Raw genomic sequence first — 57,671 nt, forward strand, 5'->3', positions numbered from 1 at the left:
CAGTCGGTAGCCTTCAGCGGAGCCTTATCAAGAGCGGCAGGCGAGAACGTAGGTACCTCTTACGCTATCAGCCAGGGCACACTTGCCAATAGCAACTATACAATCAGTTATACCGGAGCCAACTTTGCCATCATGCCGCTTGCCGTAACAGTAACCGCGAATGCAGGTCAGGCGAAGGTGTACGGCTCAGCCGATCCGGCAGCTTATAGCTATGTTTCGGCACCAGCAGCAGGCAGTACATTGGCCAACGGCCAGTCGGTAGCCTTCAGNACGGTAACAGCCGATCCACAATCGAAGATATATGGAGATAGTGATCCAGCGCTAACCTACTCGGTTAGTCCTTCCTTGATAACAGGTGACAGCTTCAGTGGAAGCTTGAGCCGCGTAGCCGGTGAAAACGTAGGTACTCATATAATCAACCAAAACACCTTAGCCTTAAGCGCAAACTATAGCGTAAGCTACACTCCGGCGAACCTTGCCATTACTGCTAAAGCGGTAACGGTAACGGCCAATGCACAAACGAAAGTGTATGGCGATGCGGATCCGGTATTGACATATACGGTTAGTCCGTCCCTGGTAAGTGGCGACAGCTTCAGCGGAGCCTTAAGCAGAGGGGCAGGTGAGAACGTGGGTTCGTATGCCATCAATCAGAATACCTTAGCGCTAAGCGCAAACTATAACTTAAGCTACACTCCGGCGAACCTTGCTATTACTGCTAAAGCGGTAACGGTAACGGCCAATACACAATCGAAAGTGTATGGCGATACAGATCCGGCGCTGACCTATACGGTTAGTCCGGCCCTGGTAACAGGCGACAGTTTCAGTGGTGCATTAGGTCGTGCAACAGGTGAAAATGTTGGAACGTATGCAATCAATAAAAACACTTTAGCCTTAAGCTCGAACTATAGCTTAACCTATACCGCTGCGAACCTTTCCATATCCCAGAAAGCGATAACTGTATCTGCAAATGCTCAATCGAAAGTCTATGGCGATGCGGATCCGGCATTGACTTACCAGGTAGTAGGTTTGATTAACGGTGATGTATTAACCGGAAGTCTAAATCGTGCATCTGGAATTAATGTTGGAACTTATGCTATTAACAAAGGTTCACTAAGTGCGGGTAATAATTACTCAATGAGTTATCAATCTTCTAATTTGACTATTACCAAAGCTGTTTTAACAGTAACGGCAGAAAACAATCGGGTGTGTCAAGGAAATAGCTTGCCTGTATTTAGTGTGATTTATAATGGATTTAAAAATGGTGATGGAGCCAATAGTTTGCAAACAAAACCTAAAGTTAATACTACGGCAAACGCATGGTCGCCTGCAGGCAATTATACTTTATCTCTACAAGGTGGGGTTTCAACTAACTACAGCTTCAATTACATAAATGGAACATTAACGATTGATGCTCTCCCTGAGTTGAGCATTAGCAGTAATCAGCCTCAAAAAGTATCAAAAGGAGACATTGTTGAACTGAAAGCATTAGGAAATGCTGTAAGCTTTGAATGGCAGGAAGCAAGTGGTATTCAAGGGGGACGAAATGCTGTTGTACTAACAGTTCGCCCAATGGAAACCACTACTTATACAGTTAGAGGTTACAATGATCAGGGCTGTTATTTAGAGCAATCTTATACTGTTGAGATTGTAGAAGATTTCAAGATGAATGCTTCCAATGTAATAACTCCAAATGCTGATGGTCACAATGATAAATGGGTAGTTAAAAATATCGAGAGCTATCCGAATAACCTTGTAAAGGTATTTGATAGGGCAGGAAGAATCGTTTACACCAAAGCTGCTTATTTGAATGAGTGGGATGGAACTTTGAATGGTCAGCCATTGCAAGAAGGAACATACTACTACATCATTGATTTTGGAAACGGTGCAAAATTGTTTAAAGGCTATATTACTATCGTTCGCGACTAGTTTTGGGGAACAATATTTTAATTAAGAAGATGAAGAACACTATAATCATAAGGTTTTTAAAGTTAGGAATCATCACGTTGATTTTGGGCTGTGTTACTACAGCCCAAGCTCAGCGGGCATCGATTCCAGCACAGGTATTTTTAAATCAATACCTTTCTAACGCTGCTTTAGCTGGGGCAGACTCAAGTCTGAATATTAACTTGTCATATAATAGACAGTATGATGACTTTATTGGTGCGCCTGTTGTGTCCCTGATAAGTGCAGATTATTTAGTAGGGAAAAGAGTGGGGCTTGGTTTAAATGTAATGAATCAGAAAGCAGGGTTGCTTAATCAAACAAGGGTTGCTTTGTCATATGCTTATCATTTACCAGTTGGTGCCGATGGACAAACCTTGCACTTTGGTATTTCAGCAGCAGTTGAAAATAATAGTTTGCCAATCGAAGACGTTGACGGTGACCAGAATGATCCTTCATTGACCAATTATAATTCACGCGGAGCATACATGGATGGCGATTTTGGATTGGCCTATACCGGGAAGGGTTTAAGTATTCAGGCTGCTGTTCCCACAATGAGGAGCTATCTCATCAAAGACGAATATGGTTCAGTGAACAGGGCGACTTTTTATACATCAGCCTCCTATAAAATTGGCTTGGGTGAAGAAGTAAATAGTATTGAGCCTAAAGTTTGTTATACAACTGTAAAAGGCAATGAAGATTTGTGGGATTTTGGACTTGATTTCAAATGCGCGAATAACCTGGCAAATATTCAGGCTATCTATCATTCCACTCAAAGCTTTACTGTAGGTTTGGGAGTTGACGTTTTGTCAAGAGTGAAGGTATTAGCCTTCTATACTTCAGAAACCAAGGCTCTAAAATCTTACACAGATGGAAATCTTTCGTTAAATCTAAAAATAGCGTTGTTTAAGCATTAGGAATCGATTTGACAGAGAAACCAATATGGTGTTTTAAAAATAGATTGAAATCCGGTAGCTTTGTCCCCAAAGTATTAAGAAGTTTTGAGAGCAATCCTTAGGTTCATAGGCATATTTGTTGGGCTTATAATGAGTGTGTATGCGTTAAAAGCGCAAGATTCACTTAAAGTCGTTACTCCACATCATTATTATCATCGAAACGATTCGATTGCTTTCAAAGATAGTGTGGCTTTGGTGAACATTCGCAGAGTGCCAGTTCTGATTGATAAAAGCAAGCAGAATACATCACTCGATTCATTTGTGGTAGCGTTTAATACACCGTTTATGAATGCACTTGCGCTTAAGGTAAAAATGCCAAAGTATTCAAATGTAGTATATGCTGATCCGGTAGAACGCAAGTTTAAGGATCCGCAGAATATTTATATCCTATTTGCTCTTTTCTTGTTATTCGTAGTTATTAGTTATTTCTTCAATCGCGATATCAGTATGATGGCGCAGGGATTTATTAATAATCGAATATTAAATCAGTTGGTAAGGGATAACAACCTGCTAAACTCCGAGTCTTTTATTTTTATTTCTTTACTTATAGGTTTTACTTTTGGGTATTTACTTAAAGTAGTATTTCATATAGATGAATTATTAGGAGTGGTAGGAATAGGGGTCTATTTCATTGTTTCATTAATGGTGATTGTTTTCTTTTTGCTGAAAACTATTTTACTGCGATTGGCTGGTGCACTCTTTTCCATTAAGCATATGGTGAATAATTACATATCAATTATTTACATATCATTTGGAGCCTGCACGTTAGTTCTTATTCCGTTATTGATACTTTACGCTTTGGGTCCAGCTCAATTTGGAAATCACCTGTTTATGGTGTTCAGTGCCATATTGATACTAAGTCTTGCATATCAATATATAAGAGGTGCAATCTTCATTTCGTCAAATTTTCAATTTTCGAAATTTTATTTTATTGTCTATCTTTGCGCCTTTGAAATTTGTCCGTTAGTTATATTATATAAAGTACTTTTGAAATAGAATTCAGCTGAAGTAAGGGGTTTAACATCATGACAGAGAGGAAAATTAAGGTTAAAAGTATTTTAATCACGCAGCCTAAGCCAGAGAGCGACAAGAATCCGTACACGGAACTAGCTAAAAAATATAATTTAAAGCTAGATTTCAGGCCGTTTATTCATGTGGAAGGGATTTCGGCAAAAGAATTTAGGAAAGGTAAAATAAACCTTCCCGATTATACGGCAATCATCTTTACCAGTCGTCATGGTATTGATCAGTATTTTCGTTTGTGTGAAGAAATGCGTTATGAAGTTCCCGCAGAAATGAAGTATTTCTGTAATACAGAGTCTACAGCACTGTATTTACAAAAGTACATTCAGTACCGTAAGCGTAAGATCTTTTTCGGTAAACAAACAACTGCTGATTTGATGGAGCAGTTTAAGAAACATAATGCCGAAAAGTATCTTTTCCCTTGTTCGGATGTAAGCAAGGAAGAAATCCCATCGAAAATGCGCGAAGCGGGATACAATATTACAGAGGCGGTAATGTATCGTACAGTATGCAGTGATCTATCTGATCTGGCAGAGGTAAAATACGATATGATTGCATTTTTTAGCCCATCTGGGATCAAATCTTTGTATCAGAATTTTCCCGATTTTGAGCAGAATAATACTCGAATTGCGGCTTTTGGATCAACTACACATAAAGCTGTATTGGAAGCAGGGTTATTCCTTGACGTTCAGGCGCCAACCCCGCAATCTCCCTCAATGACAATGGCAATCGAAGAATATATTAAATCCGCGAACAAGTAAAAAAAATTAAATAAGAGTTAAATTTCTACTATTTTTGAGGAATCGTTGAAACTGTAAGAAAGTTTTCTTTCTAATGTTTTAACGATTTTTTTTGTCAATAATTTTTGTATGTTGCGTAACAATTAAATTTATATATCGTTTAAATTGATTAAGGAATAATTTTTTCATAGGAAAAATCATTATAACTAAATTTACTATTACTTATTTGCCAAACCTTTACACAACTTAAATTTTATGAAATATTTCTGGCTGCTTTGTACTTCGGTTCTTCTCTTCTCCCTTAGTGGGTGTGGATCTTCTGGGGCTAAAGGTGAGTTGGTAGGTGTTCAAGGCCGTAAACCCTACAAACAAGATGTTCCTTACGGAATGGTTTATATCCCTGCAGGTACCTTTATTATGGGGCAGGCTGATCAAGACGTTACAGCATCCCGTACGGCTCAAAACCGTCAGGTTACGATTGCTCCATTTTACATGGATGAAACTGAAATTACTAATAACGAATACCGCCAATTTGTTCTTTGGGTGAGAGATTCAATTGCCGCAAAAACAATGGGTGGTAATTTTGTTGTCAAAGGTGAAGATGGCTCGGAGTACATTAACCCTAAACAAAAGATCAATTATTCAGCTAAGAAAAATCCGAATGCTGAGCAATTGAAAGGAATGTACTATCAGGGAGATGATAAAATTATAGGTAGAAATGACTTTGATGTATCAAAATTCATCTATCAGTATACCTGGTTCGATTTAAGAGCAGCAGCTTTAGCTCAAAACCGTAAAAAAGCCCGTTCTTCATTTATTAAACGCGAAAAAGTTGCTATCTATCCAGATACCTTAGTATGGTTAGCTGATTTTAGCTATGCTCAAAATGAACCAATGGTTGAGCAATATTTCTCACATCCTGCATTTGATGAGTATCCTGTTGTAGGTGTAAACTGGAAACAAGCCAATGCTTTCAGTGCATGGAGAACTGAATTTAATAATTCATACAGAGATAAAAATAAGAAACCTCGTCGTGGTGCTATGGGACTTCCTACCGAAGCTCAGTTTGAATATGCTGCTCGTGGTGGCCGGATAGGTTCTGATTACCCTTGGGGCGGTCCTTACATTCGTAACAGTAGAGGATGTTTGTTAGCCAACTTTAAACCAGGACGCGGTAACTATACCGATGATGGTGGTTTCTATACTGTAAGTGTTAAATCATATTTCCCTAACGATTATGGTTTATATAACATGGCCGGTAACGTTTCTGAGTGGACTAGCTCAACTTACGATGAGTCGTCATACACCTTTGTGCATGATATGAACCCTACATATACTACTCAGGAAACTGATGCGTCTTCATTATCGCAACGCCGTAAAGTAGTAAGAGGCGGGTCTTGGAAAGATATTGGATTTTTCCTTCAAAACGGTACACGCACCTATGAATATCTGGATAGTGCAAAATCATACATCGGTTTCCGTTGTGTAGCGCAGCACATGGGTAAACAATTAGGAACTAAAAACTAACCAAGAAATAAATAAACAATTACAACTAAACTGATCACATTATTATGAAAGGTAAATTCAAGTTTAATCTTAACTTTTTCGCATCGTTATTCGCGGCACCAGTAATCTTGGGTGCATTATTCAAAATCCTTCACTTACCAGGTGCTAGAGAAATGCTGATGGTGGGTATGGGTTGTGAGGCCATCATTTTCGTTGCCATGGCGTTCCAAAAACAATATGACGACCCAGATTGGTCAAGAGTTTACCCTGAATTATTACCTGAGAACGAGCCGGTTCCTGCTAACTCCTACACTCGTAACGCTGTTGCAGGTGGTAGCACTAACGCTTTAGACAAAATGCTTGCTGAAGCTAACATTACTCCTGAAATGGTTAACAACTTAGGCACAGGCTTAAAAACATTTGGCGATAAAGTATCTGCAATTTCTAACATCGCTAATGTTTCAATTGATACTTCAGCTTTATCTGATAGCTTGAAACGTGGAACTGAATCAGTTAACCAATTGGTAGTTTCTTACCAAAAAGCATCTCAATCATTGGTTGAAATGGCAGGTTCAAACGTTGATACAAAAGCTTACAATGAGCAAATCAATTTAATGGTTAAAAATCTTGCAGCCTTAAACGCAGTATACGAAATGGAATTACAGGAGTCTAACAACCACCTTAAATCTATGGGTAAATACTACGCTAATATCAATGAAACTATGCAAGGTTTCAACGAAACACTTAACTACTCTAAGGTATACAGAGAAGAAGTTGCTAAATTGGCTAAAAACCTTACTTCGCTTAACTCGGTGTATGGTAATATGCTATCAGCAATGAACGTTCAAAGAGCATAAGCTTCTTGTACTTTATTTGATTAACTGTTTTATTAATTAGATCAAAACCTTAAGATTAGACTATGGCCGGAAGTGGTAAACAGTCGGCACGCCAGCAGATGATCAACCTGATGTATCTGGTGCTCACTGCAATGTTGGCGTTGAACGTAAGTGCGGAAGTATTAAACGCATTCAAGACAGTAAGAGATGGTTTAGATGAATCAACAACTAACCTGGATCTTACAGTAAATAAAACAATGGAAGCTTTCCAGAAAAGTATGGAAACGGACCCTGGTAAAACACAAAAATGGTTCGATAAAGCTAAGGAAGCTGTAAAGATCAGTAATGAATTGAACGCCTACATCAAAGGGGTTAAAGATCAAATGATTGCTGATGCTGAAGGCTATAATCCTGAAACCGGAGATATCCAACGTAATGATGATTTGGATATTCCAAGCCATTTAATGTTAAATGAGCAAAACCCTTCACAAGCAAAAGGACCTGAATTAAAAGCTAAAATTACTGAAGCTCGTGAAAAATTATTGGCCTTGGTTGATCCTGCAGATAAAGAAAGAGTTACTATTAACTTGAAAGCTGAAGATCCTAAAGGTAAAAAATGGGAAGAAGCTCAATTCAGCATGGTTCCTGTTACAGCTGCAGTAACTATTTTGTCGAAACTAGAAGGTGATGTTAAGAACTCTGAAGTAGAGATCTTAAAATATCTTCAAAGCTCAATTTATGCTACTGATGTTAAGTTTGATAAGCTTAAAGCTGTAGCTGTTGCTCCTTCAAGTTACGTATTAGTAGGTCAACCCTATACTGCAGAGGTATTCTTAACAGCAACTAGTTCAACTTTGAAACCTGATGTTTATGCAGGAGGAAGCAAGTTAAATGTTGATGCTGATGGTATTGCTAAATTTAGTACTACCGCTTCTGGAGTTGGTGAGCATACTTGGGGTGGTAAAATTGTAGTAACTCAACCTGACGGAACTACTAAAGATTACCCTTATACTGCTAAGTATGAAGCAGCTGCTCCTTCAGCAAACGTTAGTGCTGATAAAATGAACGTTCTTTACATTGGTGTTGAAAACCCTGTTTCCATTTCAGCTGCAGGTGTTCCAAACAGCAAAGTACGTGCTAGCTTAAACGGTGCAGGTTCATTGAGAGGCTCAAACGGTAAATATATTGCCGAAGTAACCACCCAAGGTGAAGTAACTATCAATGTAAGTGCTGATATCAACGGTAAAATAACCAGTATGGGTGCTCAAAAATATCGTGTTAAACAAGTACCTCCTCCAACGCCTAAGTTTGCCGGTTTGTCATCAGGTCGTGTAAGCTCTGCAGCCGTTAAAGCTCAACCAGGTGTTTTTGCGATGCTTGAAAACTTCGATTTTGATATGAAGTTTACCGTAAGTAGTTACACCATGTACGTTATGAAAAAACGTACGGACCCAATTTACGAACCAGTAACAGGAGCAGCATTAACCCCACGTTTACGTACGGCTTTAGCTACTGTCTCTACTGGAGATAAAATTATGATTGAAGATATTACTGTTAAAGATCCTAAAGGTAACTCACGTAGATTATCTACTGGTGTATCGCTAACTGTTCAATAATTAAAAGATGAAGAGATTTTATTTAGTCGCCTTAGCAATGCTTGTTTGCTGCTCTGTGGCTTTAGGTCAGGTAAAGAAAAAAACTACCGCTGCTAAACCTAAAGCTAAAACAACAGCAACTGCCGGCAAGAAAACTGTAGCAGCTACAAAGGGCAAAAGGAATACTGTTGCGAATGCAAAGGGTAATAAGCCAGCAACTTCTTTAGCTGCTGCTACTCCACCTGCTGCAGCTCCTAAACCGGTTGACACCACCAAAAGGCGTCCATCAGCAACGGGGTCTCTGTTTGGCGACGTAATAGATGGTGTTTACAAGAAAGAGAATAACGTGAACGTTAAAGCAATTCCTTATCCTTATATCCGTCAGGCAGATGTAATGTTTGCAAAGCGTGTTTGGAGAGAGATTGATGTTCGCGAGAAAATGAATCGTCCGTTGAACCATCCTAATTCACGTTTAATTACTGTATTAATGAAATCAATTAATGCAGGTGAATTAACAGCTTACCGTAATCCTGATGATGGTAGTGATAGTACATTTCGTGATGTAATGTCGCTAGAACAAGTAACTACTTTGGCTGGAGGTCGTGTTGATACTATTCTGGTACCAGACATTAATGATCCTAACATTATGAATCCTGTTTATGTAAAGGAAAATTTTAATCCGGATCAGATTGTGAAGTACCGTGTTAAAGAGGACTGGGTTTTCGATAAACAACGTTCAATTTTCGAACCTCGTATTATAGCAATTGCTCCTTGTAAACTGAACATCAGTAAAACTTCAGGTGATACCATTGGTGTTACGCCAATTTTCTGGGTTTACTATCCTGAAGCACGCCCTGTTTTGGCAAATTCTGAATTGTTCAACCGCTTTAACGATGCTTCTAATTTAAGCTTTGATGATTTCTTCATTAAACGCTTATTTACAAGCTATATCATTAAAGAATCTAACTCTGATGATTTACGTATCGCAGATTATGCCAGCGGTGTTGACCGTTTGTATGAATCTGATCGTATCAAGAAAAAACTCATGGATTACGAACAGGATCTGTGGGAATATTAAAAATCTTAACAAAAAAGGGTGCTGAATAAGCACCCTTTTTTTATGAGGTATAAATTTTATTGGATAGTTGTCTCTGCACCAAAGTAATTGAGTAAGGCTAGTGCTTGCTTCAGATTCAGCACCTCCAATAACTCTTCTTTACTTGCAGCTTTTATTTTTTTAACCGATCTAAAGTGTTTTAAAAGGTTTTCGGCTGTTTTCTCACCAATGCCTTCTATTAGTTCCAGTTCAGTATTCAGCGTGCCTTTATCTCTACGTTTTCGATGATGTGTAATACCAAATCTGTGCGCTTCGTCGCGTAGGTGTTGTATGATTTTTAAACTTTCCGATTTTTTATCGATATATAGAGGAACAGGGTCATTCGGATAATAAATCTCTTCCAATCGCTTGGCAATACCGATAATCGGTACTTTGTTGTATATGTTAAGTTCTTTAAGTACTTCAACCGCCGACGATAGTTGACCTTTTCCGCCATCCACAATAATTAAATCAGGCAGTGGTTGCTCTTCACTAATTACCCTGCTGTACCTCCGACCTATAACTTCTTTCATAGTGGCAAAATCGTTAGGGCCTTCAACTGTTCGAACATTAAAGTGGCGATAATCTTTTTTTGACGGTTTACCATCTTTAAACACCACCATTGCCGACACTGGATATTTTCCCTGAAAGTTAGAGTTATCAAAACACTCGATATGGCGCGGTAAATCCGATAGGTGAAGATCACTCTTCATCTGTGTCAGAACCCTTTCTGTTCTCAATTCAGGGTTTAATTTTTCGTATTGCTCAAGTTTTGATTTTTTAAAGAAGAGAACATTCTTCTCAGAAAGCTCCAATAGTTTCTTTTTGTCGCCTGCTTTAGGAACTGTGAATTTTATAGTCGAATCTGCGATATTTAAATTAAAAGGAACAACGATTTCTTTTGAGGTACTTTCAAATCGATTTCTGAATTCAGCAATAGCCAGTTCCAGCAGTTCCTCTTCTGTCTCATCGAGTTTCTTTTTTAATTCGATGGTTTGTGTTTGTACGATGCTTCCATTTGATATTTTCAGATAATTTACAAAGGCATATTTATTATCCGAGGCAATGGAAACTACATCAATGTCGTGCAGCATAGTACTTACGACAGTTGATTTGCTTTGGTAGTTCTCTAGCGTTTCAAGTTTATCCTTTAAAAGCTGTGCTAGTTCAAAATTTAAGTTTGCTGCTGCATCAGCAATTTTTTCATTCAAATGCTTTACAACCGAAGAAGTATTTCCTTTTAAAATATCCTTTATTTCGTCAATGTTCGAGCTATAATCATTTAAGCTTTGTAAGCCCTCACATGGGCCCTTGCAATTTCCAATTTGATATTCGAGGCAGACCCTGAATTTACCCGCCTTAATATTAGAATCCGTTAGGGCTAAATTACAATTACGAAGCGGGTACAAGCTTTTGATCATTTCGAGCATTGTACGCATCATTCCAACTGAACCGTAAGGCCCATAATATTTAGAACCATCCCTAATGATTTGACGTGTACCGTATACACGGGGAAAAGGTTCATTTTTTATTACGATAGAAGGATAGGTTTTGTCGTCTTTCAACAAAACGTTGTAGCGAGGTTTATGCTCTTTGATCAGGTTGTTTTCGAGCAGTAAGGCTTCAATCTCCGTGTCAACGATGGTGAATTTGATGTCACGGATCTTCCCAACTAAAACCCTTGTTTTAGCATTCACCATTCTATCGTTCACGAAATACGAAGAAACCCGGTTACGCAGATCTTTGGCTTTTCCTACATAGATAAGCTTTTCTTCACTGTCGAAATACTGATAAACGCCAGGTTTGTGAGGTATTTTTGCAAGGTGCTTTTTATAGTCAAACTCATCCCGAATCATAAAGCGAAATTAAAGCTTTTTGGCCAGACAATGGGTAATGTGTTCGATAACCACTTGCCCCATGGTATTACAATGCAGGAAAATATCATTGTTATGATGTGCTGCCAATTCTTTCCCAAGCATTTTCGTCTTAGCCTTAGTGGATATTTCATCGGTTTCCAATACAGAAAACAATTCATTGACCCTCCGGGGTGAAGATTTAATACGGTTTGACATTAATGTACGTTCTTCCTCCTGGTATTGAGACATGGTTTTATGGTTCATATGTTTCATACCCATGAATACCAGTTTATTATTCTCTTTAAAATAATGTGGCAAATAGAAACTCTTACGTCCTTCGTAGGATTGCTGATCGAAGTCAATAGCGCGTATACGATACTGTAATCCTTCTATGTCGGGGGATATGTCCATTACAAAATTATAGGAGCGCATATCGCCTAAAAGACGCACAAAACATCGTTCATTAAACTTTACAAATTCCTTACATATACGTATTTGATTAAATGGTACATCATCGAGGTGATGATCAATGAATACGTCTCCTGGAAGACCAATAATATGCTCCTCAATTAAGGTATCCTTGTCTGTTACATAAGTAATCCGATTTGGCGAAAGAATATGTTCCAGCTCCAGTCCATAAACACGCGAGGCATCGGCTTTTTTTACATAAAAGTGATCGTAGTTGTCGTTTAGACGGTTAATGATTCTCACCCTGAATGGTTGTGAATTTCCAAAGGCACAAAAATCAATACGGGCAACCGAAAGATTATTCATTAAGGCCTTGTCGCCATCGGTAGTTAGCAATGCATAAATATAAGTTAAGGCCGGAAAAAGTTCCCGCATATTGCTTTCATCATAATAAACGGTTTTCCAAAGTGTATCCTTTCCGCTTTTATCAATAAGCGGAACATCCAGGTTAAACCGAAGCATATCTGAGTAATGAATAGGCAGTTTTATCTCACGGCCATGCTTTATCAGATATTCACGCAATCCGGTTTGGATAGGGTAGAATAGCTTCTTTTTAGAAGGTACATTATGCCTGGGCTCATTATTTAAACTCATAGCACTAATTTAGCTTTTTAGTATACTTTAATCGAGTTTTTATAAACAGAAAAAAGGACTTAAGTTGAGATTAAATCTACAACTTAAGTCCTTTCAAATGGCAAAGTTAAAATTATTTGATAGAGAAGATCAGTCTGACATCGGATTTCAATTTAATCGATTTAAAATCAATCTCAGGCATTGCTTCTGCGGCTCCCATTGCGTCTGCCGATTTGTACATAGCCATCATCGGACGCGGGTAATATACAGGTTGTGATTCGTTATCATAGATCTCCAAAACACCACCCAATTGTTCGCCAATGGCTGTTACCAGGTAAGCAGCCTTTTCTTTAGCGTCTTTCATAGCCTTAATTTTTAACTCTTTTTTAAAGTCGTCAATTTTACTATGCGTGTATTCAGCCACGTTAACGCTTTCAATTCCTTTGGGGTCAACTGCCGAGAGGATGTCATTCACCTTATCCAATTTGGTAAGTTTCAGACGATATTGTTTACGAGCCAAAAAGTTAGGATCGCGTTTTTTATCGCGTATGTTCCAATCGTAATTGTAGCCATAAACATTATCCAGCATAAAGTTTTCTTTCGGAACGCCGGCATCAATTACGGCTTGCTGTAATTGTTTTTCTACAGCTTCAATAGCAACTTTATTCTTATTGTTGTTGTCCTTGTAATATTCTTTTAAAGCTATATTTAAATAGATTATATCAGGCACTATTTCCATTTCAGCAGTACCTGTAACTTCAATTTTTTTAACTGGATTTACAACGGCAGTTTGAGCCATGGTACTAAAACCGGCTGCAATGAGGGCGATACTTGCAATTAATCTCTTCATAATTATCATTTTTAATTTAGATGCTACTGGATCGTTAAATCCATAAATGAATTTAAAAAATTATTCACTCTCGTAAAGGGCCAAAGCATGTTTAGCCACTACACCAAAGTTAAAGCCCTGCGCCTGATCATATCCGGCAAAGTTCACTGCAATTAGCCTTCCGCAATCATCAAACACCGGGGAGCCGCTGGCGCCATGTGTTGAAGTGATGTTATATTGAATAGCCAATCCGTCCGACTCCTTATTGATCTCTCCCTGGTACACCTGTACTTTAATACCTTTAACTGTTCCGGCAAGTTGGAGCCCCATCGGGTAACCGATCATTACGGCTTTGGTTCCAGGCTTAATTTCCGAATCATCGTTTACGGCAGAGGATAAATCAATAATGTGTTTCACTTTTGATGGCAGGTTATGGCTAATGGTTTGTAAAATAGCCACATCAACATCAGGATCATCAGATTGGGTGATGAACTCACAAGGAATAAAATCTTCAATTTTTTTAACCTTGTTGTTATGCATAGCAATTCCCAGTCGAACAATTTTGCCCTTTATGCTTATCTGATTAGTGTCGAGAGGGTTATGGTTTTTTTGTTCAGGAATATTTATGGTTAAATCAGAAGCCGTTGAATCTGCTTTGGCAACTGATGAATCAGCACTGCTCTCAACGACTTCCCAATCATCCTCATTTCCTTCGCCTATAGCATCTCCCCAATGAGTTTTTATATATCCGGCTATTTTAGCGGGCTCAATATCGTCAGATAACATATAGCTGATTGTTGATTTGATAGCTGTATAGTCGTTGGCTGCGTTAACGGTCCAGGGGGAAGCAACGTGCCTGTTGGTAATAAGCCGGCCGTCTTTGCTTACAAAAAATCCGGTTCCTGTAATGGTAATTGGGGAATTAGTGTATTCGTCATACGGCTCTAAACCTCCATCGCTATTTACCGTAAATAAAATAGGTTCAGCACCTTTAATGCTTACTTCATAAACATAACTGTTGGCTACTAAAACAACGCTGTTTTTGTATTTCTCATAAATTGTGGTTTGGCTTAAACCGCATTTAAGGCTATCGGTTGTTGGTCTGGCCCAGAATCTTTTTAAATCACCTGCTTTAAAGAATAAAAGGATTAAAATAAGTCCGGCAATGCCTATTACAGGCAATAGCCATTTCTTTTTAGAAGTTTCATTTGGTGCCGAATTGCTAAACTGTTCATTGTTCAAAGGCTCGTTATTCATTTTAAATGGTGATTATTCGGAATAATAAATAGATATACGTATTAGTTAATGTGGTTCGAATTTGAAGAAAATAATATAAAGCAGGAAAAATGTTTTTAAAAAGGCAGAAGCATTTAATGAAAAAACGGGAATAAAATCAATTATTCCCGTTTTTGTATGATTGCTGTTAAAATTTAAGCTTCAACTACTTCCGATTGTGTGTCATCTTCTTCAATAGGAGGCTTTTCCATCACCCTGAAATATCTTTTCTGGAAGACAAGAATCATGGCGACACCTGTTGAAATAGCTGCATCGGCAACGTTAAATACCGGACGGAAAAACACAAATTCTTGTCCGCCCCAAATAGGAAAAGCTTCAGGTAAATGTCCCTGAAAAATTGGGAAATAGAACATATCAACAACACGACCGTGAAATAATGGTGCGTAGCTGTAAATAACACCATAAAGTACACTGTCGATTATATTCCCCAACGCTCCGGCAAATATCAAACTAGCTGCTATCACTAAACCAATCGGATAACGTTGTTTAATAACGTAATGAATTCCGTATCCAATACCTGCCACAGCTGCTATTCTGAACAGGGTTAAAAACAGTTTACCGTACTCACCGGCAAATTCCATCCCGAAGGCCATGCCGTTATTTTCGGTAAAATGAATAATAAACCAGTTGCCGATAATATTGAACTCCTGACCAATGTACATATTGTTCTTGATCCAGGTTTTTAATACTTGATCAGCCAATACCACCAAAACGATGATAAGGATTGCTTTAATTGATTTTTTCAAAGTATATTATTTATTCAATAAATCACCTTAAGGGTTATGATTGCTTTAATTTCGCTTCCATGCTTAAAGTAGTATGCGGAACAGCGCGTAAGCGTTCTTTTGGAATAAGCTTACCCGTTTCGCGGCAAATACCATAAGTTTTGTTTTCAATGCGTACCAAGGCAGCTTCAAGATTTTCAATGAATTTTTTCTGACGAGCAGCCAGTTGATTCACGTGTTCTTTTTCTAATGTTGCCGATCCGTCTTCTAACGCTTTGAATGTACCTGCAGTATCGTCCGTTCCATTTTCGTTAGGATTACTTAAGCTTGTAACCAAAATATGCAGTTCTGCTTTGGCTTTATTAAGTTTATCCAGAATAAGGTCTTTAAACTCCTGAAGTTCAATGTCTGAATATCTGGTTTTTTCAGTCACCTGGGTCCCGTTATTATCCATGATGTTTTCGTTTCCTGTTGTTTAAGTTAAAATGCGCTCTATCTCTATTTTAAGATTTGTTTCTTCAATTTCTATTGTATCTGCAGTGGTATTAAAACCTGCCTCTGTCAAATCAAAATTAGTGCCTAAAATCTCAGCGCTAATGTAGGGAAGGAAGTTCTTGACCGCTGAATCAACAAGGTCATGTGATTCTAATTTAACACTGATCTTATCAGTAACTTCAAATCCTTTATCTTTTCTCAGATTTTGAATTCTGTTAATTAACTCACGCGCAATACCTTCCTGTTTCAAATCATCTGTAATAGTAACATCCAGAGCAACGGTAAGTTTGCCCATATTCGTTACCAGCCAACCAGGAATATCCTCAGATAAAATTTCCACATCCGACACTTCAAGCTTAAGTGCTTCGCCATTTAAGTGTAGGGTAAAGAAGCCTTCCTGCTCCATTGCTGTAATATCTTCTTGTGAGAAATTACTTACAGCCTGGCTCACTTCTTTCATCATCTTACCAACTTTTGGCCCTAAGGTTTTAAAGTTAGGCTTGATCTTTTTTACCAGGATCCCTGCTGTATCATGTATATACTGTATTTCCTTAATATTTGTTTCAGACAGAATTAAGTCTTTTACTTTCTCCACTTTAGCCTGAAACTCGCTATCAAGCACCGGCAGTAAAATCTTGTTAAGCGGTTGGCGAACTTTAATGTCAACTTTCTTCCGAAGTGAAAGCACCATTGAAGAAATATCCTGGGCCATTGCCATACGTTCTTCGAGTTCTTTATCTACTTCCGATTCGTTTACAACAGGAAAATCCGACAAATGCACTGATTCAACTTTATGACGACCGCTTACCGCGTTAAGATCAGTAAACAAGCGCTCGCTATAAAACGGCGCAATTGGAGACATTAACTGTGCAATGGTCTCTAAACATCTGTACAGGGTTTGATAGGCTGAAACTTTATCCTGTGTGTAATCACCTTTCCAGAAGCGACGACGGCATAAACGAACATACCAGTTACTCAAGTGCTCATCAACAAACGATTGAATAGCACGGGCAGCTTTGGTAGGTTCATAATCCGCATAACATTCATCCACCTCTTTTATTAATGAATTAAGTAAGGAGATGATCCAACGATCAATTTCAGGACGCTCAGCTAAAGGTACTTCTGCCTCATTGTACTTAAACCCATCAATATTTGCGTAAAGCGTAAAGAATGAATAGGTGTTGTAAAGTGTTCCGAAGAATTTACGGCGCACCTCATCTAAGCCTTCAATATTGAATTTTAAGTTATCCCAAGGAGAAGCGTTAGAGATCATGTACCAACGTGTAGCATCGGCACTGTATTTACTAATGGTTTCAAATGGATCAACAGCATTGCCTAAACGTTTAGACATTTTGTTGCCATTTTTATCTAACACTAAGCCGTTTGACACAACATTTTTGAACGCTACCGAGTCAAACAACATAACAGCGATTGCATGCAAGGTAAAGAACCATCCACGGGTTTGGTCAACACCTTCGGCAATAAAATCAGCTGGGTAACTTAAATCAAATATTTCTTTGTTTTCAAACGGATAATGCCATTGAGCATAAGGCATCGCCCCTGAGTCAAACCAAACGTCGATTAAATCAGACTCGCGATAAAGCTTTTTGCTGTTTTGAACGAAAACAATGTCATCAACATACGGACGGTGCAAGTCGTGACCATTCGTTTTGATTTTCTCGAGATAAGTTATGTTAGCTTGAGTTTCTTCAGCAGATAATAAACCGGAAGCAACTGCTTCTTCCAGGTGTTTTTGAAGATCAGCCACAGCGCCAACACATACTTCTTCTTCTGCATCAGCACTTCTCCAGATAGGAAGTGGAGTTCCCCAATAACGAGAGCGTGAAAGGTTCCAGTCAACTAAATTTTCCAGCCAGTTACCAAAACGACCCGTTCCGGTCGATTCCGGTTTCCAGTTAATGGTTTTGTTCAATTCAACCATACGGTCTTTCAACGCGGTGGTTTTTATGAACCATGAGTCTAAAGGATAATATAAAACCGGTTTATCAGTACGCCAGCAATGAGGATAACTGTGCTCGTATTTTTCAACTTTAAATGCACGGTTTTCTTCTTTTAATTTGATGGCAATAAGAACATCGGTAGGCTTGAAATCTTCCGTCGCGCGTTCAGCATCAGAATAGTATTCTTCTTTAACGTACCGGCCAGCAAATTCACCAGCTGTCTCTATAAATCGACCTTGGCGATCAACTAAGGTTAATGAACCAATTCCGTTTTGCTTGGCAACACGAAAGTCATCAGCACCAAATGAAGGCGCAATGTGAACAATACCTGTACCATCTTCAGTAGTAACAAAGTCGCCAACAATTACCCTGAAAGCATCGCCGTTATCAGGCTGAACAAAAGGCAAAAGCTGCTCGTAACGGATTCCATCTAGATCACTGCCTTTAACAGAACCAATAATCTGATAAGGAATTGCTTTGTCACCTGCGTTATAACTCTCCATTGGCAAATTCTCATTCTTTTCTGAGAAATACTTTCTGAAAAGGTCTTTGGCTAATACAACCGTTACAGGTTCAAATGTGTATTGGTTAAAAGTATTTACAATTACATACTCAATGTTTTTACCAACTGCCAAAGCGGTATTTGAAGGTAAGGTCCAAGGAGTGGTTGTCCATGCCAGGAAGAAACAGTTTTGGGTATTTAAGGTTGAACTGCTGCTATAGCTTTCCAGTTTTTTAACACCTTCGTTGGTTACTTTAAATTGGGCAACAATGGTAGTGTCTTTTACCATTTTGTAAGTTCCCGGCTGGTTAAGCTCATGCGAACTTAATCCGGTTCCTGCAGCAGGAGAGAAAGGCTGGATCGTATAACCTTTGTATAACAATCCTTTTTTATATAATTCGCTTAGTAGGTACCAAAGCGTTTCAATATAGTCGTTTTCGTAAGTGATATATGGATTTTCAATATCAACCCAATAACCCATTTTTACGGTCAGGTCATTCCATATATCAGTATATTTCATCACCTCCTTACGGCAGGCATGATTGTAATCATCAACAGAGATCTTTTTACCAATATCTTCTTTGGTAATGCCTAAAGCTTTTTCAACAGCAAGCTCAATTGGTAAACCATGGGTGTCCCAACCGGCCTTGCGTTTAACCTGAAACCCTTTAAGTGTTTTATATCTACAGAAAATATCTTTAATTGCCCGGGCCATTACGTGGTGAATACCAGGCATTCCGTTAGCAGAAGGCGGGCCTTCATAAAAGTTATAGGGTTTTGAAGCAGGACGGGAGCTTACACTCTTTTCAAAGATCTTTTGGTCTTCCCAAAATGATAATACTTCGTTGCCAATTGCTGATAAGTCTAACTGTTTATATTCTCTGTATTTCAAAGCCTTAAAAACTAATCTGATGTGTGTTTAAAATTGGACGCAAAGTTAAAGTTTTTACACCAAATTTTTGATTTTCTTTTAAGGCAACGTTTTAAATGAAAACTAATCTTTATTCATATACATACTCCTGAATAGTTGACACGTTTTCTTAGGTAAAGTACTGATAGACATTAAACTTACGAAGTTTGATAAACCTTTAGTTATAACTATTTGTTAACTTAGTATACAATTAACTTTTATTTTATTGGCATTATTTTTTTAGCTGGAAATTAATTAACTTAATATTAGGTTTTTACGAACGCGCAGATATACCCATTTAATATCAATAACTATAACAGTATCAACCAATAATTTTGTTTCTTAAGTATTATCTAAAAACTAACTTGTTAACGCTCTAATTCTGCCTAAATGAACTCAATAGGTAAAAATATTAAATCGCTCCGACAGTCGAGGAACTGGTCACAGGAACAGGTTGCAACTAAGCTGGGAATTACCGCGCCGGCTTTTTCAAAAATTGAGAGTGGATTTACCGACATCAACTTTTCAAGATTGGATCAGATAGCACAGTTATTCGGCCTTTCTGCTGTTGAACTAATTACTTATCATAATCAGGAGGAACAGAAAAAATACAATAGCGAGTTGCAGCAACTAAAAGACAAACTGGCCCTTAGAGAAGCTGAAATTATTGAACTACAGAAAAAAGTTATTTCACTGCTTGAGAAAAGTTAGACTATTAATCGTTCGCGTTTTCTGTTAGATCCAGGTTCATTTGAATTAATGGACGGTTAACTTTTTTGCGGTTAATGCGCTGCTCTAAGCTTAAAAGCAGCGCAGGAACCAAAATCAGGTTCGATAATAAAGCAACCAATAAGGTAATTGATACCAAAATGCCCAACCACATGGTTCCCTGAAAATTTGAGGCTGCAAAAATTCCAAATCCAAAGAATAAAATCCCTGCTGCATAGATCATACTTACCCCTGTTTCACTCAAGGCTAAAGCGATTGCTTTTGAAATACTATTGTCTGGATTTTCTAGCTCCTGGCGATATTTGGTTAAAAAGTATATCGTTTGGTCATTGGCCAAGCCAAAGGCCACACTAAAAATTAAAATAGTTGAAGGTTTTAAATTAATTCCTGCATAGCCCATAATTCCAGCTGTAAAGATCAGGGAAATAATGTTGGGAATTAAGGCAATGCCGTTCATTCGCAAGGAGCGGAACAGGACAAAAATGATGATTGAAATTAATCCTATAGCTAGTAACAAACTTTCCTTTAAGTTTTGAACCAGGTAATCTGTTCCTTTTACAAATATCCGGCTAGATCCCGTAAACACCACATCGAACTTGTCTTTAGGAAAGATAGAATCGGTTTTGACCTCAAGTTCTTTTAAAAGTAAATTCATTTTTTCAGAGCCGATATCGGCCATTTGGAAACTTATACGGGTCTCACTTTTGTCTTTATTCAAGAAGGCTTTTAACATCGATCCTGATCCTTTTCCACTTGATTTACCCGCGTAGGAAAGAATGAATGCTTGTTCCATTGAATTTGGTAAGCGATATTGAGCGGGATTTCCATTGTAAAAACCCTGGGTGGCCATTTTCAACACCTCGTCTAATGACAGGGCCCTTGAAATTTCCGGATAGGATGACACCATATTCTGGAACTTATCAATCCGATGAATGAACGAAGCATTCATCACCCCGTTTTTCTTTTTGGTATCAATGCTAACCTCCAACGGAAGAATTCCATCGAAGTTCTTTTCAAAAAACTTCAAATCCTTATAGATAGGGTCATTTTTTGGTAAATCATCGACCACAAAACCATTTGCGCGCATTTTAGTTACGCCAAATAAGGCAATTGCAACAATAACTGCCGAAGTGATATAAATTGCTTTACGGTGATGAAAAACTAAATAATCGATTTTCGTTAGAAAAGCGGTAATGCGCTTTGCTTCCAAATGACGGGTATGCTTGATTGATGGAGCCGGAAGAAAACTGAAAATGATAGGAACCAATATCATTGAACAAATATAAGTTGCAATGATATTGATAGCAGCCACATGGCCAAACTCGGTTAAAATAGCACTATTGGTAAATGAAAATACTCCAAATCCGATGGCTGCAGAAACGTTCGCAAGCAAAGCCGTAGGGCCAATTTTTTGAACAGCAATTTTCAGGGAGTGCATTTTGTCGCCGGTCTTTTTAAACTCGTTATGATATTTATTTAAAAGGAGTACACTATTGGGAATACCAATAATAACGATCAGCGCAGGAACAATTCCCAACAATAAGGAAATTTGATAATTGAATAATGCAATTACCCCCAAGGCCCAAACCACTCCATTGATAACCACAAGTAATGGGAAAAACACCGCATGAAATTGGCGGAAAAACATGGCTAAAACTACACCTGTGGCAATAAGCGCCAAGAAGAGGAATAAAACAAACTCTTTGGCAATTTTATCCGAAAGTTTACTTCTTACCCAGGGCAAACCCGAATAATGAAGTTCGATCTTATGCTTTTGCGAAAATGTTTCGGCCAGTTGATTGATTTGATTAACAATTTTTCCGCGATATTTTGAATTTAAGATTTGCTTATCAAAAGTGATGGCCATTAAGGTGGCACCATTACTGGTGTTGAATAAAAGCCCATCATAAAATTTTAAGCCTTCAATTCGTTGTTTTAAGGAGTCAACTTCGGCTTGAGATGTTGCCTGATTTTTAACAACAGCTTCCAGTACAAATTTCTTTTCTGCAGTATCCTTTTTTAATTCGAAAACGCGGCCAATAGAAAGTACTTCCTGAATCCCTTTTATAGCTTTTATTTCATTACTTAACTTCGACCAGTCGTTAAAAGTGTCTTTCTGCCAAATGTTTTTGTCGTTCGCCCCTATAACCAATACGGCCCCGTCTTCGCCAAACTTCTCCTTAAATTTATTGTACTCCACATAAGAAGGATCATCCAACGGAAGAACTTTACTGCCAGCGTAAGCCAGTTGCAAATTCTTACTATGATAAGCCATAAACGCGGTTACGCATAAAATTGAAATGATCAGGATATATCGATTCTTAAGTACAAAGTTCGAAATAAAGGTCCACATGGTTAAAAAAATAAGTGTCGCGAAAGTACGTATTTACTTTGATTTGCAATTTTTGATTTATGTTTGATAACTGTTGAAATCCATAAAAATTGTCGTCATTACAAAAAACTAAAGGGATCGTTTTAAAAACCACCAACTATGCCGAAAGCAGTGTGGTTGTATTGGTGTTTACCGAACAGTTTGGTTTGCAATCATTCATTGTAAACGGTGTTAGAAAACCTAAAGCAAAGTTTCCTCCAAGTTTGTTTCAGCACCTCAATTTGCTTGAAATGGTTATTTACCATAAAACAAGCGGAGGGCTGCAACGCATTCAGGAAGTGAGAAATATTCCCGCTTATATTTCTTCCCCATTTGATGTGATTAAAAGCAGCGTATTAATGTTTTTAAACGAAGTGGTTTATAAATGCCTGAAGCAGGAGACCCAGGAGCCGCATTTATTCTCCTTTGTTTATAATGCAATTCAGTTCCTCGACCTTCATCGTGGAAATGTGGCTAATTTCCATTTGGTTTTCCTTGTTCATTTTGCGCGTTTTTTGGGTTTTTATCCCGTGGTAAATAATGCTACGGATAATGAATATTTCGATTTGAAAGAAGCCGTATTTACTAACGTGAGACCAACCCATTCACAGGTAGTGGTGCAGCCTTATAGTGGTTATATAGCCCGGTTATTGCAGTTAAACTTTGAACATATGGAAGAACTGCGAATAAACTCCTCCGATCGTAAGGTCTTATTACATGCTCTAATTGATTTTTATGAATTGCATGTAGATAACTTTGGAAAACTAAAATCATTTGAGGTGCTGGAAGAGGTGCTGGGTTCCTAATTACAGTGAATCATAAAAACTGCCTTGGTGCAGAAAAAATATTCTTGCTGATTATCAACGGGTTTTTATAGTTAGAAAGATTTTTTCAAAAAACATTTTGCGTTTTATAAAAAAGACCTCATATTTGCAGTCCCAAAACGATGGGAGATTAGCTCAGCTGGTTCAGAGCACCTGCCTTACAAGCAGGGGGTCACTGGTTCGAACCCAGTATCTCCCACTAGAATTAAATAACCATCGTTTAGGGAGATTAGCTCAGCTGGTTCAGAGCACCTGCCTTACAAGCAGGGGGTCACTGGTTCGAACCCAGTATCTCCCACAAATCTAAAGCCTCAGAAATTCTGGGGCTTTTTTTTTGAAAAGTTATATAGGTTTTAAACAGCCAATAAGAACCTGTAATAAGTACTTTTCATTTTGTGTATGAGAAATTTTTCATGCATTTTTACAAAACAGCCAGTGAGAAATAATTAGTAACTAATACTTGCTAGTTATACTCAAGTTGAATCGCAACGCGTTAAGTGTTGAAGATGTGAATACATTTATAGGTTACAGCTATACTCAGTACTTGAGTATTAACCATTTCTATTAAGTATATTTTAAAACGAAACAGCCAAATTCTTAAAATATATACTCACAACCAGTTACATGCGTATTCCGGAAGGGAATATTTAATCACTATTTAATATGAAAAAAAACGCGTTAAGCCTTATGCTGCTTTTGATGTTATCATTGGCAACAATGGCTCAGGAACTTGTTTCGCCAAATGGTAATCTTAAATTATCATTCCAGTTATCTGATGGAACCCCAACTTATAAACTGATTTATAAGGGTAAAGAGGTTGTTAAAACCAGTAAACTAGGGTTAGAGCTAAAAGAAGGTGCTTCATTACTTAACGGATTTACCGTTAAGGAAACTAAGTTTAATGAAGTGAATGAAAACTGGTCGCCGGTTTGGGGAGAGGTTAAAACCATTAACAACCATTATAAAGAGTTATTGGTGGTTTTGGATCAGAAAGCTGAAAATAGATTCATTCAAATTCGATTTAGGTTATATGACGATGGATTGGGATTCAGGTATGAATTTCCTCAGCAGGATAACTTGAACTATTTCATTATTAAAGAAGAAAGAACGCAGTTTGCCATGAATGGTGACCATAAAGCATTTTGGTTACCAGGTGATTATGATACCCAAGAATACAGTACCGTAACTTCAAATCTTTCAGAAATTAGAGCAAAAATGAAAGAGGCGGTTACGCCAAATGCTTCTCAGCAACCATTTTCGCCTACAGGTGTACAAACATCATTAATGATGAAAAGCAAAGATGGATTGTACATTAATATCCACGAAGCAGCCCTGGTTGATTATGCCTGTATGCACCTGAACCTTGATGACAAGAATATGATTTTCGAGTCATGGTTAACACCAGATGCAAAAGGTGACAAAGGCTACTTGCAAACACCTTGTAAATCACCATGGAGAACCGTAATGGTAAGCGATGATGCCCGCGAAATACTTGCTTCAAAATTAATACTTAACCTTAACGACCCTTGTAAATACACCGATGTTTCATGGATAAAACCCGTTAAATACGTTGGTGTTTGGTGGGAAATGATCACCGGCAAAAGCACTTGGGCGTATAACAATCTTAATTCGGTAAAATTAGGTGAGCTTGATTATTCAAAGACTACTCCAAATGGTAAGCATGCAGCCAATACAGCTCATGTTAAAGAATATATTGACTTTGCTGCACAGCATGGCTTGGATGCCGTTTTAGTGGAAGGCTGGAACGTTGGATGGGAAGATTGGTTCGGAAAATCTAAAGATTATGTATTCGATTTTGTAACTCCTTATCCAGACTTTAACGTAAAGGAATTACATGATTATGCAGCCAGTAAAGGTGTACGCTTAATTATGCATCACGAAACTTCGGGTGCGGTTCGTAATTATGAACGTCATATAGACACGGCCTATAAGTTTATGGTTGCCAACGGATACAACGCTGTAAAAAGTGGTTATGTTGGCAATATTTTGCCAGCTGGAGAAAACCATTACAACCAATACATGGTGAACCATTACTTGTATGCGATAACAAAAGCTGCCGAATACAAGATCATGGTTAATGCACATGAAGCTGTACGTCCTACCGGTTTATGCCGTACTTATCCGAATTTAATCGGCAATGAAGCCGCGCGAGGAACTGAGTATGAGGCGTTTGGAGGAAGTAATCCTGACCACACCACTATTTTGCCATTTACCCGATTAATGGGTGGCCCAATGGATTATACGCCGGGTATTTTCGAGACCAGGATCAGTAATGTTAATCCTGAGAATAAATCATTTGTTCGTAGTACATTAACCCGTCAGTTGGCTTTATATGTGACCATGTATAGTCCATTGCAAATGGCTGCCGATTTAATTGAAAATTACAATAAGCATTTAGATGCATTTCAGTTTATTAAGGATGTTGCTGTAGATTGGGATGATAGTAAATACTTAGAAGCGGAACCAGGCGATTATATTACCGTTGCTCGAAAAGCTAAAGGAACCAATAACTGGTTTGTAGGGTGTACCAGTGATGAGAACGGACATACCTCAAACTTAACATTCAATTTCCTGGATCCGAATAAAAAATATATTGCTACTGTGTATGCTGATGGAAAAGATGCACATTACGAAAAAAATCCGCAGTCGTACACCCTTACTAAGGGTGTAGTAACCAGCAAAACCAAGCTTACATTAAAGGCAGCTCCTGGTGGTGGATATGCAATCAGTATTATTGAAGCTAAAGATACAGCTTCATTGAAAGGCTTGAAACCAGTTAAATAATTTTGGTTAAAATAAAAGCGTACGATCCGTGGTATAGAGCTATGGATCGTACGCTTTTTTATTTAAGCTTAAGAGTCACTTATTTTAATCGGGCTTTTAAGAATGCCAAACTTATTTCATATGCATCAGCTGTTGATTCTTTATCGTATAGCGGGTTGCTTGGATTTGCAAAAGCATGATCGGCGTTGTATGATTTTACGGTTAGCTTTTTACCAGCTTTTTGCATATTTTCTTCAAACTCTTTCACTACCTGTGGTGTTATCCATTTATCTTTTTCAGCAAAAATACCAAGCACATCGGCTTTTAAGGTTTTAAGTTTTGCTTCATCTTTTTCGGGCATCCCATAGTACATAATACAACCCGCAGCTTGTGGTCCGGCTAATAATGAGGTTTGCATGGACCAGCCTCCGCCAAAGCACCAGCCAATGGTGACAATTTTAGCCTTTGTCCCGGCATATTTAATTGCCGCATTAATAATGCTATGGGCCCTTTCTTCCGTTACACTTTGCATATATTTCGACGCTTCATCCCTGTTGGTAGCTACCTGCTTATCGTATAGATCAAGTGCGATTACGTTAACATTGCCAAGGGCATGGTATAGTTTTTCTGATTCTTGCTTAATGTAGTTATTGAGTCCATACCACTCGTGAATAACAAAAATATAATTGTTAGTAGGCTTGGCGGCTTTGAACTCATAAATATGAGCTTCTTTACCATCTGCTGCCGGGATCATTACATCCCTTCCAATTTCACTTTTATATTCAAATGGAATAGGATCAAGGTGTGATTGTACAAATTCCCTATCTGTGGAAAATTGCGCGAATTCTTCCGTACTGCTTGCAGATGAAACCTGGCAACAGCTCATTTTAGATTGTGTAAATCCTAAAGCAGGCAATAGCGTAAGGGTCAATAAAAAAAGTTTTTTCATAATAGTCAGATCTTTAAAGAACTCTAAATTAAAGGGATGTTATCAGTTTGATGATATAAAAATAGCCATTTTTCATCTACTGCGGTCCATTGTTTAACTAAAGTCGGTTGTTACTTCTACCTTTGCGCGGCTTCGTGCATCTTCAATAAAAAATATTAAATTCAGCTATCAACTCAAATAAAATATGTCAGTTAATATTCCTTGTTTAGACCTAAATGACTATGTAAATGGTACTCCAGAACAGCGTAAGCAGTTTTCGGAGGCTATTGGCAAAGCATTTAATGATACCGGTTTTGTAACCATCAAAAACCATGGGTTGAGTGATGAGCTTATCAATTCGCTATATGTGCAGGTAAAGCAATTATTTAGCTTACCCGATGAGCAGAAGAAAAGCTATGAGAAAATTGAACTAGCCGGACAGCGGGGTTATACCAGCAAGGGAAGGGAGCAGGCAAAAGGAGCAAAAACTCCGGATTTAAAAGAATTTTGGCAAATTGGGCAGTATGTTGAAGGTGAACAATTAAGCAAAGAAGCCTATCCTGATAATTTAGAAGTAGGGGAGTTGCCTGATTTTAACAGGATTACTAAAGAAGTTTATAAAAAGCTTGAAGCAGCGGGTAGGGACCTTTTAAAAGCCATTGCTGTGTATCTTGGTCTCGAAGAATTCTATTTCGAGAAAAGGGTATTTAATGGAAATAGTATTTTACGTTGTATCCATTATTTTCCCATCGAAGATCCTGATGCCATTTCTCCTGATGCTGTAAGAGCCGGCGCCCATGAAGATATCAACCTAATTACTTTATTGATCGGGGCTAGTGCCGACGGATTAGAGGTACTAACCCGAGAAGGAGAGTGGTTCCCAATTAAAGCCGGACAACAAGATATTGTAGTAAATGTTGGTGATATGTTGCAAAGGTTAACTAATGGCAAACTGGTTTCTACTACACATCGTGTGGTTAACCCACCCAGAGAATTGATGAAAACTTCGCGTTTTTCAGTTCCGTTCTTCCTGCATCCCAAATCAGAGGTTGATCTAACTTGTTTATCATCTTGCATTGATGAGCACCATCCCAAGCAATTTACAGATATGACAGCCGGAGAGTATCTTGATGAACGTTTACGCGAAATTGGATTGAAGAAGTAAGGAAGGTTAGAAGTACGAATTTAACAATCGGAAGTCCGAGATCAGAAATATGAATAAAAAAAGCGCAACCGAATATCGATTGCGCTTTTTCTTTTTTTCTTGTCTCCTGTTTCTTTATTCTTGAATCCTATTCTACCTAAAAACCTAATCTATCTTTATCTTCTTCACTTTCTTCAGCAGGAGGAGTTTCTGTTGCATATTTAGTACAATCGAGCTCAATGCTTAAGGTATCAGGAGGAGTAAAGTCTCCTTTTGAGATCTTTAGCGTTGGATCGGCATAAACCTTTTTCATGTACAAAGCCCAGGCAGGCAATGCGGTATTAGCTCCTTCACCTAAATTAAGCGAATGGAAACGCATGCTACGGTCCTCGCAACCCGTCCAAACTCCGGTAACCAGGTTAGGGGTTACACCCATAAACCAACCATCGCTTTGATTTTGTGTGGTTCCGGTTTTAGCGCCAATAGGCATATCCATTTTATATTTACCGCGTAAACGTAAACCGGTACCGCCGGGTAATATGGTGGTTCCTTTTAGCATGAAACACATTACATAAGCTGTTTGTGCGCTTATGGCTTGCTTTATTTCTGGTTTGTTTTCATAAATAATGTTGCCGTTTTTGTCTTCAATCCGAAGCAGGTAAATAGGTTTTGTCCAGATACCCTTATTGGCGAAAGTACTATAAGCGCCCACCATGTCATAAAGGGTAATTTCGGCAACTCCCAAGCCAATAGATGGATAGGGAGGTATCTCCGAAGTGATGCCCATATCATGGGCGTACTTGGCCACAATTTTTGGTCCTAATTGTTTCATCAGGTACATGGTGATAAGGTTTTTCGATTGCGCCAAACCTTCTCTCAACGAGTACATGCCACCTGTTTTACCATCAGCGTTTTTAGGGGAATAATTGTCAAAGTCTTCGAATACGATCGGCTCGTTAGGAACTTTCATACATGGAGAAAATCCATTATCAATGGCTGCGGTATAAACAAAAGGTTTAAACGTTGAGCCTACCTGGCGGGCTCCGGTGGCTACCTGGTCGTACTTGAAGAACTTAAAGTCATTTCCGCCAACCCAAGCTTTTACATAACCTGTTTGCGGGTCCATTGACATCATGGCCGAACGCAAAAAGCGCTTGTAATATTTAATTGAATCCAGCGGACTCATCGTAGTATCAATTGTTCCTTGCCAACTAAATACCGACATCTTAACCGGTGTTTTAAAATCTGATAAGATCTCTAAATCAGATTTACCCAACTCCTTCATTTCACGGTATCGGTCGGTTCGATGCATTGCCTGTTCTAAAGCTCCCGGCGACAAATCAGTGATAGGATCTTTGCCCATGTTTTTCCAGTGCTTTAAAAACTGTTGCTGCAAATCCTTTAAATGGGCCTCTTCCGCTTCCTCGGCGTATTGCTGCATGCGCGAATCAATTGTAGAATAGATCTTTAGGCCATCGCGATATAGATCATAAGGAGTGCCATCAGATTTAGCCTTTATGGTGCCATCTTCTAAAAGTTTAGAAATTTCCAGGCGAAGATATTCCCTGAAATAAGCCGCCAACCCTTCATTATGGCTTTCCGGGTTATAATCCAGTTTTATAGCACGGGCCTTAGCAAGTGAAGCATTTTCGGCTGAAAGAACCTCATTCTTCACCATCTGGTCCATCACCGTGTTGCGGCGGGCTAATGCACGTTCCGGATAGCGGATAGGGGAATAGTAACTGGGGCCTTTTAAAATACCGATCAATAAAGCTGCTTGCTCAACGGATAGTTTATCAGGTGTGGTGTTGAAAAATGTACGGGCGGCCGTCTTAATTCCGTAGGCATTACTACCAAAGTCAACGGTGTTAAGGTACATCGCCAAAATTTCCTGCTTGGTATAGTTTCGCTCCAATTTAACGGCTGTAACCCACTCCTTTATTTTTGTGACATAGATATTCTTCTTCTTTTCGCGTCCAAATAGCTTTTTTGCTAGCTGTTGTGTAATGGTACTTGCGCCTTGGCGTTTTCCAATCAGATTGTAAAAAACGATCGTAAAAGTTCGGCTAAAGTCGATGCCCGAATGATCATAGAAACGAGAATCTTCGGTAGCGATCAGGGCATTTACAATGTTTGGCGATAACTCAGTGTATTTTACAAATGAGCGGTTCTCTAAATAATAAGTTCCAATGGTTTTTCCATCACCCGAGATTAGCTCCGAAGCGATATTGCTTTTAGGGTTTTCAAGGTCTCTGAAAGAGGGAAGTTTGCCAAAAAGGCCTAAGGCTATTGATAAAATGAAAAGGGCAAAAATACCGATGCCGCCTAAAACGAGCAGCCAGAAATTTTTAATATACCTACGTAAATCTTCTTTGCTTAATTGCGACTTGGTCATTATTGATCTTAAAAGTTAATTCTAAAGTAATCTCTATATTCTTCAACGGTTTGCTGGCTTACCAGACGTGCAAAGTTATCAGATGAAATAATGAAAAAGTCATATTTGTCATCCGATAGTCCTACAATTTCTTCACGGTTATCTCTGAACCTCCGGTAGTATTCTTTGGCGGTTTCCAAATCCCCAAATTGATTTACCGAGATCAACTGTGTTTCATTATTGATCACTTTGCTGCTGTGCGTGTAGTTTTTATCGCTATATACATTACGGTTAAACTGACCGAGTCCTTGTCGGATCCGATTTAAGTTGGCAGTAGGGTTATTTATCGCAATAACAAAAGTATACACCGCGTTTTCAGCTGGCTTTTTGAAATAGCTTTTTGCTTCAGCTGTCGCAATTTCCTGTTTTCGTTGCTGTTCTTCCGCCTGTTTTTCAGCCTCAAAACGCTTGCTTATTGATTTTGCATCAGTGGCTGTGGCAATTGAGGTTTCTTCCAGTGCAAATTCTCTGGCTTCAAAATCACTGCGATTGCTTTCAATGGAGGCAATAAACTGACCAGCCTGTTTGCTGGCTTCCTCGTTTGGATAAATCTGTTGAATTTTATGCAATTCCGATTCAAACGGCGCCAGTTTTTGTGTTTTGCCGATGGCCAAGGCTGCCAATAAGGCAAATTTCGATTTTAAATAAGCATTTGCCGCAGAAGCCTGAAAGGCTTTATTCGCTTCAATTACTTTATCGTAATCTCGGTTTTGATAATCTTTATAGGCCGTTTCGTATAGATTTTCACTTTCCTTTTGGGCACTGGTAGAGGTTTGAGTTAAACCTGGATTACGCATTGCAATTGTATAAGGCGAAGTAGGATACTGATTATATAAACGATTTTTATATTCTTCAGCTTTGGCCGGATCACCTGCTAATCCGTATAAACGGTTAATATTAAAAACAATTTCGTCAGCATTTTCCATTGGTGGTGGATTGTTCAATGCCAATTCGTAATATTTAATGGCGCTTTTGTATTCTTCCAGGTCGTCGTAATAAATAGTACCCAGTCGTAAAGCCGCATGTTGTTTTCTTAAATTGGAAGAATCAAGTTTGGTTGGGGTTAATGGTAAATTATTAACTAAAATGGCCCTGATTTTTTCCGGCTGCGAAGCATCTAATTTTTTTAGATCAAAAGATGGATCGGTGTCGAATATTTTGCTGGCTGTTCCCTGGGTGCTGCTAATACGCCAGTTATCCTCTAGCTGACGATTTCCCCAACGGCGCACAAACTCATTATATCCGGCAGCAATTGCATTGTTATTATAAAAGTACCACGTAGCTCCTCCGCCTTCTGCATTATTAAACCGATTGATCGCTTGTGTATTGTAGTTGGAACTAAACTGGCTCTGTTCCATCTTACTTTCGTTAATATCACGTTGTATTTTAGCTACCTTTTGGTCAATGATTTTATTTCGTTCGGCCTCTGGCATAGCAGCAATTCGTTGCAGGCTATCTTCGCGGTCAATGGTTTTTATATTAACAATTAATTCGTTTAGCTTGTTGCTGCGTTCAATGATCTTATCATAGTCGGGCAAGTCGCGTTGAACAAATGCCCTGGTGCTATCATAATACGAATGCGCTTTGTCGTAATCCTTTCTATCGAAATAAATATTAGCAATTCTTGAATAGGATAGTGCTTTCTGATTTAGGTTTTTGCCCGTATTGGCCACTGAAAGCTTATAAAAGGTTATTGCTGAATCGGTCTGATTTTTACGCTGTGCAATGGCTCCTAATACAAAATAGATCTGATCCTTATAATTTGTATTTTTTTCATCATCTAAAAGCTGGTTTAGTTTTCTGATCAAATCATCGGTATTACCACCTTCCGAAATATTGGTCAATCTAAAGGCATTGATCTTTGAGGCCAATTCGAGCTCATAAGGCACTTGCATGCCTCTCACCTGCTTAAAAGCATTAACCGCATTTATATAGTCTTCCTTTTTTTCATAAACCTGTCCTAATACATAATAATAATTGGCTTTAAGCAGGTTATTCTTTTTTGTTGATTTTATGGCTCTTTCAAGTGAACTGGCAGCTTTATCGTAGTTTTTTTGATTGATGTTGAACTGGGCAATGGCCGTATAAACAAAACGTTTTGATTTTTTTGCATCAGCAATATTAGCCTCAGCCATTTCAAATACTGTTGTAGCATCTTCAACAAGCTGATCTTGCATTTTCGACAACCCAACCCAGGCAAGTGCCTCCTCCTTTAAATCTTTATTAGGGAAGGTGTTAAAAACATATTGAAAAGCCTGAGCAGCATTATAATTATCGCCTTTATAGAAATAAGCTTTCCCTACCAGCATATAAGCGTCGTCGGTCCATTTACTTACTTTATGATTGGCAATTACTTTTGAACACTTTTCAACGATCAGATCCATATCACCGGCCATTCCTGCTGCGGCACCTTCATCCGGCAATTTTAAAAGTGGTAAAATGTTTGAATAAGAGACCGTATAACCGCCTTCGAAATTGTCAACGTTTTTCCGGTAGATTTCTTTGGCGTTAAAATAAGCGTTAAAACGGGCGGTGGTATTATGATAGGTTCCTTTAACAACTCCCACCCGGTTACCCATCGGATCATACATTTTGCAGGCGCCAACAGCAAAAAGCGTTGCGCCTAATATCATTGGTAATAACTTGTTTTTTAGCGGTATTTGCAATGGAATGTACCTTTTGTTGTTAGCAAATATAAATGATTGAAGTTAAACTTAACTTATAATAAAACGCTGCAATTATAGAAATGATCTTGCCAAAAGGTAAACAATTTCTAACCTTTTGCAGTAAAACACTTTATTACCGGCAATTGCTTTAAAACTTTTTAAAGTTTATTTTGCCCAAACCAAATCAAACCAATGCCAAGCCGTAAAGAAAAAATTGTTAAACAGCTTAAAACTAAATATAAGCTGGTGGTGCTTAATCACGACACATTTGAAGAGCAGATCTCTTTTACCCTCAATTTGTTAAATGTATTTGTTGCCGTTGGAGTTGGTGCCATGGTGCTCATGTTCCTGTCGGCTTGTATGATCATTTTTACTCCGCTGAAGGAATATATTCCGGGCTATGCCGACGTATCCTTAAAGAAAAATGTAGCTGAAGCGGCTATTAAAGCCGATTCGTTGGAACAGATGTTTAAAGCTCAACAAAAGTATTTAGATAATATTAAAAATGTGGTGGATGGAAAAGTGAATAGCGCCGGTGCCGACTCTATTCCACAATTGGCCAAAACTTCTGTCGACTTGGATAAAAAATACCCCAACGATGTAGAAGAGCTTAGAAGTTTTATAGAAACCGAAGAAAAAAATAGTGCAGAAGGAGCTCCAAAAGCTGTTAAAAAACAGTCAATAGTTGATTTTCAATTTGTTAAGCCTGTTGAAGGGACGGTGAAGGTTGCCTGCGATTTGAAATCCAATAAAACGTATGAAGTTATAACCACAGCTCCCAAAGCCCAGGTGAGATCGGTTGCCGATGGAATAATTTTATATAGCGGACTTACTTCGGAAGCAGGATATATGCTTATTATTCAACATGCTGCAGATGTTATTTCAATTTATAAGAACTGCTCAGGTGTGAGTAAAAAAGTAGGGAATTATGTTGTAGCAGGGGAGTTTATTGCCGTTTCAGGAAATAACGGTAAAGAGATCAATGGTCCGCAACTTGCATTTGAGTTATGGAGCAACGGAGCTCCGGTTAACCCTTCCGAATACTTAAAATTTTAATTTTGAAGATAGGGTGTAAGCACATTTAATTTCTAAATTTACCTCCATAAACCAACTAAATAACCAAATCAACTAAACCATGTTCAAAAAGGACAAATCTCAGGAAACAGAGGAAGCCTATGGCTCTATTAACCTCATTGGGGCAGGTACCAACATTACAGGTGATATTGTTAGCAAAGGCGATATTCGTATTGATGGTTCTGTAAAAGGAAATGTAACTTCATCGGCCAAAGTTGTTCTTGGCACTTCAGGCTCGGTAGAGGGCAGCATTGTTTGTGCAAATGCCGATGTTTCGGGTGCTTTGCAGGGCGATATTAAAGTAAGTGAATTATTATTCTTAAAATCCACTACCCGTTTGAATGGTGATATATATACAAATAAGATGGTAGTAGAATCGGGAGCTGTATTTACCGGTAAATGTAATATGGGCGCCCAAACCAAACTACTTATCAATTCAGAAGAATATGGAAAAACCAACGGACGAAAAGCGGAAAGCGCTGTTGCGTAGTTACGCCCGATATTCGGGAATGGGTTTTCAAATGATCGCCATTATTGGTGCTTTTGCTTACGGTGGCGTAAAACTGGATGATCACATTAAAGGCAATCAGCCCTGGTTTACCATTTTAGGGTGTTTATTGGGCATAGGCCTGTCCTTTTATTTTGTGATAAAACAACTACAAGAGTAAAATTGGCACATTGTTGAATTGTTAAATTGCACATTACTTATAGCGTTAACAATTCAACAATTTGACCATTTAACACTAGTACAATATTCCTTTCCTACTTAGTTTAATACTACAATCATCTTCTAAAATATCTGCAAATCATCTAGTTAACTAATGCAAATTTTTGCATCTTTGCGCCGATATTTTAAAAACACCTTGATACAGATTTTATTACCCTTTTTAAAAAGGTTCGCCGTTTTCTCAATTATCATTGCCCTTGTAATAGGAGGTATTCAATATTTGTTAGCCGATAAACAATTGTTGATGGACAAAATTTGGCTGATCTATTTCTTTTACAGTTTTATTACCCTGTTTTCGTTTGTATTGGCCAGCTATGGATTGAAAAAAGGTGGGGAGTTTTCAGTGCTAGCAGTGCTGGTTTCGGTTGTTTTTAAAATGCTTTTGTGTATGAGTATGGCGTTGGTATTTATCTATAAAAATATGGTTACTGATAAATGGGCCTTCATCAGCAACTTCTTTCTTTTATATTTATTGTACACAATATTTGAAGTTTATAATTTAATATATAACTTGCGCGACCAAAAAAAATTAGAAAATCGTTAAATAAATGCGCTTAAACACACTTTTTCTTAAAAAACTTTTCGTTTTATCGCTGATTTTTGCATTTATCGCAGGAGTTAATGCTTCGGCGTTTGCTAACTCAGAGCATAATGAAACCGTATTAAAAGACAGTGCTCATGTAACTGAAGCGCATGCTGAGGGTGAGGGTCATGCTGCCGGCCATGGTGAAGAGCCTTTTGAGCCTACCAAAGTAATTATGGAACACATTTCCGATTCACATGATTGGCATTTGTGGGGTCACACTTCAATTGGCTTACCTGTTATTTTATATACGGAAGCGGGTCTTGTGACTTTCAATTCTTCAGAATTTCACCACGATCAGGAAGGCACGCATGTAGTAGAAAAAGACGGACAGAAATTTGTACGTTTTGAAAACAAGATCTATTACGCTGCTGAAACTGCAAATGAAAAAGGTCAATACCTGACTTTAGCAGATGAGCATCCTACCAATGCAAAACCACTGGACTTTTCAATCACCAAAAATGTTGCTTCAATGTTTTTATCGGCAATTATCCTTTGCCTGGTATTCTTCAGTGTTGCTGCTGCTTATAAAAAACGTGAAGGAAAAGCCCCTAGAGGTTTGCAAAGCTTTATCGAGCCAATCATTGTATTTGTTCGTGACGAAGTTGCCCGTCCTAACATTGGACACAAATATGTTCGCTACATGCCGTTCTTATTAACGGTGTTTTTCTTTATCCTGATCAATAACCTAATCGGCTTAATTCCGATTTTCCCAGGAGGAGCTAACTTAACGGGTAACATCGCTGTAACCTTCGTTTTAGGTACTATCACATTCCTGGTTACCAACTTCAGCGGTAATAAGTATTACTGGAAACACGTATTAGCTCCGGATGTCCCATGGTGGTTATATCCAATTATGTTGGTGGTAGAGGTAATTGGTTTATTATCTAAACCTTTTGCATTGATCATTCGTTTGTTCGCAAACATTACTGCAGGTCACATCATTGTTTTGAGTTTGATCTCTTTGATCTTCATCTTCAAAACCTTGTACATCGCTCCGGTTTCAGTAGCATTCGTATTATTTATGGATGTATTGGAATTGTTGGTAGCGTTCCTGCAAGCATTCATCTTCACTATGCTTACCGCTTTATTTATCGGTACTGCTGTTGAGGAGCATCATCATTAAGATAGTCAATAGACTATAGTTCATGGACCATGGTCTGTGGACCGAATAACAAGTAATTATTTTTTAACTAAATAAATCTATAACAAAATGATCGGAAGTATTGCTGCAATTGGTGCTGGTTTAGCTGTAATTGGTGCTGGTTTAGGTATCGGACGTATTGGTGGTTCTGCAATGGAAGGTATCGCTCGCCAACCAGAAGCTGCCTCAAAAATTCAAACTGCAATGATCATCGCTGCAGCCCTTGTAGAAGGTGTTGCTTTATTCGGTGTGGTAGTAGCTTTATTAGGTACTCGTTAATTATTGCAATTAAAATTAAGCCTGCGGCGATTGGCAACAGGCTTAGTTTTAAAAAAAGACATTTGACCAGATTTATTAAAAGAACTTTTTATAACCATCTTATATAATGGATTTAGTAACCCCTAGCATCGGATTGGTTTTTTGGACCACTGTTACGTTTTTCTTTCTTTTTATTCTTTTGCGCGTATTCGCTTGGAAACCGATTGTTTCGGCGTTGAATGAGCGTGAACGTTCAATTGAAGATGCTTTAAATGCAGCCGATAAAGCGAAAGAAGAGTTAACCCGTTTAAATCAGGAAAGCGATAAATTATTAAAAGATGCGCGTTTAGAGCGTGATAAGATCCTGAAGGAAGCTAAAACCTTAGGAGATAATCTTATTGCGGAAGCTAAGCATAACGCACAAACTGAAGGCGCTAAAATGATTGCAAAAGCACATGATGAGATCAATGCTCAGAAAAATGCGGCTTTAGCAGAAGTTAAAAATCAAGTTGCCTCTCTTTCTATTGATATCGCAGAGAAAATTCTTCGCAAGAAATTTGAGAATGCTGGTGAACAGCAAACTCTTGTCGCTGAGTTGTTAAAAGACGTAAAACTAAATTAAGAAGTTACGAGTTGCTGATTGCGAGTTGAAGATTCTAGAATCTATTCCCGTAATACGAAACCCGAAACCCGTAATTAAAAGAGAAATATGTCAGAAATTAAAGTTGCTTTACGGTACGCTAAAGCATTGCTTGATCTTGCCATTGAACAAAACAAGGTAGAAGCGATCAACAATGATATGAAGTTGTTTCATCAAACCGTTAAAGCTAATTCAGAGCTCCGTGCAGTGCTGGCTAATCCCATCGTTGCTCCTGCTAGCAAAAAGAAGATATTGAATAGCTTGTTTACTGATAAAGTAGACAATGTGACCATCACTTTCTTTAATCTGATGGTTGCTAAGGGTCGTGAGGAGTATTTATATACTACCGCAAAGCAATTTGCTGAACTTTACAATTTGCTAAAAGGAATTGTAAAGGCAGAGATTGTTTCGGCATCGGCACTTACCGAAGGAAATAAAATTGAACTTATTGCCAATCTTGAAAAAGAATTAGGTAAACAAGTGATCTTAAAAACCAAAGTTGATCCTGATTTAGTTGGGGGCTTCGTTTTAACAGTAGGTGATAAACAGTTTGATACAAGTATTGCCAAACAGTTAAGAACGCTGAAAAATCAATTGGTAAGCAAGGGCTTTGCAGCTCAAATTTAATCAAGAAAAAAAGTAAAAATTATAACTAAAATATCATGGCAGAAGTAAGACCCGACGAAGTTTCGGCAATTCTACGTCAGCAATTGGCGGGCTTCAAGTCAGAAGCTGAGTTAGAAGAGATAGGAACGGTGTTGCAAGTGGGCGACGGTATCGCTCGTGTATACGGCTTAACCAAAGTTAAATCTGGTGAGCTTGTTGAGTTTAGTAATGGTTTACAAGGTGTTGTAATGAACCTTGAAGAGGATAACGTAGGGGTTGTATTGTTGGGTGCTTCAGAAGGTATCAAAGAAGGAGACACTTTAAAACGTACCACCCGTATTGCTTCTATCAATGTTGGTGAAGGTATGTTGGGCCGTGTTGTTAATACCCTTGGCCAGCCTATTGATGGTAAAGGTCCTATCGCCGGTGAAACTTTTGAAATGCCATTAGAGCGTAAAGCTCCAGGTGTAATTTATCGTCAGCCGGTAAACGAGCCTTTACAAACTGGTATTAAAGCTATCGATGCGATGATTCCTATCGGTCGTGGTCAGCGTGAGTTGATTATCGGTGATCGTCAGACTGGTAAAACAGCTGTAGCTATTGATACTATCATCAACCAAAAAGAATTTTACGATGCCGGTAACCCTGTTTATTGTATCTATGTTGCTTGCGGTCAGAAAAACTCTACTGTTGCCAACATCGTTAAAACATTAACAGAGAACGGTGCAATGCCATATACTGTAATTGTTGCTGCATCTGCTGCTGATCCTGCTCCAATGCAGTTCTACGCTCCATTTGCAGGTGCTGCAATTGGTGAGTTCTTCCGTGATACAGGTCGTCCTGCATTAATCGTTTATGATGATCTTTCTAAACAAGCAGTAGCTTACCGTGAAGTATCGTTGTTATTACGTCGTCCACCAGGTCGTGAGGCTTATCCAGGTGACGTATTCTACTTACACTCACGTTTGTTAGAGCGTGCTGCTAAGATCAACGCAACTGACGAAATTGCTCAGCAAATGAACGATTTACCTGATTCATTAAGAGGTAAAGTAAAAGGAGGTGGTTCATTAACGGCTCTTCCAATTATCGAAACTCAGGCTGGTGACGTTTCTGCATATATCCCTACCAACGTAATTTCAATTACTGATGGTCAGATCTTCCTTGAGTCGAACTTGTTCAACGCAGGTATCCGTCCAGCTATCAACGTAGGTATCTCGGTATCACGTGTGGGTGGTAACGCGCAGATCAAATCAATGAAGAAAGTATCAGGTACCTTAAAGCTTGACCAGGCTCAGTTCCGCGAGTTAGAGGCCTTCTCTAAATTCGGTTCTGACTTAGACGCTTCAACTAAAGCGGTGTTAGATAAAGGTTCTCGTAACGTGGAAATCCTTAAACAAGGACAGTTCTCTCCACTTACGGTTGAGAAACAAACTGCAATTATTTATTTAGGTACTAAAGGTTTATTACGTGCAGTGCCTGTAAATAAAGTAAGAGAGTTTGAAGCTGAGTTCCTTCAGGCATTAGATGCTCGTCATAAAAACGTTCTTGACTTATTGAAAAAAGGTCAATTAACTGACGAAGTAACCAACGTTTTGGAAACTGTAGCTAAAGAGCTTTCATCAAAATACTAATTCAAATTAATTCCGAGTTAAGGGTTGCGGGTTACGAAAATCAGATTTCGTAACTCGTAACACGAAACCCGAAATAAATATAAAATGGCCAACTTAAAAGAAGTACGTCTTAGAATCGCGTCTGTTAAGTCAACGCAACAGATTACCAAAGCCATGAAAATGGTTTCGGCAGCAAAATTTCGCAGAGCCACAGATGCTATTGTTCAAATGCGTCCGTATGCTAACAAGTTGAAAGATATGCTTGCTAATTTGAGTGAATCAGTTGCTGATATGGATAATGTTTTCACTCAAGAGCGCGAATTAAACAACGTGTTATTGGTGGTTATCACATCTAATCGTGGCTTGGCTGGTGCTTTTAACAATAACGTAATTAAAGCCACTAACGCCCTGATTGCTGAAAAATATGCTGAGCACCAAAAGCAAGGTAAATTGCATATTGTTGCTGTAGGTAAAAAATCGCAAGACTTTTATACCCGCAATAAGTTTCAGGTAATTGGTAACAATAACGAGGTTTTCAATAAGTTAAACTTTACCAACGCTTCTGCCATTGTTGAGGCCATCATGGATGGTTTCGCCGCTGGTAAGTTCGACCATGTTGAGATGATCTACAACCAATTTAAAAATGCGGCTGTTCAGATCTTAACTCAGGAACAATTGTTGCCTTTGCCAAAAGCTGTTCAGGATGCTAAAGCAAGTAAAGTTGATTATTTGTTTGAGCCTTCAAAAGAGGAAATTGTGGAAGAGTTGATCCCTAAATCAATTCGTTTACAATTCTACAAAGCATTGTTAGATTCACATGCTGCCGAGCACGGTGCGCGTATGACTGCAATGGATAAAGCAACTGATAATGCTGGTGAATTGTTAAGAAGCTTAACACTTCAATACAACCAGGCTCGTCAGGCTGCTATTACCAACGAGATCCTAGAGATCGTTTCTGGTGCCAATGCATTAGCAGAAGCATAAGAATCAATATAATTTATTTCGATAAGCCCCGGTTCCAAAAGAATCGGGGCTTATTGTTGTTAGCTCTTAGCAAGCGCTTTTCAAAATTATAGATTATCTAAAGCTATCCTGTTGAATTTCAGCTTTAAAATCTTATTTTAAAGTAAAATAGGATAACCTATGGATACAAAGAATGGCTTGCAAAAAACGTTAAGTCCTTTTATGCTGTGGGGGCTGGGGGTGGGTTATGTAATATCAGGAATGTATTTCGGGTGGAACCTGGGTTTGGAAAAAGGGGGGACACTCGGAATGGCAATTGCCACCCTGGTGATTATGCTGATGTATGTTACATTTACTTTTAGCTATACAGAATTAGCATGTGCAATACCCAAGGCCGGCGGTGTGTTTGATTATGCAGGTAAGGCACTGGGAAAGAATGTAGGTTTTGTTGCAGGTATAGCTCAAACAGTTGAATTTATTTTTGCCCCTCCAGCCATTGCTTTTGCCATTGGCGCTTATTTTAATGCTTTTTTTCCTCAGATTCCAATCCTAGCCAGCGCACTGGTAGTTTATTGCCTATTTACAGCTTTGAATATTTACGGCATTAAAGCGGCTGCCTCTTTTGAAGCAATAATAACTGTTCTGGCTGTAGGTGAGTTGTTATTATTTGCTGGTTTAAGTGCTCCAAGTTTTAAAACTGAAAATTTAGTCAGGAATGCTTTCCCTAATGGTTGGTCCGGTGCATTTGCTGCAATTCCATTTGCCATATGGTTTTTTTTGGGAATAGAGGGAGTAGCAAATGTCACAGAAGAAACAAAAAATCCGCAGAAAGACATTATTAAGGGTTTTGGCTGGGCCATTTTTACTTTGGTGATCTTGTGTGTTTTAGTCTTTGTTTATTCTATAGGTGTTGGGGGCTGGGAAACAATAGTATTTAAAAATGGCATTTCCGGAGCAACCTCAGACTCTCCGCTTCCTCTTGCTTTAGCAAAAATTACAGGGGATAATCATGTAATGTATCACCTCTTAATTACTATAGGTATGTTTGGTCTCATTGCCTCTTTTCACGGATTAATTCTGGCTGCCGGTCGTTCTACCTATGAAATGGGAAGGGTTAGAAATATGCCCACTTTTTTAGGGGTGATTTCGGGTCGATTTCAAACACCCGCAAATGCATTGCTGGGCAATATGGTCATCGGCATTATTGCATTATTATCCGGAAGAACAGGGGAGTTAATTATCCTGTCGGTTTTTGGGGCACTTACCCTCTATATCATTTCCATGATTTCATTAATTGTATTGCGACGTAAGCATCCTCAACTAAATCGTCCGTTCAAGGTTCCCTTTTATCCGTGGTTTCCCATTCTAGCCTTAGCAATCGCGTCTATCTCGCTAATAGCCATGTTTATTTATAACCTAAAACTAGGGCTGATCTATTTTGGATTACTAGTTGTAAGTTTTTTCTTGTTTAAAGTATTTAATACCCACAAAACTCTTGTTTATGATAGCACAGGAAATTCTTGATTACGTTAATCAGCATCCTTCTGGCAAAGTGAAATTGGCCGTTGCTGACATTGATGGAGTTTTAAGAGGAAAATATGTTTCTACGGATAAGTTTTTATCTATTGTTGAAGGCCGTCTCGGATTTTGCGATGTAACTTTTGGTTGGGATATGAATGACGCTGCCTATGATAATGTTCAATTTACAGGTTGGCATACCGGTTATCCAGACGCATTGGTTCAGCTCGATATGAATACATTCAGAAAAATTCCCTGGGAAAATGATATTCCTTTCTTTCTGGGTGATTTTATTAATGCTGATAATGTACCTGCTGTGGTTTGCCCTCGTCAGTTGTTGAAAAAGGTTGTATATGAATGTGAACAAACAGGCTTTAAGCCTTACTTTTCACAAGAGTTCGAATGGTTCAATTTTGAAGAAACCCCTTCCAGTCTAAATGAAAAAGGGTTTCAAAATCTTAAAACGCTCAGTCCTGGAATGTTCGGGTATTCTATTCTTCGTAGTTCATTGAAAAATGAATTCATGACAGATCTTTTTGAATTACTTAAGCGTTTCGAAGTTCCAATAGAAGGGTTACATACCGAAACGGGGCCTGGAGTTTATGAAGCGGCCATCACTTATGCTGATGCGCTTGAAGCTGCTGATAGGGCAACGCTATTTAAAACTGCTGTAAAAGAAATTGGCTACAAACATGGCATTATTGCCACCTTCATGGCTAAAATAACCGAAAATTTACCCGGTTGCAGTGGGCATGTTCATCAAAGTTTGTGGGATTTAGAGTCAAGCAAGAATCTGTTTTACGAAGAGAAAGATGAGCAGCAGATGAGCGCTATTATGCGAAGCTATATCGCCGGACAGCTTTATTGCCTGCCACATATTTTACCGATGCTGGCACCAACCATTAATAGCTATAAACGTTTGGTTGAAGGAGCCTGGGCTCCAACTACCCTAACCTGGTCTGTTGATAACCGAACGGTAGCTCTAAGAGCATTACCCTTTAATAAGAAGTCGACACGTTTAGAAACAAGAGTAGTTGGTTCGGATGTCAATCCTTACTTAGCTATTGCCGCTTGTCTGGCGACGGGTTTATACGGGATAAAGAATCAACTTAAATTAAAACAACCGGCTACAGTTGGAAACGGATATCGCGACTACTCAAATGGAACACTGCCTAACAACCTTTATGAAGCTACGCTACAGATGAAAAACTCAGTAGTTGCAAAAGAGCTGTTTGGTGAAGACTTCGTGAATCATTTTACCGCAACAAGAGATTGGGAATGGCGCCAGTTTTCAAAGACGGTGACTGATTGGGAATTGAAGCGTTATATGGAGATCATTTAAAAACAGTGAACTATGACTTTTGACAAAGTATATCAGTATAATTTTCCAACTACTATTCGATTTGGAGCGGGTTCGGTAAAGGAGCTTTCGAATTATTTAAAAAATAATGATTTGCATAAGCCCTTAATAGTTACAGATAGCTTAATTGTGCAGCTTCCATTTTTTAAAGAAATAGTGGATGATCTGCAAAAACATAATATTTCAGTAGAAGTATTTTGTGATACCCATAAAAACCCTGTGAAATCAGATGTTTATAAAGGAGTTGATGTATGGGATAACACAAACAGAGATTCAATTATTGGCATTGGGGGCGGGGCTGCCTTAGATATTGCCAGGGCAATAGCTTTACGTGTTAATCATCGTGAAGATCTATTTAAATACGACGATTTAATTGGAGGAGATATTTTTGTAACGAATGAGGTCCCTCATTTCATTACCATTCCAACAACCTCCGGTACAGGAAGTGAAGTAGGGCGTAGTGCTATCATTGCTGATGATGAAACCCATCAGAAAAGGATTCTTTTTTCGCCTAAACTGATGGCCAAAATTGTATTTGCCGATCCTTTGCTTACCATGGATTTACCGCCATTTGTTACAGCTGCTACCGGAATGGATGCGCTTACGCATAATATGGAGGCTTTTTTGGCAAAAAATCCACACCCGATTTGTGATGGGATTGCCCTGGAAGGTATTTCGTTGATTAAAGATTCATTGGAAAAAGCGACCAATAATCCTGATTTGGAGTCTAGAAGTAAAATGATGATCGCTTCTATGATGGGTGCTATTGCTTTTCAAAAAGGATTAGGAGTGGTTCATTCTTTGGCTCATCCGCTTTCTTCATTATTAGATACGCACCACGGTTTGGCAAATGCAGTAAACATCCCATACGGTATAGCGTTTAATATTGAAGGGTTTGAATATAAGTTCAGGCGAATTTCCAGAGCCTTGGATTTAAAAGAGGAAACAGGCGTGGCGGTGGTTAATTATTTGTTTGAATTGAATTCGAAGATCAACATCCCTCATAAATTAAGTGACATAGGCGTTCGGGAAGAGCATATTGAAACATTAGCGGATATGGCAATAGCCGATTTTGCCCATCCAAATAATCCCAAACCTGTAACACGTGATGACTTTAAATCATTGTATCTAAAAGCACTATAAGCTAAAGGTTTTATAAATGTTAACTATAGGTGTAACGGATTGCAGTAAGTACAGTAATTATAGCAACTGGATAATTTCGGGCAGTGATGATATTGAGATCATCAAGCTGAGCCCTGCAAAGGCAAATGTTGAAGATCTCAAAAAGTGTCATGGTTTGTTGCTTACCGGTGGCGAAGATGTAAATCCTCAGTTTTATAATAAGCCTGAATACCTGAAATATTGTTATGCCGATGATGTGAACGAAACTCGTGATGAGTTTGAGTTACAATTATTGGAACTAGCGATAATGGATAATCTGCCAATTTTAGGTATTTGCCGAGGGATGCAGATCGCTAATGTTTTTTTCGGAGGAACACTCATTCCCGATATTCCTTCATGGGATAAACCTTCTCATTCAAAACTTCTGGATGGAAATGATCAATATCATCAGGTACAAGTCGATGATTCTTCATGGTTATCAAAAGTTTTGACCCAAAAACAAGGACTGATCAATAGTAATCATCACCAGAGTGTTGATAAGGTTGGAGAGTTATTAAAGATCAGCGCCTGCTCTCCGGACGGGGTTGTTGAAGCTATTGAGTGGAAAGAACCTGATAAAAAGTCTTTCCTCTGCATGGTTCAATGGCATCCTGAACGTATGAATGATCAGGAAAGCCCCTTTGTGAGGAATATAAAAAATACATTTCTAACTGCTTCAAAGGAAAAATCAGTTTAGTTCATGTTCTTTAAACCTACTGCTATGAATATTATTAATCCGGCTACAGAAGAAATAATTGCAACAATAGATGAAGATACCCAGGAAACACTCCATCGAAAGTTTGAAATTCTTCAAACTGGACAGATCGCTTGGGCTCGGCAACCATTAGCGGAACGGATAAAGATTATTCTCAGTTTTTATCATTTGCTGGAAGATGAAATAGAATATTTAGCTGGAGTACTCACCTCGGAAGTAGGAAAGCCATTAAATCAAAGTCGTAATGAGATAAATGGAGCAAGAAATCGTATTACTTGGATGCTCAATAATGCTGAAAAATACTTAAGCGACGAATGGATGACAATTGGTGAAGGTCTAAAAGAGAAAATTACCTATGAGCCGTTAGGGGTTATTTGCAATATCTCCGCCTGGAACTATCCTTATTTGGTGGGTGTAAATGTATTTATTCCGGCATTGTTAGCTGGCAATGCGGTGATGTATAAGCCTTCAGAGTTCTCAACGCTAACGGGTATACAAATAGGTAAATTATTAAAACAAGCGGGACTTCCTGACCAGGTGTTTCAAACAGCTCTGGGAGCAAAAACAACTGGAGAAGCTTTGCTGGATATGGATTTTGAGGGTTATTTCTTCACAGGTTCTTACCAAACGGGAAAATATATTTATGAACGAGTTGCTACTAAAATGGTTCCTTGTCAGTTGGAGCTAGGTGGTAAAGACCCACTTTATGTGGCTGATGATGTGAACGATATTGAAGCGGTAGCCGCTTCAACCGCCGATGGTGCATTTTACAATAATGGACAAAGCTGCTGTGCCGTAGAGCGTATTTATGTGCATGAGCGGATTTATGATGAATATGTTAATGCGTTTTTGAAAGAGGTTAGATCATGGAAAGTAGGGTTGCCAACAGAAGATGGTGTGTATTTAGGTCCGTTAACTCGAAAGAACCAAATAGCTATTCTTGATCAACAAGTGAATGAAGCTATTGAAAAGGGTGCGATTCTTCAAACTGGAGGTAAACGATCAGATGGTAAAGGGTATTATTTTGAACCTACGGTTTTAACAGATGTGACAAATGAGATGAGGGTTATGCAAGAAGAAAGTTTCGGTCCTATTATCGGAATAATGAAAGTGAAAGATGATATGGAAGCGTTAAAGCTGATGCAGGATACCCAGTATGGATTAACGGCGGCTGTGTATGCTAATGAAAAAGAGCGGGCCGAGCGAATACTGAACCAAATTAATACCGGAACGGGTTACTGGAACTGCTGCGACCGGGTGAGTGCAGCCCTGCCCTGGAGCGGACGGAAACATTCGGGCTTTGGCGCCACACTTTCCCATCAAGGTTTTCGGGCATTTACAAAACCGAAAGCCTGGCATATGAGGGAGTAATTGCCTAATCGCCAATAATTTTATGACACAAGCCATGGTTACAAAAGAATCATGGCTTATTGTTTATTATACACTTAGCATTTCTTTCTTAATATTTTATTGATTTTAGATATTCGTTAATTTAAATAACAAAATGACAATAAATTAAATATTGCATTGACAAAATGATAATATTTCTTAATTTGCGTTTCAATTCAATTTGTACAAAATGGAACACCTGAGTGATGCACTACTGAATGACCTGCATTTGGTTAAAGAACGTATGGGAAATTCATTCCATGATCTGGAATTTATTCTAACTTGTTTAAAAGAAGTTTTGGAAGAGAGCGGAGAAAGCGATTTGGCCCGTTTTATTCCATGGATAAATGAAGAAACACCCAAGGGTGTGGAACTTGGAATTAAGCATATTCAGTTATATTCAATGGTGTTTCATGTATTGAATTTAATTGAGGTGAATGGCGCTGTTCAACATCGTCGGAAAAAAGAAAGCGACTGCTTGTCTAGTGCCAATGGACTTTGGGCCCAAAAGCTTCATAATTTAAAGAAAGAGGGTTTATCGGCCGCTGAAATCGCCGGTAAATTAAATACCGTTAAGGTTGAGCCTGTTTTAACGGCTCACCCTACCGAGGCAAAACGTATCACAGTTCTTGAGCATCACCGTCAGCTTTATTTGTTGTTAGTACAACGTCAAAATTCAATGTTTTCTGAGCAGGAACAAGCTCAGATCACGGATGAGATCAAATTACTTTTGGATACATTATGGCGTACCGGTGAGATTTACCTGGAAAAACCTAATGTTGAATCGGAGCTGCGCAATGTACTCCACTATTTAACTAATGTTTTTCCGGATGTTCTTCCTATTCTCGACCGCCGCTTAGAGCAAGCTTGGGTAGATGCAGGCTTTGATCCGGAAATGATCGAGGACATTCGTAACCGTCCAAAGATTTCTTTTGGAAACTGGGTTGGGGGGGACAGAGATGGGCACCCGTTGGTAACAGATGTTGTAACGGCCGAAACATTAAAAACACTACGTCTGAATGCATTTGTGGTAATTCGCCGTTCGTTGCTGGACCTAGTGAAAAAACTAAGCTTTACACATTCTTTGGATGAAGCTGATCCGGCATTGCAACTGCGTATGCTCGAAATGCGGGCGGTTCTGGGGAAGGAAGGTGACGAAGCGTTTTTTAGGAACAATGGTGAATGTTTTCGTCAGTTTGTGAACCTCTGCCTGGCTATGCTTCCTGTAAAAGTTAAGCGTAACCACCTTGTTGAACTTAAGGAGGAGAATGTTGGTTATACTTATGCAACGGAACTTTTAAATGATCTGGTTCTTTTAAGAGAATCAATGATCAAATACGGAGCGAAGCGCGCCGCTTTAAGTTATTTGAATAATGCAATTCGAGTGGTAGATACATTTGGTTTTCATTTAGCTAAACTGGATGTTCGCCAAAACTCTGCTTTCCACGATAAAGCCATTGACCAGTTGCTTCATGCCAGTGCATTAAATGGCGACACCTATGCAAACTGGACGGAAGAGCGTAAGCAAATGTTTTTGAACTGCGAGCTTCAATACAACAGGCCATTTGTTCATCCTTCAATTAAGTTGCAAGAAAATGCCAGTGCCGTTTTAAAAACGTACGACGAGTTGGCAAAGCATGTTGAGAAATATGGAAATGCGGCAATTGGTTCATTAATAGTGAGCATGACTCGCAGCGTTTCCGATTTGTTAGCGGTTTATTTATTGCAGCGCGAAGCAGGGCTTTCGGAGTTTACCGAAGACGGTTTAGTTTGCTATTTGCCTGTGGTTCCTTTGTTTGAAACCATCGGTGATTTGGAAAACAGTATAGATATCATGGAAACCTTCCTGTCGCATCCGGTTACGCAACGCAGTTTGGCTTACCAACGTAAGCAATCAAACGGTGCCGACCTGGTACAAATGGTAATGGTGGGATATAGTGATAGTAATAAGGATGGTGGTATCCTGGCTTCTCAGTGGTCATTGTATAAAGCTCAGTATGCTCTGGCCGAAATTGGCAAGAAACACGGCGTTCGTATTCGTTTCTTCCATGGCCGCGGAGGTTCAGTAAGCCGTGGGGCAGGACCTGCAAATTGGTTTATTCAGGCATTGCCGCATTCTTCGTTACAAGGAGACTTAAGAGAGACGGAACAAGGTGAAACCATCGAGCAGAAATATGCCAATAAAATGAACGCCAGTTATAACCTGGAATTGTTATTGGCCGGAACTGCTTCTTCTACATTATTACAACAGCATAAACCTAGAACACCTCATTCATTAGGTGCTATTTTTGAATGGATGGCAACAGAAAGCTGTGAGTTTTATGGCAAATTGATTCATAACCCTAATTTCATTCACTTCTTTAGTCAGGCTACGCCAATTGATGCAATCGAATCAAGTAAAATTGGTTCGCGTCCGGCACGTAGAACCGGAGAACGCACCTTGGCCGATCTGAGAGCAATTCCTTGGGTATTCAGCTGGAATCAAACCCGCTGCAATATGACCAGTTGGTACGGCGTTGGATATACCCTTGAGCGTTTATTCAGCGAACAGCCTGAGAATTTTAGCCGCTTAAAAGAAGCCTTAAATACCGATCCTTTGGTAAGGTATGTATTCACGAATGTGGAATCATCGCTTGATTCAACTGACGAAGAAATTATCAAGGCTTATGCCGATTTGATGACCAATTTGGAAGCGAAAGATGAAATTCTGGAATTGTTGCTTGAAGAGCTGAACAGAACCCGGGCTATGTTTGCTAAACTTCAGGACAGTAGTTTTGAAGAGCGTCGTGAAAATCGTTATCATTCAACCCAACTGAGAGCGGTGGCGCTAAAACCACTTCATCAAAGTCAAATAAGGTTGTTAAAACAATGGAGAGAAATGAAGAAGACCGGAGAGGATACTGAAGAAATTCTGATAACGCTTCTTACTTCCATAAATGCCATTGCAAGTGCACTTGGAACAACCGGATAATAAATCAAGTTCAATTATATACATGAGCGCCTTTGATTATTTCGAAGGTGCTTTTTTATTTTTAAAAAGGCATGTCAAAAGCCACTATCTCGCAACCTTTGTCATTTTAAGATCATTTTACCGCTAATTAAATGATTGATAATTAATTACTTGTATTAAAGTCAAGCTGAGTGTGAATTATTTTACTTAACATTGCGCCTTAAAAAATTAACATAATGTTAACCAACTTTCAACCAAAAAGATTTACCCCTATTTTAATTTTGGTATCGTTGATCGTGATTGTTTCGATGATTACGCGGACGGTATTGATTTTTCACCCTACTACTGATCTTCATGGTTCATATGGCTCACTTTTAGGTGTTTATGGACTGGGTTTATTGTACGACCTGTGTATGGCATCGTTTGCTGCTATTCCTTTTGTGCTCTATTTATGGTTTTATAATGATTCGGTTTACAAAAAACCTTATATCTATATTTTAACAGGTGGATTTATCGCTCTTATTAGTGTTTTATTATTTACCAATATTATTCCTTCCGATTTCAGTAAGCCACTGTTCAAAGGCTTTGTTGGGTATGTTATATTTCGCTTAGCTGTATATATATTTCTTTGGAAAAAAGAAGAAGCTTTCAGAGTAAAATGGCGAAAAGCGGTTTTGATGATCGATTTCTTTGTTGTTTGCTGGTTATTGGTTTTCAATGGAGTAAGCGAATGGTTTTTTTGGAACGAATTCGGTACTCGATACAACTTTATTGCTGTTGATTATTTGATCTACACAAACGAGGTAGTTGGAAATATACAACAATCTTATCCCTTACCTTTGCTAGTCACTTTAATAACTCTTGTAACAGGGGGAGTATTTTGGATAATTCGCAAGCCATTAATCCAAAGTGTTGAGACGCCTTCTCCTATTTTGAAAAGAAGCATGGTGGCCATTGCATTGCTTATTACTCCATTAGTTACACATTTTGTGGTAAAAAGCAGCTGGAGAGTTTTCAGTTCCAATACCTTTGCAAATGAGCTTGCTGGCAACGGTGTTTACCAGTTTGGCGAGGCTTTTCAAAATAACCAACTCGATTATAACAAGTTTTATAAGCGACTATCAGATAAAGAAGCCTTTACCATTTTGCGTAAAGAGTTAAGTGCTCCAAATGCCAAATTTGTAAGTGATGATGTGTTTAATATTGAACGTGAAATCACTCATGATAAGCCAGAGCAAAAGAAAAACATCGTTTTAATAAGCGTTGAAAGTTTAAGCGCCGATTTTTTAGGGACTTTCGGTAATACTCAAAACATTACACCAAATCTCGATTCGTTAGCTAAGCACAGTTTATTGTTCGGTAATTTATATGCCAGCGGTACACGTACTGTTCGCGGGCTTGAAGCTTTATCGATGGGAATTGCGCCAACTCCTGGCCAAAGTATGGTTAAGCGTCCGGATAATCATAATATGTTTACCATTGGTTCAGTTTTGCGTAGTAAGGGTTATAAAACTCAATATGTTTACGGAGGATATAGCTACTTCGATAATATGAAAGAGTTTTTTAGTGGTAATGGATATGAGGTGATCGACCGCAGTGCTATTCCTGCTGATAAAGTTCATTATGAGAACATTTGGGGTGTTGCCGACGAAGATCTGTTTACACTTGCCTTGGATGTTCTGGATAAGAACAGTAAAGAAGGAAAGCCTTTCTTTACCCAGGTAATGACTGTCAGCAACCATCGTCCGTATACTTATCCTGATGGACGTATTGACATTCCTTCCAGCAAACAAACAAGAGATGGTGGTGTAAAATATACCGATTATGCAATTGGTAAATTTATTCGTGAAGCCTCTCAAAAGCCTTGGTTCAATAATACAGTCTTTGTAATTGTTGCAGATCATTGTGCATCAAGCGCCGGAAAAACAGATTTGCCGGTAAACAAGTATCATATTCCTTGTTTAATTTACGCTCCCGGATATATTGAGCCTAAGGTTGAAAACCGCTTGATGGCGCAAATAGATATTGCTCCAACTTTGCTGGGTTTGCTTAACTTAAATTATCGCAGTAAGTTTTTTGGTAAAGACTTATATCAAACCCCTATTGGGCAAGAGCATGCTTTTATCAGTACTTATCAAAGTTTAGGCTTGATAGAAAATGATACACTTTCGGTTCTTACACCGGTTAGACGTTCAGAACAATATATTCCAAATTTCAAAGATGGAAGTAAACAGAAAAAAGTAACCAGTGACGAACATTTAAAGGAAACGGTAGCCTTTTATCAATGTGCTTCATGGCTATTAGCAAATAAGAAATACAATGCCTTGTACTAGTTAGCAATCGGCAATCGACAGTCGGCAGTCACCATTATGGAGACTGCCGACTGTTTTTTTAATGCTTTATCTCCGGATCAGTTTCAAACTTTAATATCGAATAGATGGAGTAACAGTCTAGGAGATTGAAGACTGCCGACTGCCGGCTATTTCTTTACATCCGAATCAGGTTCAAACTTTAACGATACCGAATTAATACAATACCTGTCTCCTGTAGCCGTGGGTCCATCATCAAAAACATGACCTAAATGCCCTCCGCAGTTAACGCACAGTACTTCCGTTCTGATCATTCCAAAGCTGATGTCTTTATGGTATTCTATGGTGCCAGGAATGGCTTTATCGAAGCTTGGCCAACCACAATGCGAGTCGAACTTCGTGCCTGATTCAAATAATTTGGCTCCACAGGCTGCGCAATGGTACGTGCCTTTTTCATAGAAATTTTCGTATTTGCCGGTAAAAGGTCGTTCAGTTCCTTTTTGGCGCAGAACTGAATACTGCTCCGGTGTAAGTTCCTTTTTCCAATCTTCTTCCGTTTTTTGAACTTTATAGGTCATTTTTTTATCCTCCGTTTTTACTTCTGATTTATTGTGCTGCGCACATGCAGTCGTGCCGCAAAGCAATAAGACAAAAGTTGATAATAGGGTTGTTTTAAGCGTTTTCATTGAACTGAATTTTAATTCAGATATAGTTACGAAACGAAGTGAAATAGAGTTTTGTTTTTGGCCAACCGCAAGTAAAATATTACAATGAAGGATTATTTCTCCATCTGCAGTTGTTTGATATTCTGTAAAAGAGCTTTTAAGTCGCTATTGTTGGCCAGCTCATGCTTTGCCGCCGCATAACCCATTCTAAAGATCTCGTCGGTACGTTTAACATGAAACAAACTGGTTCCACCCAATCCTTTGGGTTCAATGATTACATTGCAAAGAGGTTTCTTGCTATCGGTTCGTGCATTTAGGCTAATCACCACCGAACGTTCAATTATCGTTTTTATCCCACTTACCGAATCAATCCGATCTAAATGATTGCAGCACGATCCTATAATAAAGTCGCAGTCGTCCATGATCACTTCTACCGGAAAATTATCCAGCAATCCGCCATCAACATATACTTTACCATCAATTTCTATGGGCTTAAAAACGGCTGGGATACAACTGGATGCTTGAATGGGCTTAATTAATTCACCTGAAGAAAAATAAGCGACCCGGGCATTGCCTATGTCGGTAGCGGCCACCACCAAAGGCGTTTTTAGCTCCTCAAAGGTTTTAGGTAGAAATTGCTGATAGAGAAGATTGGTGTTTTGTAACGATAATAACCCAAATCCTCTGATAGTAGGTTTTATGTACTTGAAAAGATTGGTGAATTTAAAGGTGTTAAGAATGAAATCGGGTTGATAACCATTGGCTAGAAAAGCGCCTACAATGGCTCCGGCACTTGTTCCCGAAATTTTTGAGAACGTGATACCTTCCTCGTACAATGCTTTTACCACCCCTAAATGAGCAATTCCGCGGATGCCTCCGCCCGACATTACCAAACCAATTTTCATATAGTGCTATTTTCAGTCGTCAGTCTTTTGGTCTTCAGTTGCCCGTAATCAGTCTTTTGCGTACTCCAGACTGAATATTGCTGACTGAGTACTGTAGACTGCCGACTGCTTACTTAGGTTTATACTTCGAATCCTTTAGTATCTTCTGACTGTCGCTTTCGTTCATTAACTGTGCCAGAGTTACTTCCGGATTCTCCTTCATATACTGACGCACGATTTGCCAGCCTGTCCAAACACCTAACATTGGTGCCGAATCATTTTCCTGACCAGAAGTAAATGGCGCATCGTTCAAATATTTGGCATATTTCAGTTCATCAGTTGAATACAAAAGTCCCTGGCCCATAAAATCCGTCCACATGTCAGCTTTATAAGTATTACACCACTCAATTTGTTTTTGAGAAAACCCAATTTTTGCACTATCTGCCACATCCGGCAACGTGCTGTCTAAAAAGTACAAAATTTTACCGTTATAAATCATACGGTGCAACAGCGTTTTATCTCTTTCATTCATCGGAAATTGCTGCTGTGCAAATGCTTTTAAGGCAAATGGGGCAATATGATCCTTGTTAAGTTTTCGTTGAATGAAATAAGGCAGGTTGACACTTTTCGACTGATAAAAACGATAGCCTTTACCCATGAACATATCCAATTCAATAGCCAGCGTATTGTTTACGGTGCTTGCCCCCAATTGGAAATCAGCAAGATAAGTGACTATCTTCGGCACCTGTTTTTCAGGAAAATAAAATTTATAGTATTTGAAAGCAGCCGTCAGCTGTTTTTCAACGTCATCTAATTTTGGGTATACCGAGTCAATATCATGTTTTAACAAGCTAAAATCACGATTATCCTTGATCATGGAAATCATGTTAATATTGTTGGTGTCAATAGGATCGGTATTTCTTAAAATATTGCGAAAATAAATTGGGTAAAAATCGGGGTATTTTGCTTTCAATTGTGCTGCTGCTTTCACAAGCTCGGTCGTATCGATGTTAAACAGATCCTGTTCAAAACGATCAATTTTAACTGATAATTTGATGTCTGACACATCGGGATGCATTTTATCGCGTTTACAGCTAAACAGGCTCAATATTGGTAGAAGGCAAATGACAACAATCTTTATCTTCGGCATAAATTATTTTTGGTTTTAAATTGATGTCGGCAAAGGTATTTAATAATGTGTGAAGTTCGATTTAAGAAATATGATTTTATGGGGCGCAGGATGAGCGTCCTAACAGTTTAAAAAACTAGAACTAGTGTTAATATTTATAAGATAACTATGTATAAAAGAACATTTTTGATTATTGGGTTGATTTGCATCGGATTTGTGAGTAAAGCACAAAATTTTGATTTGGGTATAAAAGCTCATCCATTATTTGGTTGGATGAAACCTGATCAGGGATCAAATAGTGGTGCGTTTACCGGTTTTTCTTACGGGCTTATGGGTGATTTCTATGTTAAGGAACGTTATGCCTTTAGTACAGAATTTGCCGTTACCAGTATGGGTGGAACAATAATAGAAGGCGATTCCCAAAATGGAATAGAAACTACCTATAAGATAAAATACATTGAGATTCCGCTATCCATGAAACTTAAAACCAACAAAATGGGGCAGGGGCAGTTTTATGGTCAGTTTGGTTTTGTGCCGGGGTTTAATATAGGGGCGAAAGCAAGTGGTACGCAAACAGTAGGTGGCATTTCCACCGATTTTGATGACAAAAATGTGCAAGACAATATTAACGGTGCCCGACTAGGACTTTTAATTGGTGGAGGTTATGAGTATTATTTTGATAACAGTACCCGTTTGGCCTTGGGATTAAGTTTTAACAACGGTTTTACCGATGTTTTTGATAATGGGAAAGCCACCAATTCTTATATGGCACTTAATGTAGGTATTTTCTTTTAGGGCGAAGAATTAAACATTGATCCTTAAAACCTTTTTATCTTTGTGGCAGTTTAAAAAATATACCTGAAACTGAATATGAAAATCGCACTGGCTCAATTAAACTATCATATTGGCAACTTTGAATCGAATACCCAAAAAATTATTGAAAGTATAAAAGCAGCAAAAGCGCAGCATGCCGATCTGGTAGTTTTTTCGGAATTAGCGGTATGTGGTTATCCGGCGCGCGATTTCCTGGAGTTCGAAGAGTTTATTGATCATTGTGACGAGTCTATCCGACTAATTGCTGCTGAATGTGTGGATATTGCGGCAGTTGTTGGTGCGCCATCTGTAAATCCAAAATTAGAAGGTAAAAACCTGTTTAATTCTGCCTACTTCCTTGAAAACGGAGTTGTTAAGGCCAAAGTGAATAAAACCCTTTTGCCTACTTATGATGTTTTTGACGAGTATCGTTATTTCGAACCTAATACGGAGTTTAAGCTGATTGAATTTAAAGGCAAAAAAATAGCTTTAACTATTTGTGAAGACCTTTGGAATGTTGATGAAGATCCATTGTATGTAAAAGCTCCAATGGATGAGTTGATCCATCAAAAGCCCGACCTCATGATCAATATTGCAGCCTCTCCTTTCGATTATCGTCACCGCGAAGACAGGTTGAAGGTTTTGGGTAATAATTGTGAGAAGTACAATTTACCTTTGATTTATGTAAATCATATCGGGGCCCAAACCGAGCTTATTTTCGACGGCGGTTCAATGGTGATGAATGCCAATGGCAGCCTGGTCGAAGAAATGAACTATTTTGAGGAAGATTTATCATGCGTAGAGTTTAACAGTGATCTTATTACCCTGGAGGCTGATAAAGCAGTAATTGCAGGAGCCTGGCAGAATGAAGATAATAGCAGTTCGCTGGATGTGGCCGAACACGAAAGCATTGAACGTATCTATAATGCCCTGGTTTTGGGGATAAAGGATTACTTTACAAAATCGGGCTTTAATAAGGCTATATTGGGTATGTCGGGGGGGATAGATTCAGCAGTGGTTTTGGCTTTGGCCGCTGAAGCCTTGGGAAAAGATAATGTATTGCCTGTTTTAATGCCTTCACAATATTCCACCGATCATTCTATTGATGATTCAATTGATATGGTTAACCGTATTGGCTGTAAGCATGAGATCATTCCCATCAAAGACATTTTCGAAACATTTGAATCAACCTTAAAACCTCAGTTTAAAGATCTGCCTTTTAACCTTACGGAAGAAAATATGCAAGCGCGTATTCGCGGAGTGCTATTAATGGCCATGTCGAATAAATTCGGATACATTTTATTGAATACTTCCAATAAAAGCGAAAATGCGGTGGGCTACGGTACCCTTTATGGAGATATGTGTGGAGGCCTGTCCGTAATAGGTGATGTTTACAAAATGCAGGTATTTGCATTGGCCCGATATATAAATCGAAACGGGATAATTATTCCCGAAAATATCATTACAAAAGCACCTTCGGCAGAGTTGCGTCCCGATCAGAAAGACAGTGATTCATTACCTGAATACGAGGTGCTTGACAAGGTTTTGTATCAATATATCGAATTAAGAAAAAGCTCTAAAGAAATAATTGCACAAGGCTATGATGAAGCCCTTGTTAAGCGTATATTAAGGCTTGTTAATATTAATGAGTATAAACGTCACCAAACACCTCCAATATTAAGAGTTTCGTCAAAAGCCTTTGGAGTTGGCCGACGAATGCCTATTGTAGGTAAATATATTTTTTAAACAATAGTTAAAACCAGTGGTAAATCGCTTATTGCTAGTCTGTTAAGGAAAGTGTATTTTTTACAACAAGGTCTTTTAAAAATCAATTTAATAAGTAAATTTACCACCCACACAAATTATTATTATGGAAAGATATCTTGGTATAGATGTGGGGGGGAATCACGTTAAAACCGGAATCGTTGACAATACTGGAGAGATCCAGGATTTCAAAAGTTTTGAAACAGCCGAATTAAGAAAAA

General features: G+C 38.6%; 46 protein-coding genes and 2 tRNA genes (1 of these 48 running past the window's edge). 34 read left to right on the forward strand and 14 right to left on the reverse strand.

What is annotated here, in order from left to right; all coding sequences use genetic code 11:
* The 8 genes from C3K47_RS16745 to porN all read left to right on the forward strand — a co-directional run.
* A partial coding sequence (locus tag C3K47_RS16745) for an MBG domain-containing protein (protein ID WP_133159406.1) occupies positions 1–1,926 on the forward strand: 1,926 nt, incomplete at its 5' end.
* A 29-nt stretch (positions 1,927–1,955) separates the two neighbouring features.
* On the forward strand, positions 1,956–2,858 hold the full coding sequence (locus tag C3K47_RS16750) for a PorP/SprF family type IX secretion system membrane protein (protein ID WP_103790319.1): 903 nt from the start codon (positions 1,956–1,958) through the stop codon (positions 2,856–2,858).
* 84 nt (positions 2,859–2,942) lie between these two features.
* Positions 2,943–3,893, forward strand: a complete 951-nt coding sequence (locus tag C3K47_RS16755; protein ID WP_133159407.1) for a DUF4271 domain-containing protein — start codon at positions 2,943–2,945, stop codon at positions 3,891–3,893.
* Positions 3,894–3,922: 29 nt separating this feature from the next.
* Entirely contained in the window at positions 3,923–4,681 is a 759-nt protein-coding gene (locus C3K47_RS16760; RefSeq protein WP_103790321.1) for a uroporphyrinogen-III synthase, read from the forward strand.
* Positions 4,682–4,915: 234 nt separating this feature from the next.
* The gene (gene porK, locus C3K47_RS16765) at positions 4,916–6,187 is read left to right on the forward strand and encodes a T9SS ring complex lipoprotein PorK/GldK (RefSeq protein WP_103790322.1); all 1,272 of its coding nucleotides are present in this window, start codon (positions 4,916–4,918) and stop codon (positions 6,185–6,187) included.
* A 44-nt stretch (positions 6,188–6,231) separates the two neighbouring features.
* Complete coding sequence (gene porL, locus C3K47_RS16770) at positions 6,232–7,023, forward strand: type IX secretion system motor protein PorL/GldL (RefSeq protein ID WP_103790323.1); 792 nt, start codon at positions 6,232–6,234, stop codon at positions 7,021–7,023.
* A 62-nt stretch (positions 7,024–7,085) separates the two neighbouring features.
* The gene (porM, locus tag C3K47_RS16775) at positions 7,086–8,618 is read left to right on the forward strand and encodes a type IX secretion system motor protein PorM/GldM (protein ID WP_103790324.1); all 1,533 of its coding nucleotides are present in this window, start codon (positions 7,086–7,088) and stop codon (positions 8,616–8,618) included.
* 7 nt (positions 8,619–8,625) lie between these two features.
* The gene (porN, locus tag C3K47_RS16780; protein WP_103790325.1) at positions 8,626–9,675 is read left to right on the forward strand and encodes a type IX secretion system ring subunit PorN/GldN; all 1,050 of its coding nucleotides are present in this window, start codon (positions 8,626–8,628) and stop codon (positions 9,673–9,675) included.
* A gap of 56 nt (positions 9,676–9,731) precedes the next feature.
* Here the strand turns inward: porN and uvrC are convergent, their stop codons facing one another.
* The 7 genes from uvrC to ileS form a co-directional block, all read right to left on the reverse strand.
* Positions 9,732–11,549 (reverse strand): excinuclease ABC subunit UvrC, encoded by a 1,818-nt coding sequence (gene uvrC, locus C3K47_RS16785; RefSeq protein ID WP_103790326.1) that lies wholly within the window; start codon positions 11,547–11,549, stop codon positions 9,732–9,734.
* Positions 11,550–11,558: 9 nt separating this feature from the next.
* Positions 11,559–12,611 (reverse strand): hypothetical protein, encoded by a 1,053-nt coding sequence (locus C3K47_RS16790; protein ID WP_103790327.1) that lies wholly within the window; start codon positions 12,609–12,611, stop codon positions 11,559–11,561.
* 112 nt (positions 12,612–12,723) lie between these two features.
* Positions 12,724–13,440 carry an SIMPL domain-containing protein gene (locus C3K47_RS16795; RefSeq protein ID WP_103790328.1) on the reverse strand — a complete coding sequence of 239 codons (717 nt, stop codon included), beginning with the start codon at positions 13,438–13,440 and terminating at the stop codon, positions 12,724–12,726.
* A 60-nt stretch (positions 13,441–13,500) separates the two neighbouring features.
* A complete protein-coding gene (locus C3K47_RS16800) occupies positions 13,501–14,676 on the reverse strand; it encodes a S1 family peptidase (RefSeq protein WP_103790329.1) in 1,176 nt (391 codons plus the stop codon).
* 173 nt (positions 14,677–14,849) lie between these two features.
* Positions 14,850–15,461: a lipoprotein signal peptidase gene (locus C3K47_RS16805; protein ID WP_103790330.1), complete on the reverse strand. Its 612-nt coding sequence runs from the start codon at positions 15,459–15,461 to the stop codon at positions 14,850–14,852.
* A 34-nt stretch (positions 15,462–15,495) separates the two neighbouring features.
* Entirely contained in the window at positions 15,496–15,894 is a 399-nt protein-coding gene (locus tag C3K47_RS16810; protein WP_103790331.1) for a TraR/DksA family transcriptional regulator, read from the reverse strand.
* A gap of 21 nt (positions 15,895–15,915) precedes the next feature.
* Positions 15,916–19,290: an isoleucine--tRNA ligase gene (ileS, locus tag C3K47_RS16815; RefSeq protein ID WP_103790332.1), complete on the reverse strand. Its 3,375-nt coding sequence runs from the start codon at positions 19,288–19,290 to the stop codon at positions 15,916–15,918.
* Between the two features lie 408 nt (positions 19,291–19,698).
* Here ileS and C3K47_RS16820 point away from each other — a divergent pair, with 408 nt between their 5' ends.
* Entirely contained in the window at positions 19,699–20,019 is a 321-nt protein-coding gene (locus C3K47_RS16820; protein WP_014681542.1) for a helix-turn-helix domain-containing protein, read from the forward strand.
* Positions 20,020–20,023: 4 nt separating this feature from the next.
* On the opposite strand, the gene C3K47_RS16825 is transcribed toward C3K47_RS16820, so the two are convergent.
* On the reverse strand, positions 20,024–22,390 hold the full coding sequence (locus C3K47_RS16825) for an efflux RND transporter permease subunit (RefSeq protein ID WP_103790333.1): 2,367 nt from the start codon (positions 22,388–22,390) through the stop codon (positions 20,024–20,026).
* An 89-nt stretch (positions 22,391–22,479) separates the two neighbouring features.
* Here C3K47_RS16825 and recO point away from each other — a divergent pair, with 89 nt between their 5' ends.
* The 4 genes from recO to C3K47_RS16845 all read left to right on the forward strand — a co-directional run bounded on the left by recO (position 22,480) and on the right by C3K47_RS16845 (position 26,037).
* Positions 22,480–23,214: a DNA repair protein RecO gene (gene recO / locus C3K47_RS16830; protein ID WP_103790334.1), complete on the forward strand. Its 735-nt coding sequence runs from the start codon at positions 22,480–22,482 to the stop codon at positions 23,212–23,214.
* A 142-nt stretch (positions 23,215–23,356) separates the two neighbouring features.
* Positions 23,357–23,431, forward strand: a tRNA-Val gene (locus C3K47_RS16835).
* A gap of 24 nt (positions 23,432–23,455) precedes the next feature.
* Positions 23,456–23,530, forward strand: a tRNA-Val gene (locus C3K47_RS16840).
* Between the two features lie 365 nt (positions 23,531–23,895).
* Positions 23,896–26,037, forward strand: a complete 2,142-nt coding sequence (locus tag C3K47_RS16845) for a glycoside hydrolase family 97 protein (protein ID WP_103790335.1) — start codon at positions 23,896–23,898, stop codon at positions 26,035–26,037.
* Positions 26,038–26,116: 79 nt separating this feature from the next.
* On the opposite strand, the gene C3K47_RS16850 is transcribed toward C3K47_RS16845, so the two are convergent.
* The gene (locus C3K47_RS16850) at positions 26,117–26,965 is read right to left on the reverse strand and encodes a dienelactone hydrolase family protein (RefSeq protein WP_103790336.1); all 849 of its coding nucleotides are present in this window, start codon (positions 26,963–26,965) and stop codon (positions 26,117–26,119) included.
* Positions 26,966–27,149: 184 nt separating this feature from the next.
* On the opposite strand from C3K47_RS16850, the gene C3K47_RS16855 reads away from it, so the two are divergent.
* Positions 27,150–28,109, forward strand: a complete 960-nt coding sequence (locus C3K47_RS16855) for an isopenicillin N synthase family dioxygenase (protein WP_103790337.1) — start codon at positions 27,150–27,152, stop codon at positions 28,107–28,109.
* Between the two features lie 136 nt (positions 28,110–28,245).
* Here the strand turns inward: C3K47_RS16855 and C3K47_RS16860 are convergent, their stop codons facing one another.
* Positions 28,246–30,483, reverse strand: coding sequence for a penicillin-binding protein 1A (locus C3K47_RS16860; protein WP_103790338.1), 2,238 nt, complete (start codon positions 30,481–30,483; stop codon positions 28,246–28,248).
* A gap of 8 nt (positions 30,484–30,491) precedes the next feature.
* Positions 30,492–33,155 (reverse strand): type IX secretion system periplasmic lipoprotein PorW/SprE, encoded by a 2,664-nt coding sequence (porW, locus tag C3K47_RS16865; RefSeq protein WP_103790339.1) that lies wholly within the window; start codon positions 33,153–33,155, stop codon positions 30,492–30,494.
* A 225-nt stretch (positions 33,156–33,380) separates the two neighbouring features.
* Between porW and C3K47_RS16870 the strand changes: the two genes are divergently transcribed.
* The 17 genes from C3K47_RS16870 to C3K47_RS16950 all read left to right on the forward strand — a co-directional run bounded on the left by C3K47_RS16870 (position 33,381) and on the right by C3K47_RS16950 (position 52,219).
* A complete protein-coding gene (locus C3K47_RS16870; protein WP_103790340.1) occupies positions 33,381–34,244 on the forward strand; it encodes a murein hydrolase activator EnvC family protein in 864 nt (287 codons plus the stop codon).
* Positions 34,245–34,323: 79 nt separating this feature from the next.
* Entirely contained in the window at positions 34,324–34,752 is a 429-nt protein-coding gene (locus C3K47_RS16875; protein WP_103790341.1) for a bactofilin family protein, read from the forward strand.
* The gene (locus tag C3K47_RS16880; RefSeq protein WP_103790342.1) at positions 34,709–34,930 is read left to right on the forward strand and encodes an AtpZ/AtpI family protein; all 222 of its coding nucleotides are present in this window, start codon (positions 34,709–34,711) and stop codon (positions 34,928–34,930) included. Before C3K47_RS16875 ends, C3K47_RS16880 begins: the two co-directional genes overlap by 44 nt.
* Before the next feature lie 153 nt (positions 34,931–35,083).
* Positions 35,084–35,533 (forward strand): hypothetical protein, encoded by a 450-nt coding sequence (locus C3K47_RS16885; protein WP_103790343.1) that lies wholly within the window; start codon positions 35,084–35,086, stop codon positions 35,531–35,533.
* A 4-nt stretch (positions 35,534–35,537) separates the two neighbouring features.
* Complete coding sequence (atpB, locus tag C3K47_RS16890; RefSeq protein ID WP_103790344.1) at positions 35,538–36,698, forward strand: F0F1 ATP synthase subunit A; 1,161 nt, start codon at positions 35,538–35,540, stop codon at positions 36,696–36,698.
* 87 nt (positions 36,699–36,785) lie between these two features.
* Positions 36,786–36,995, forward strand: coding sequence for an ATP synthase F0 subunit C (atpE, locus tag C3K47_RS16895; RefSeq protein ID WP_103790345.1), 210 nt, complete (start codon positions 36,786–36,788; stop codon positions 36,993–36,995).
* 106 nt (positions 36,996–37,101) lie between these two features.
* Positions 37,102–37,596 (forward strand): F0F1 ATP synthase subunit B, encoded by a 495-nt coding sequence (locus tag C3K47_RS16900; RefSeq protein ID WP_103790346.1) that lies wholly within the window; start codon positions 37,102–37,104, stop codon positions 37,594–37,596.
* An 87-nt stretch (positions 37,597–37,683) separates the two neighbouring features.
* Complete coding sequence (gene atpH / locus C3K47_RS16905) at positions 37,684–38,241, forward strand: ATP synthase F1 subunit delta (RefSeq protein WP_103790347.1); 558 nt, start codon at positions 37,684–37,686, stop codon at positions 38,239–38,241.
* A gap of 35 nt (positions 38,242–38,276) precedes the next feature.
* Positions 38,277–39,851: a F0F1 ATP synthase subunit alpha gene (gene atpA, locus C3K47_RS16910; protein WP_103790348.1), complete on the forward strand. Its 1,575-nt coding sequence runs from the start codon at positions 38,277–38,279 to the stop codon at positions 39,849–39,851.
* Between the two features lie 84 nt (positions 39,852–39,935).
* A complete protein-coding gene (gene atpG, locus C3K47_RS16915) occupies positions 39,936–40,814 on the forward strand; it encodes an ATP synthase F1 subunit gamma (RefSeq protein WP_103790349.1) in 879 nt (292 codons plus the stop codon).
* Positions 40,815–40,991: 177 nt separating this feature from the next.
* Positions 40,992–42,317 carry an ethanolamine permease gene (gene eat, locus C3K47_RS16920; protein WP_243392572.1) on the forward strand — a complete coding sequence of 442 codons (1,326 nt, stop codon included), beginning with the start codon at positions 40,992–40,994 and terminating at the stop codon, positions 42,315–42,317.
* Positions 42,295–43,653, forward strand: a complete 1,359-nt coding sequence (locus tag C3K47_RS16925; protein ID WP_103790351.1) for a glutamine synthetase family protein — start codon at positions 42,295–42,297, stop codon at positions 43,651–43,653. The genes eat and C3K47_RS16925 overlap by 23 nt, the downstream gene beginning before the upstream one ends.
* 12 nt (positions 43,654–43,665) lie before the next feature.
* The gene (locus tag C3K47_RS16930) at positions 43,666–44,814 is read left to right on the forward strand and encodes an iron-containing alcohol dehydrogenase (RefSeq protein WP_103790352.1); all 1,149 of its coding nucleotides are present in this window, start codon (positions 43,666–43,668) and stop codon (positions 44,812–44,814) included.
* Positions 44,815–44,830: 16 nt separating this feature from the next.
* Positions 44,831–45,529: a gamma-glutamyl-gamma-aminobutyrate hydrolase family protein gene (locus C3K47_RS16935; protein WP_103790353.1), complete on the forward strand. Its 699-nt coding sequence runs from the start codon at positions 44,831–44,833 to the stop codon at positions 45,527–45,529.
* 24 nt (positions 45,530–45,553) lie between these two features.
* The gene (locus C3K47_RS16940) at positions 45,554–46,918 is read left to right on the forward strand and encodes an aldehyde dehydrogenase family protein (RefSeq protein WP_103790354.1); all 1,365 of its coding nucleotides are present in this window, start codon (positions 45,554–45,556) and stop codon (positions 46,916–46,918) included.
* A 208-nt stretch (positions 46,919–47,126) separates the two neighbouring features.
* Entirely contained in the window at positions 47,127–49,907 is a 2,781-nt protein-coding gene (locus tag C3K47_RS16945) for a phosphoenolpyruvate carboxylase (RefSeq protein ID WP_207765319.1), read from the forward strand.
* Between the two features lie 215 nt (positions 49,908–50,122).
* Positions 50,123–52,219, forward strand: coding sequence for an LTA synthase family protein (locus C3K47_RS16950; RefSeq protein WP_103790355.1), 2,097 nt, complete (start codon positions 50,123–50,125; stop codon positions 52,217–52,219).
* A gap of 146 nt (positions 52,220–52,365) precedes the next feature.
* On the opposite strand, the gene msrB is transcribed toward C3K47_RS16950, so the two are convergent.
* The 3 genes from msrB to gldB all read right to left on the reverse strand — a co-directional run bounded on the left by msrB (position 52,366) and on the right by gldB (position 54,894).
* Complete coding sequence (gene msrB / locus C3K47_RS16955; protein ID WP_243392573.1) at positions 52,366–52,881, reverse strand: peptide-methionine (R)-S-oxide reductase MsrB; 516 nt, start codon at positions 52,879–52,881, stop codon at positions 52,366–52,368.
* Positions 52,882–52,973: 92 nt separating this feature from the next.
* Complete coding sequence (locus C3K47_RS16960) at positions 52,974–53,765, reverse strand: patatin-like phospholipase family protein (protein ID WP_103790356.1); 792 nt, start codon at positions 53,763–53,765, stop codon at positions 52,974–52,976.
* A 109-nt stretch (positions 53,766–53,874) separates the two neighbouring features.
* Positions 53,875–54,894 (reverse strand): gliding motility lipoprotein GldB, encoded by a 1,020-nt coding sequence (gene gldB / locus C3K47_RS16965; protein WP_133159408.1) that lies wholly within the window; start codon positions 54,892–54,894, stop codon positions 53,875–53,877.
* Positions 54,895–55,041: 147 nt separating this feature from the next.
* Between gldB and C3K47_RS16970 the strand changes: the two genes are divergently transcribed.
* The 3 genes from C3K47_RS16970 to C3K47_RS16980 all read left to right on the forward strand — a co-directional run.
* A complete protein-coding gene (locus tag C3K47_RS16970) occupies positions 55,042–55,668 on the forward strand; it encodes a porin family protein (RefSeq protein ID WP_103790358.1) in 627 nt (208 codons plus the stop codon).
* Positions 55,669–55,743: 75 nt separating this feature from the next.
* On the forward strand, positions 55,744–57,432 hold the full coding sequence (locus tag C3K47_RS16975; RefSeq protein WP_103790359.1) for an NAD+ synthase: 1,689 nt from the start codon (positions 55,744–55,746) through the stop codon (positions 57,430–57,432).
* A gap of 124 nt (positions 57,433–57,556) precedes the next feature.
* Positions 57,557–57,671 carry the beginning of an ROK family protein gene (locus tag C3K47_RS16980; RefSeq protein ID WP_103790360.1) on the forward strand. 791 nt of this gene lie beyond the right edge of the window, so only the first 115 of its 906 coding nucleotides appear in the window; the start codon lies at positions 57,557–57,559; its stop codon lies beyond the right edge, outside the window.

This window comes from Solitalea longa (assembly GCF_002920915.1).
In the GTDB taxonomy this organism is placed as follows: domain Bacteria; phylum Bacteroidota; class Bacteroidia; order Sphingobacteriales; family Sphingobacteriaceae; genus Solitalea; species Solitalea longa.

Coding starts and splice junctions, on each gene's coding strand:
- C3K47_RS16875 (WP_103790341.1), top strand. CDS start 34,324: ATGTTCAAAAAGGACAAATCTCAGGAAACAGAGGAAGCCTATGGCTCT.
- atpB (WP_103790344.1), top strand. CDS start 35,538: ATGCGCTTAAACACACTTTTTCTTAAAAAACTTTTCGTTTTATCGCTG.
- C3K47_RS16935 (WP_103790353.1), top strand. CDS start 44,831: ATGTTAACTATAGGTGTAACGGATTGCAGTAAGTACAGTAATTATAGC.
- C3K47_RS16970 (WP_103790358.1), top strand. CDS start 55,042: ATGTATAAAAGAACATTTTTGATTATTGGGTTGATTTGCATCGGATTT.
- C3K47_RS16900 (WP_103790346.1), top strand. CDS start 37,102: ATGGATTTAGTAACCCCTAGCATCGGATTGGTTTTTTGGACCACTGTT.
- uvrC (WP_103790326.1), bottom strand. CDS start 11,549: ATGATTCGGGATGAGTTTGACTATAAAAAGCACCTTGCAAAAATACCT.
- C3K47_RS16795 (WP_103790328.1), bottom strand. CDS start 13,440: ATGAAGAGATTAATTGCAAGTATCGCCCTCATTGCAGCCGGTTTTAGT.
- C3K47_RS16925 (WP_103790351.1), top strand. CDS start 42,295: ATGATAGCACAGGAAATTCTTGATTACGTTAATCAGCATCCTTCTGGC.
- C3K47_RS16760 (WP_103790321.1), top strand. CDS start 3,923: ATGACAGAGAGGAAAATTAAGGTTAAAAGTATTTTAATCACGCAGCCT.
- C3K47_RS16940 (WP_103790354.1), top strand. CDS start 45,554: ATGAATATTATTAATCCGGCTACAGAAGAAATAATTGCAACAATAGAT.
- atpA (WP_103790348.1), top strand. CDS start 38,277: ATGGCAGAAGTAAGACCCGACGAAGTTTCGGCAATTCTACGTCAGCAA.
- C3K47_RS16860 (WP_103790338.1), bottom strand. CDS start 30,483: ATGACCAAGTCGCAATTAAGCAAAGAAGATTTACGTAGGTATATTAAA.
- gldB (WP_133159408.1), bottom strand. CDS start 54,894: ATGCCGAAGATAAAGATTGTTGTCATTTGCCTTCTACCAATATTGAGC.
- C3K47_RS16790 (WP_103790327.1), bottom strand. CDS start 12,611: ATGAGTTTAAATAATGAGCCCAGGCATAATGTACCTTCTAAAAAGAAG.
- C3K47_RS16870 (WP_103790340.1), top strand. CDS start 33,381: ATGCCAAGCCGTAAAGAAAAAATTGTTAAACAGCTTAAAACTAAATAT.
- C3K47_RS16975 (WP_103790359.1), top strand. CDS start 55,744: ATGAAAATCGCACTGGCTCAATTAAACTATCATATTGGCAACTTTGAA.
- porL (WP_103790323.1), top strand. CDS start 6,232: ATGAAAGGTAAATTCAAGTTTAATCTTAACTTTTTCGCATCGTTATTC.
- porM (WP_103790324.1), top strand. CDS start 7,086: ATGGCCGGAAGTGGTAAACAGTCGGCACGCCAGCAGATGATCAACCTG.
- msrB (WP_243392573.1), bottom strand. CDS start 52,881: ATGAAAACGCTTAAAACAACCCTATTATCAACTTTTGTCTTATTGCTT.
- atpH (WP_103790347.1), top strand. CDS start 37,684: ATGTCAGAAATTAAAGTTGCTTTACGGTACGCTAAAGCATTGCTTGAT.
- atpG (WP_103790349.1), top strand. CDS start 39,936: ATGGCCAACTTAAAAGAAGTACGTCTTAGAATCGCGTCTGTTAAGTCA.
- atpE (WP_103790345.1), top strand. CDS start 36,786: ATGATCGGAAGTATTGCTGCAATTGGTGCTGGTTTAGCTGTAATTGGT.
- C3K47_RS16945 (WP_207765319.1), top strand. CDS start 47,127: ATGGAACACCTGAGTGATGCACTACTGAATGACCTGCATTTGGTTAAA.
- porK (WP_103790322.1), top strand. CDS start 4,916: ATGAAATATTTCTGGCTGCTTTGTACTTCGGTTCTTCTCTTCTCCCTT.
- C3K47_RS16880 (WP_103790342.1), top strand. CDS start 34,709: ATGGAAAAACCAACGGACGAAAAGCGGAAAGCGCTGTTGCGTAGTTAC.
- C3K47_RS16825 (WP_103790333.1), bottom strand. CDS start 22,390: ATGTGGACCTTTATTTCGAACTTTGTACTTAAGAATCGATATATCCTG.
- C3K47_RS16750 (WP_103790319.1), top strand. CDS start 1,956: ATGAAGAACACTATAATCATAAGGTTTTTAAAGTTAGGAATCATCACG.
- C3K47_RS16950 (WP_103790355.1), top strand. CDS start 50,123: ATGTTAACCAACTTTCAACCAAAAAGATTTACCCCTATTTTAATTTTG.
- C3K47_RS16855 (WP_103790337.1), top strand. CDS start 27,150: ATGTCAGTTAATATTCCTTGTTTAGACCTAAATGACTATGTAAATGGT.
- C3K47_RS16800 (WP_103790329.1), bottom strand. CDS start 14,676: ATGAATAACGAGCCTTTGAACAATGAACAGTTTAGCAATTCGGCACCA.
- C3K47_RS16885 (WP_103790343.1), top strand. CDS start 35,084: ATGCAAATTTTTGCATCTTTGCGCCGATATTTTAAAAACACCTTGATA.
- C3K47_RS16850 (WP_103790336.1), bottom strand. CDS start 26,965: ATGAAAAAACTTTTTTTATTGACCCTTACGCTATTGCCTGCTTTAGGA.
- C3K47_RS16810 (WP_103790331.1), bottom strand. CDS start 15,894: ATGGATAATAACGGGACCCAGGTGACTGAAAAAACCAGATATTCAGAC.
- C3K47_RS16820 (WP_014681542.1), top strand. CDS start 19,699: ATGAACTCAATAGGTAAAAATATTAAATCGCTCCGACAGTCGAGGAAC.
- porW (WP_103790339.1), bottom strand. CDS start 33,155: ATGATATTAGGCGCAACGCTTTTTGCTGTTGGCGCCTGCAAAATGTAT.
- porN (WP_103790325.1), top strand. CDS start 8,626: ATGAAGAGATTTTATTTAGTCGCCTTAGCAATGCTTGTTTGCTGCTCT.
- C3K47_RS16930 (WP_103790352.1), top strand. CDS start 43,666: ATGACTTTTGACAAAGTATATCAGTATAATTTTCCAACTACTATTCGA.
- C3K47_RS16960 (WP_103790356.1), bottom strand. CDS start 53,765: ATGAAAATTGGTTTGGTAATGTCGGGCGGAGGCATCCGCGGAATTGCT.
- C3K47_RS16845 (WP_103790335.1), top strand. CDS start 23,896: ATGAAAAAAAACGCGTTAAGCCTTATGCTGCTTTTGATGTTATCATTG.